The organism is Streptomyces sp. NPDC049627 (genome assembly GCF_044465645.1).
Classification (GTDB): Bacteria; Actinomycetota; Actinomycetes; order Streptomycetales; family Streptomycetaceae; genus Streptomyces.
Window position 1 is genome coordinate 195825 of the sequence record NZ_JBITLW010000007.1, and the last position, 55634, is coordinate 251458.

A 55634-nucleotide genomic window follows, 5' to 3' on the forward strand; every position below is an offset into this window, starting at 1 on the left:
GTTCCTGGTCCTGGGCGGCGCCCTCCTCGCGGCCCTCCTGTCGGTCACCGCACTCAAGGACGCCAAGAAGGAACTCCCCGAAGGGGAGTTCTGGTTCCTGCTGCTCTCCTCCGCCGCCGGAGCCGCCCTCCTGCCCGCCTCCCGAGACCTGGCGACCCTCGTCGTCGCCCTCGAAGTGGCCTCACTCCCCGCGTTCGCGCTGGTCGGCCTCCGCTTCGGCGACCGCAAGTCCTCCGAAGCGGCCCTGAAGTTCTTCCTGTCGTCGGTCACCGCGACCGCGGTCAGCCTCATGGGCATCAGCTTCGTGTACGCCGCCACGGGCACGCTCTATCTGACCCAGATCGCCGAGCGGATCCAGAACGTCGACGGGCAGCTCGAGATCCTCGCCCAGACCGGAGTGGTCCTCACCCTGGTCGGCTTCGCCTTCAAGACCGCGGCCGTGCCCTTCCACTTCTGGGTGCCGGACACCTATGTGGGAGCGCCCCTGCCGGTCGCCGCCTACCTGTCGGTCGTCGGCAAGGCGGTCGGCTTCACCGGCCTGATCCTCGTCACGGTCATCGCGCTGCCGTCGTACGCCGACGTCTGGGGACCGGCCCTCGCGGCGCTTGCCGCCCTCACCATGACCGTCGGCAACGTCGGCGCCCTGCGCCAGCAAGCCACGCGCGCGTACAGCGCGGTACGCCTGCTCGCCTGGTCCTCCGTCGGCCAGGCCGGCTACCTCCTTGTGCCGATCGCCGCCGCCGCGTACTCCGACGACGCCGAGCGGTCCATCGGCTCCACCGTCGCCTACGCCCTCATGTACGCCGCCGTGAACCTCGGCGCCTTCGCGGTGGCCGCACTCGTCGGCCGTACGAAAACCCTCAACCGCATCAGCGACTACCGCGGCCTGTACGCGCGCAATCCCCTCTCCGCCCTGATCCTGGCCTTCTTCCTGCTCTGCCTCGCCGGACTCCCGCCAGGCATCATCGGCCTGTTCGCCAAGGTCACCGTCTTCTCCGCCGCCGTCGACGCCGGCCTCGGCTGGCTGGCCGTGGTCATGGCCGTCAACGTAGTGATCGCGCTGTTCTACTACCTCCAGTGGACGGCCCTGCTGTTCCGCGCCCCCGAGGGCGAGCCCGTCAAGCACCTCCTCCCCGCGCCGGTGACGGCCACGATGGCCCTCACCGGCGTCGTCGGCATCGCCCTGTCCGGAGCCCCCCAGCTGATCCTGCGCTTCGCCGACACCGGGCTCTTCTGAGCCCTGGCGCATTCCGGGCGCGCGCAGGGGACGCTCCACGCCCCACGCGCGTGCCGGCGCCTCACCCGGACGGCCCACGCCTGCCTCCGAACATGCAAGGGAACCCGTGGCCCTCGCCTGGCGTTGACCAGTACGGAAGGGTCCACTGGACGTGAGACCACGGCATCAGTGGCATCGGAGATCGAGCAGCAAAGGGTTCCCCTGCCGCACCACTTGGAGGGCGTACCGTGCACCGCCGGCACAACGGGCTCAGGACCGCAGTACTCCTCGGGGGACTGTCCGCACTCATCATCGTCATCGGCAGTTTCTTCGGCCGCATGGGGCTCGTCGTCGCGGTCCTGATCGCGCTGGGCACGAACGCCTACGCGTACTGGAACAGCGACAAGCTGGCGCTACGCGCGATGCGCGCCCGCCCGGTCAGTGAGTTCGAGGCCCCCGGGCTCTACCGCATGGTCCGAGAGCTCTCCACCCAGGCACGCCAGCCCATGCCCCGCCTCTACATCTCGCCCACTGAGGCGCCGAACGCCTTCGCGACGGGCCGCAATCCGCGCAACGCCGCCGTGTGCTGCACCGAAGGCATCCTGCGCATCCTCGACGAGCGCGAACTTCGCGGCGTCATCGGCCATGAGCTCAGCCACGTCTACAACCGCGACATCCTGATCTCGTCGGTGGCCGGCGCCCTCGCCTCGGTGATCTTGTTTCTGGTCAACTTCGCCTGGCTGATCCCGATCGGCCGCTCCGACGACGACGAGGGCCCCGGCCTCCTCGGCATGTTGCTCATCATGATCCTCGGCCCGCTGGCGGCCAGCCTGATCCAGCTGGCCATCAGCCGCTCCAGGGAGTACGAGGCCGATGCCTCCGGCGCCCAGCTCACCGGCGACCCGCTCGCCCTCGCCAGCGCCCTGCGCAAGCTCGAACTCGGCACCAAGCAGCTCCCGCTGCCCCCCGAGCCCCGTATCGAGACCGCCAGTCACATGATGATCGCCAACCCCTTCCGTCCGGGGCAGGGGTTCTCCAAGATGTTCTCCACCCACCCGCCGATGGCGGACCGAATCGCCCGGCTCGAAAAGATGGCAGGCCCCCCACAGTGAAGACCATCCTCAACGTCATCTGGCTCGTCCTGAGCGGCTTCTGGCTGTTCCTCGGCTACATGCTCGCGGGCCTACTGCTCTGCATCACCGTCATCGGCATCCCGTTCGGGATCGCGGCCTTCCGTATCGGCATCTACGCCCTGTGGCCCTTCGGGTACACCACGGTCGAGCGTCGCGACGCCGGAGCGCCCTCCTGCGTGGGCAACGTCCTGTGGCTGATCCTCGCGGGCTGGTGGCTGGCCATCGGCCACATCGTCACCGGCATCGCGCTGTGCGTCACGATCATCGGCATCCCGTTCGGCATCGCCAACTTCAAGCTGATCCCGGTGTCGCTGTTCCCGCTGGGCCGCGAGATCGTCTCGACGGACCAGCCCTTCTCGTCGCGCTGGTAGAGGCGGAGGGTCGCCCGGAAGCCGCGCAGGAGGGCAGGCACGCAGGCCGCAGGTTTTCCACAACCCACTGGTTGTCCACAGGCCGGACCGATTGTCAGTGGCGGCTTGCATCATGAACGCATGACCGAGAACGAGCAGTTGCTGACGAGGGTGGCGGACAAGGCCCGCAACACCCGTCCGTGGGGCTGGCCTTCACTCCCCGAGCCCGCGGACGCCGCCACCCTGGCCCGCGCCGAGGCGGCCCTCGGCTTCCGCCTGCCCCCACTGCTCGCCGACCTCTACCTGCGCATAGGAGACGGCGGATTCGGCCCGGAGTACGGCCTGTTGCCCCTGCTCGACAGCCCACCGGCCGCCGAGCCCGCCGCCGTCACGCAGTATCTCGCCCATCGCGAGAGCGCCCGCAAGGACCCCGACTGGCCCTGGCCCGAAGGCGTCCTGCCGATATCTCACTGGGGCTGCGCGATGTACGCGTGCGTGGACTGCCGCAGTCCCCAGGCCACCGTCCTGCTCTTCGAACCGAACGCCGACGACGCCGACCAGGCGTGGTACGTGGACGCCCCGAGCCTCACCGACTGGCTGCGCGCGTGGGTCGACGGCACGGGCTGGTACGAGGAGACGAACGACGATCTGGAGATGGCCCCTTGGGCCGACTTCCACATACGTACGGCGAGGACACGGGTGTCCTGAGGAGGCGTGAACCGCAGGGTGCAGACCGGGCCGACGGGCGCTGCGCGGACTGCTCGTTGTTGAGTGGGTTCATCGCGTGCGTTCGCCGTAGGCGGTCGAGCGCGTCGACTGCGCATGCGTGGTCTCGACGCTCGAACGGCCCGCTCTCGCCGACTCGGCCGACGGCCTGTCCAGCGAGCTGTGACGGCTGCTCAGCAGGCCCGGGCCACCTCGCGCGTTCTCGCGCGTCCGGTGACGTCCAGCGGGCCTGATGCCGTGCCCGGTTGCCCGAACCGTTGGCCGAGACGCCCTCCGGCCGAGACGCCCCCACGTCCAGGAGACCCCAGGCCCAGACGCCTCCGGCCTTGACGGCCGTACGCGCCCGCCCCGCCGTTCCTCAGAAGCAACCCCGACGCGAACCCGGCCTACCGCCCGCCGCCACCCGACCGCTCCACCACCCACCGCCGCGCCCCGTATGCGACCACCCCCACCGCCAGCACTCCAGCACCGGTGACGACCGACACCCCCGGAAGCGAGAACGCCAGCACCGCACACCCGAGGAGACCCACGGCCGGCACGACCCGCGCAGTCGGCTTCGAGTCGAGAGTCCAGGCCGACGCGTTGGCCACCGCGTAGTACGCCAGCACACCGAAGGAGGAGAACCCGATCGCGCCCCGCACGTCCACCGTGGCGGCCAGGACCGCGACCACCGCACCCACGGCCAGCTCGGCCCGGTGCGGCACCTGGAAGCGCGGATGAACGGCTGCCAGGGCGCCGGGCAGATGCCGGTCGCGGGCCATGGCCAGCGTCGTCCGGGAGACGCCCAGGATCAGGGCGAGCAGCGAACCCAACGCGGCGACGGCCGCACCCACCCGCACCACCGGCGCCAGCCCCGGCACCCCGGCTGCCCGCACCGCGTCGGCCAGCGGCGCGCCCGCATCCCCGAGACCCTCCGCACCCAGCACGGAAAGGACAGCCACCGCCACCCACGCGTACACCGCCAGCGCGATGCCCAGGGCAAGCGGAATCGCCCGGGGGATGGTGCGCGCGGGATCCCGCACCTCCTCACCGAGGGTCGCGATCCGTGCGTACCCGGCGAACGCGAAGAACAGCAGCCCCGCCGCCTGCAGCACCCCGCCGACCCCGCCCGAGGCCCCGACGTCCAGGCGCCCGGCATCGGACTCCCCGGACCCCAGACACACGACCACCACACAAGCGAGGACAGCCAGGACCACGGCAACGATCGCCCGGGTCAGCCAGGCGGACTTCTGGACACCGCCGTAGTTCACCGCGGTCAGCGCCACCACGGCCGCGACCGCCACCGCGTGCGCCTGCCCCGGCCAGACGTACGCGCCCACGGTGAGCGCCATCGCCGCGCAGGAGGCCGTCTTGCCGACCACGAACGACCAGCCCGCGAGATACCCCCAGAACTCCCCGAGCCGCTCGCGGCCGTACACATACGTGCCGCCCGAGGCCGGATACAGCGCCGCCAGTCGTGCCGACGACGTGGCATTGCAGTAGGCGACCACGGCCGCGACCGCGAGCCCGAGCAGCAGCCCGGATCCGGCCGCGTGCGCGGCGGGCGCCAGGGCGGCGAAGATGCCGGCCCCCACCATCGAACCGAGCCCGATGACCACGGCGTCGCCGACGCCCAGGGTGCGTCGGAGCTCGGAAGGAGCACTGGAGCCTGTCATGTTCGGAACCCTACTGATCGTTGCAACCGAGGGGTGCCGCAGTGACGTCCTGTTCATCAACAAGGCACGAACAAGCGCGCCACGAGCCCGTCTCACTGCCGAGCGGCACGCAGCGTGCAAGGCACACGCACATCGCGCCACGCACAACCTGTCCGCACGGAAGCCACACAGACCGGACAGTGACAGCACGGCGCGGAAGGGCAGGTTCAGGGCATGACCATCATCAGCTGGATCATCCTGGGGCTGTTGGCCGGAGCCATCGCCAAGTTCCTGCTGCCGGGGCGCGACCCGGGCGGCTTCATCGGCACGACGATCATCGGCATCGCGGGCGCGTTCATCGGTGGCTGGATCTCGGCCCGCTGGCTGGACCACCCGATCACCAAGGACTTCTACGACGGCGCCACGTGGGCCGCCGCGATCGGCGGCTCCCTCGTGCTCCTGATCGCCTACCGCATCTTTTTCGGCCACTCGCGCAACTGAGCGAGGAGCACACTCCCCGGACCGCAGCCAGCAGGCGAGAAGGGTGGGCACCGTCGGTGCCCACCCTTCTTCGTACCTCCTCCGCCCGTGAGTCAGCGGCTCACCGGTAGTTCACGAACTGAATCGCGAAGTCGAAGTCCTTGCCCTTCAGCAGGGCGATCACGGTCTGCAGGTCGTCCCGGCTCTTCGAGCTGACCCGCAGCTCGTCGCCCTGCACCTGCGCCTTCACGCCCTTGGGGCCCTCGTCGCGAATGATCTTCGCCACCTTCTTCGCGTTCTCCTGGGAGATGCCCTCCTCGATCGACGCGAAGATCTTGTACTCCTTGCCCGAGAGCTGGGGCTCGCCCGCGTCCAGGGCCTTCAGTGAGATCCCGCGCTTGATCAGCTTGGACTGGAAGACGTCGAGGACAGCCTTCACCCGGTCCTCGGAGTTCGCCTCCATCAGGATCTTTTCACCGGACCACGAGATCGAGGCACCCACGCCCTTGAAGTCGTAGCGCTGCGAGATCTCCTTGGCGGCCTGGTTGAGGGCGTTGTCGACCTCCTGCCGCTCGACCTTCGAGACGATGTCGAAACTGGAGTCGGCCATGTCCTGTGGCTCCTTGTATCGGGGTGCGTGTGGGGTGCGTATCGGCGGGCGTGGGGGTGGCCGCCGAGCCCGGGGCAGACCCGGACCGCATCCGGACAAGCCTAGCCACCCGGCGTCCCCCGGGAGGCGATCAATCGGGTGGCGAAGCACCCCTGTGCATCGGGTATTGTTTACGTCGTTGCCACGGAGCACCGCCGAAAAGCGGTTCGAACGGCAGCAAACCCGGCGGTGTGCCCGAGCGGCCAAAGGGAGCAGACTGTAAATCTGCCGGCTCAGCCTTCCCAGGTTCGAATCCTGGCGCCGCCACACTGGGGAAAACCCCCTTCGATCTGCGGAAACGTGGATCGGAGGGGGTTTTCGCGTTCCAGTGCCCCGCCCGGGGCACACTGCTCCCATGGTCACGCCTCGCAGAAGCTGCCCCGAGTGCCGTCGTGAGATCGCCGTCGTCGCCGGTCGGTTCGCGCGGCACGACCCGCCCGGCGCGCGGGAGAACGGGGAACTCATGTCGTGCCCCGGATCCCGGCGGCAGGCGCACCTGGGGGCCGCGCAGCCGGCCCTGGACGGGTACGTCGTGCCCGAGTTCCCCGGGCAGCTGCCGCTGTTCTGAGGTTCTCGAAGGGAAGCTAAGGCTCGTCCGTCCGCACATCCATCCGCGTCACCAGCCCGTCCCCGTCGAAGCGGTACACATGCTCGACGGTCTCCTCCGCCCACCGGTCGCCCGACGCGTCGCGCATCCCCGGCCGTACGGTCGCCACCACCGCCTCGCCGTCCTCCTCCGGACGCAGTCCCTCCAGCCGTACCAGAGGATGCCCGGCGGCGAACTGCCGTGCCCAGTACGCGCGTACCGCCCCGCGCCCGTGCAGCCGGACTCCGTCCAGAACGTTCGGCCAGTCCACGTCGGGCGCGAGGCAGCGTTGCATGAAGGCCTCTCGCTCGTCCGTCGAGAAGACCTCGTACATGCGCCGCAACAGCGCCTCCTGTGCGGCGGGAACCCCCTCGGTGCCCAACGTCAGTTCCCCGCCACCGACTTCACCGCCACCGACACCGGAGTCGATCCGCTGATCAGTTCGAGCGTCAGACCGGCCGTCGCCGACGTGTCGAGCAACTCCGCGAGAACGGCGGCCACGTCGTCGCGTGGGACGGGGCCGCGGCCGGTGCGTGCCTCCAGGCGTACCAGGCCGGTTCCGGCGTCGTTCGTCAGCATGCCGGGGCGCAGGATCGTCCAGTCGAGGGCGTCCAGGCCGCGGACGTACTCGTCGGCGGCGCCCTTGGCGCGCAGGTAGACGTCGAAGACCTCGTCGCCCTCGTGGTTCGGGTCGGCGCCCATCGACGACACCACCAGGAAGCGCCGTACGCCCGCCTGGACCGCCGCGTCCGCGAACAGGACCGCCGCCCCCTTGTCCACCGTGTCCTTGCGGGTCGACCCGCTGCCGGGGCCCGCGCCGGCCGCGAAGACCGCCGCGTCAGCACCCCGCAACCGGCTCACGACCTCCTCGACCGAGGCCGACTCCAGGTCCAGCAGGACGGGTTCGGCGCCGGCCTCCCGCAGGGCGGCGCTCTGTTCGGCCTTGCGGATGATCCCCGCGACCTCGTCCCCGCGCGCGGCGAGCAGCCTCTCCAGCCGCAGCGCGATCTGACCATGACCACCAGCGATGACAATGCGCATGTTTCCGACCGTACGCCCGGACGGACGCATCCGCCGCACGACTTCAGCCACGCCTCACATCACGCGAGCGCACCGCCCACGCCTCTGTGGTGCACAGAGCGCATCCCCCGGCGCACAACCCACGTGCTGGCACCGGGCGCACGAGCCGCAAGCGCACCCCGGCGCACTCCGGCCGCTCACGACAACTCCCCGCGCCCCTGCCGCGGCAACCCCAACTCCGCGGCCACGGCCGAGTTGCAGTACTCCCGCACCGCGCTCGTGCGTGCCACCACGCGCCCCCGATGCACCACGATGCGGCTGTACGCGAGGGACAGCGCCCCCGCCAGCCGTTCCCCGCGTACCGCCAGCAACTCGGCCGGGAAGCCCGCCTCCACCCGTACCTCGGGCAGGCCCAGCACCGACCGCGCCGACGCGCTCACCGCGTCGTAGGCGTCCTCGGGGCGCAGCCCGTGCCGCGAGGAGAGCAGGTAGGCGGCTTCCAGCGGGTCCCCGCGTCCCACCGGGTTCGATACGTCCCTCAGGGCGCCGCTTCCGGCCGCGACGCGTACGCCGGCGGCGCGCAGCAGTCGTACGGGCGCCGTGGCCCGTCGTTCCACGCCCCCGCAGCCGCCCTGCGGCAGGCACACGACCGTCACCCCGGCCGCGGCGAGCTGGTCCGCGGTGCGGGAGGCCGCCTGGGCGGGCAGGCGTCCCAGGCCGCCGCACGGGCCGAGCGTCACGCCGGGACGCAACCCGCCGGCCATCGCGGCGAGGCGGGCCAGGCGGGCCGGGTCGGTGGCGTCGGTGTGCAGGTCGACGGGACAGCCGTGCTCCGAGGCGACCTCCAGGACCGCCTCCACGTAACCCGTCGGATCCGGGTCCAGGTCGGGACAGCCGCCCACCACCGAGGCGCCCATCTTCAGGGCGTCCCGCAGTATCGCGAGCCCGTCGGCGCCGGCCACGCCGGTCAGCAGCCGGGGCATCGCCACGGTCGTCAACTCGGTGAGCCCCCGCAGCGAACGCCGTGCCTGCAGTACGGCGGCGAGCGCGCTCAGCTCCTGTACGTCGCCCACGCGGACGTGTGCCCGTAGCGCGGTCGCGCCGTGCCCGAGCTGGAGCAGGGCGGCCTCGGTGGCCCGGCGCTGGACGTCGGGTGGGTCGTACGAGACCGGACCGCCCGCGTCCGCGGAGAGGGCGGTGTCGCCGTGGGCGTGCGGTTCGGCCGGGGCCGGCAGGAGCAGATAGCCGCTGAGGTCCACGCGCGTACCGCACGCGCGCGTGCCGTCCCCCGCCAGGCTTCCGGCCGTACCGACCGCCTCGATGCGTCCGCCGACCAGACGTACGTCCACGGTCCGGCCGTCGGTGAGCCGCGCCCCGCACAGCAGGAGTGCGGACGGGTCGGCCGGTCCGGACGAGCCCGACGAGGACGACGAGTGGGGCGGCTGGGGCTGACTGTCGGGCATCGCGTTCCAGAGGCTCGGGGCTGCGCATCGGGGCTGCGGGGGACGGTGCTGGGAACTTCGGGGGGCACGCAAGATCACGCAGAGTGAGACGAGCCTAGGGTGACGATCCGGCCCTGGCGCGCAGGAGCGCAATAGTCGTACCGGTGTGGTCCGCCGAACGGGAGCCCCGCCGCGGTACCGCAGTGGCCTGCGAGGTGTCTGTGCAGCCCGCCGATCGGCCGCAGGGAGGTGCCGCGAAACGGATTTGGGTGAACGGCAGCCGAGCGTGTAATGTCTTCATCGCTCGCCCCAATAGCTCAGTCGGCAGAGCGTCTCCATGGTAAGGAGAAGGTCTACGGTTCGATTCCGTATTGGGGCTCTGGTGTGTGAGGTTCCCGTCGCGAGGCGGGAACGGATCGCATCGCAGCGGTGTAGCTCAGTCGGTAGAGCAAGCGGCTCATAATCGCTGTGTCACCGGTTCAAGTCCGGTCACCGCTACTGACAGTAGCCGATTGCGGGGTCGGTCCTTCGATCGGCTACTCTTTCTTGCGTTAAATCAGTCCATCCGTTCGTCTTAGGAGCACTCACGTGGCTGCCACCGACGTCCGCCCGAAGATCACGCTGGCCTGCGTGGAGTGCAAGGAGCGGAACTACATCACCAAGAAGAACCGGCGTAACAACCCGGACCGTCTTGAGATGAAGAAGCACTGCCCGCGTTGCAACGCGCACACCGCGCACCGCGAAACGCGATAAATCAGGCTCGTACGCGAGGCCGCCCCCACAGTCGGGGGGCGGCCTCGCGTCGTTTTCGCCCCGGTTACCGGTCGGTTCCGGCCGGCCCAGGCAGATCAGCCACGCACACGGCAGATCAGCCACGCACACGGCAGATCGGCCACGCGAACCAGCAGGGTCAACCACAGTAGACAGCAGGAGGTGCCGAGCCATGGCGCTCGACCAGTCCTTCGTGGGGCGGAGCTACCCGCCCACCGAGCCCTATGAGGTGGGCCGGGAGAAGATCCGTGAGTTCGCGGAGGCGGTGGGGGACGGCAACCCGGCGTACACGGACCCGGAGGCCGCCAAGGCGCTCGGTCACTCCGATGTGATCGCCCCCCCGACCTTCATCTTCGCGATCACCTTCAAGGCCGCGGGACAGGTCATCCAGGACCCCCAGCTGGGCCTGGACTACAGCCGCGTGGTGCACGGCGACCAGAAGTTCGCCTACACCCGCCCGGTGCGCGCCGGGGACCGGCTGACGGTCACCTCGACCATCGAGGCGATCAAGACCATGGCGGGCAACGGGATCCTGGACATCCGCGGCGAGGTCCACGACGAGGCGGGCGAGCACGTGGTGACCGCCTGGACCAAGCTGGTGGCCCGCCCCGCCGACTCCGCCGACGCCGAGGAAGGGAAGGCCTGAGACCGATGACGGCGAAGATTGCCTACGACGACGTCGAGGTCGGCACCGAACTGCCCACCCGGACCTTCCCCGTGACCCGCGCCACGCTCGTGCAGTACGCGGGTGCCTCCGGTGACTTCAACCCGATCCACTGGAACGAGAAGTTCGCCAAGGAGGTCGGGCTGCCGGACGTCATCGCGCACGGCATGTTCACCATGGCCGAGGCGATCCGGGTGGTCACCGACTGGACCGGCGACCCGGGCGCCGTCGTCGAGTACGGCGTCCGCTTCACCAAGCCCGTCGTCGTACCGAACGACGACCAGGGCGCCACGATCGAGGTCGACGGCAAGGTCGCGGCCAAGCTCGACGACAACAAGGTCCGCGTGGACCTGACCGTGAAGAGTGCCGGGCAGAAGGTGCTCGGGATGTCGCGGGCGGTCGTACAGCTGGCGTGACGGGCACGCGCGTTTGGCGTGCGGTAAGGGGCGTCCTCCATGGTGGGGCGCCCCTTACACACTTTTCCGCCGGCACCGCTTGCCTAGTTAGTGATTGAGTACTAACTTATGTCCCATGGCCAGGATGAGTGCAGAAGAGAGGCGCGAGAGCGTGATCCGCGCGGCGACGACCGAGTTCGCCCGTGGCGGCTATCACGGCACGTCGACCGAGGCGATCGCCAAGCGGGTCGGTGTCTCGCAGCCGTATCTCTTCCGGCTTTTCCCGGGCAAGAAGGCGATCTTCCTGGCGGCGGCGGAACGCTGCGTGGAGGACACCATCCGGACCTTCGACGAAGCCGCCAAGGGGCTGGAGGGCGAGGAGGCCCTGCATGCCATGGCGAACGCCTACACCAAGGTCATCGCCGAGCGGCCCGAGCGGCTGCTGATGCAGATGCAGATCTATGTCGCCGCGGCGGCCGCCGAACAGGAGGGCGACCGCGAGTTCGGCGAGAGCGTGCGGGCCGGCTGGATGCGGCTGTGGGACACCGTCCATCTGCCGCTGGGTGCCGACGTCGACGGGACGACGAGCTTCCTGGCGCACGGGATGCTCATCAACTGTCTGGTCGCGATGGGCTTCCCGCCCGAGCACCGGGTCTGGGAGGGGCTCTACCCGTCCGCGCGGACCACGGGCCGGCTGGAGCACTAGGGCTGAGGAAACGCGAGGCCGACGCCCGCTTTCCATGATCGCAAAACTTAGTAATCACTAACTAACACCGAGCGTATCGAACTCGAACTCACTGGGGGAGCGATGTCATCGCAGACCGCACAGCGCGGGGGAGCCGCCTGGGCCCTCGTCATCACCAGCGTCGCCGGATTCATGGCGGCCCTCGACAACCTCGTCGTCACCACCGCACTGCCCTCCATCCGCAAGGACCTGGGCGGAGCGCTGGACGACCTGGAGTGGACGGTGAGCGCGTACACACTCACCTTCGCCGTCCTGCTGATGTTCGGCGCGGCGCTCGGCGACCGCTTCGGGCGCCGCAGGCTCTTCCTCGCCGGCATCACGGTCTTCACCGGCGCGTCCGCCGCGGCGGCCCTCGCGCCCGGCATCGACTCACTCATCGCCGCCCGCGCGGTGCAGGGCGTCGGCGCGGCGGTCATGATGCCGCTGACGCTGACCCTGCTGACGGCCGCCGTGCCCGTGGCCAAGCGCGGGATGGCGTACGGCATCTGGGGCGCCGTCAACGGGCTGGCCGTCGCGTCCGGACCGCTCATCGGCGGCAGCCTCACCGAGCACATCTCCTGGCAGTGGATCTTCTGGCTGAACGTCCCGCTCGGCCTCGCCCTGCTGCCGCTCGCCCGCCTGCGCCTCGCCGAGTCCTACGGCACCGGCGCGCCGCTCGACGTCCCCGGCACCCTGCTCGCCAGCGGCGGTCTCTTCGGCATCGTGTACGGCCTGGTGCGCGGCCCCGCCGACGGCTGGACCGCCTCCCTGGTGCTGACCGGTCTGTTCGCCGGAGGCGCGCTGCTCGCCGGCTTCGTCGTCTACAGCACCCGCGCCAAGAACCCGATGCTGCCGATGCGGTTGTTCCGCTCCCGGGCCTTCTCCGGGATCAACGCCGCGAGCATGCTGATGTTCCTCGGCATGTTCGGCTCGATCTTCCTGCTCAGCCAGTACATGCAGGGCGTGCTCGGCTACTCACCGACCGAGGCGGGGCTGCGGATGCTGCCGTGGACCGGCATGCCGATGCTCGTCGCGCCGGTCGCCGGCATCCTCTCCGACCGCATCGGCGGCCGTCCCGTCGTCGCCACCGGCCTGTTCCTCCAGGCCGCCGGGCTCGCCTACATGGCGTCCGTCGTCACCGTCGACGTGTCCTACGCCGCCCAGCTGCCCGGACTGATCATCAGCGGCGTCGGCATGGCCCTGTTCTTCGCGCCGGCGGCCAACCTGGTCATGTCCAGCGTCCGAGCCTCCGAACAGGGCATCGCCTCGGGCGCCAACAACGCCCTGCGCGAGGTCGGCGGCGCGCTCGGCATCGCCGTCATGGCGTCGATCTTCTCCGCGCAGGGCGGCTACGAGACCGGTCGGACCTTCGTGGACGGCCTGCGGCCCGCCCTGGTCACCGGCGCCGCGGTGGTGGCCCTCGCCGGTCTCGCGGCGCTGACCATCCCGGCCCGCAAGCGCGGCGGCGCGGCGGTGAGCACGGTCGAGCAGCTGCCGGAGCGCTCTCTGGAGACGGCCGCCCGCTGACCCCGCCGGGAGCCCGAACCCCTGGATCGAGAGGAGCAGTCATGCCCACCCTTCCCTGGACCGTGCCGAACCCCGTGCCGCCGGCCACCGAGGTGCACGTCTTCGCCTCCCGCTTCGAGACCCGCACCCTGTGGGGGGCGCTCCGCTTCCTCGCCCGTACGCCGGGCGTGTGGCGGCAGGTGAGCCGGGCGCCCGGAGCGTACGGGGCCACCCTGAAGGCCGAGCCGTTCAAGCGGACCTTCTGGACGCTGTCCGTCTGGGAGTCGCCCGCCGCGCTCAAGGACTTCGCGCGCTCGGGCACCCACGCCCCCACCTCCCGGGACCTGTCGGCGCAGATGCGGGACGCGAAGTTCGCCACCTGGCAGGTGTCGAGCGACGAGCTGCCGCTCGACTGGGCGCAGGCCCGGCGTCGGCTCACCTGAACGGCACGCGCGCGTGGGACGCGCGTCGGCCCCGGCGCCCCGCACGGGTGCCGGGGCTGTCAGTGCCGTCTCGTAGTCTTGAGCCCGTGCAGGTACTCCACGACGCCCCCCTCGCCCCCCTCACCACCTTCCGACTGGGCGGCCCCGCCACCCGCCTGGTCACCGCGACTACCGACGCCGAGGTGATCGACGTCGTGCGTGAGGCCGATGCCGCCGGGACCCCGCTGCTGCTCATCGGCGGCGGATCGAACCTGGTCATCGGGGACAAGGGCTTCGCGGGCACCGCCCTCGTCATCGCCACCAAGGGCTTCGAGCTGGACGGCACCACCCTCGAACTGGCCGCCGGCGAGGTGTGGACGGACGCCGTCGCCCGCACCGTCGAGGCCGGGCTCGCCGGGATCGAGTGCCTCGCCGGTATCCCGGGCTCCGCAGGCGCCACACCGATCCAGAACGTCGGAGCCTACGGCCAGGAGGTCTCCTCGACGATCACCGAGGTGATCGCCTACGACCGCCGCGCGGGCGAGACCGTCGTCATCCCGAACTCCGACTGCGCCTTCTCCTACCGCCACAGCCGCTTCAAGGCCGACCCCGAGCGCTATGTCGTCCTGCGCGTCCGCTTCCGGCTGGAGGACGCCGACGGGCTCTCCGCGCCCATCAAGTACGCCGAGACGGCCCGTGCCCTGGGCGTCGAACCCGGCGACCGCGTCCCGCTGACCGACGCCCGCGAGACCGTCCTGAAGCTGCGTAGCGGCAAGGGCATGGTCCTGGACCCCGAGGACCACGACACCTGGTCGGCCGGGTCCTTCTTCACCAACCCGATCCTCACCGACGAGCAGTTCGCCGCGTTCCACGCGCGCGTGCGCGAACGCCTGGGCGACGGCGTGGAGCCGCCCGCGTACCCGGCGGGGGACGGCCACACCAAGACCTCCGCGGCCTGGCTGATCGACAAGGCGGGCTTCACCAAGGGCTACGGCACCGGCCCCGCCCGCATCTCCACGAAGCACACCCTCGCCCTGACCAACCGCGGCGAAGCGACCACCGAGGACCTGCTCGCTCTCGCCCGCGAGGTCGTGGCCGGCGTCCGCAAGGCCTTCGGGATCACGCTGGTCAACGAGCCGGTCACGGTGGGCGTCAGCCTGTAGCGCCGGATCGGTGATGCCCGCCGGCCTGACCGGCCGAGCGAATCTCCGTTGTGCGCGGCCCGGTGTCATCGTCACGCTGGGGGGCATGACCCACCCGGCCACGAGAATCCCCACGAGAACTCCCGCATGCGACTGAGACTGCGCGAGTTCCGGCCCCGAACCGGCCCGTACGAGCAGCGGGTCGTCCAGCCCTGGCAGCCCTTGCGCCACACTTCCCTGAGCGGCCCCGACCCCATCGGTCTGCTGCTGGGCGACCACGACGGGCTGAACCGGCTCGCGGCGCTGTTCTCCTTCGCGGCCTACTCCCGGCACACCATCGTCCACGTGCCGCTGCGCGACGGAATCCCGGTCGACGAGGGCTGGGGCGAGCCCGTCGACCTCGTCCTGGCCCACCACACGTCCGGCCTGCGCCCCAGCACATGGCCCGGCCTGCGCCGGAAACTGCGGCAAGGTACACCGCTGACCGTCCGAACCGACGAGGCGCGCACCTCCCGGGACGCCGCGTCCTGGCGCACCCGGTCGCACCGGGCCGACTTCCGCGACGAGCTGCGGCACACCACCCACGCCCGCACGCTCTTCCTGTTCGGCAGCCGGGACGTCTTCGCCGAGACCGCCACGGGCCTCGCCCACGCGGCAGGCCGGGGGCCGTACCAGAAGGGTGTCGCCCAAGGGCGCTCGGCGCTGATGACGTCGCTCCCCGCACTGATCCAGCCACCCGGCGGCGGGCATCCCGTCGAGGTGCTGATCTGCTTCAAGCCCTATCCGCCCTACGCCCACTTCAAGCGGCCGGGCGGCTGAGCCAGTCGTCCACCCCCGCCAGCAGCTTCCTCTGCACGTCCTCCGGCGCCGCCGACCCCCGCACCGACTGCCGGGCCAGCTCCGCCAGTTCCGCGTCCGTGAAGGCGTGGTGGCGGCGGGCGATGTCGTACTGGGCGGCGAGGCGGGAGCCGAACAGGAGCGGGTCGTCCGCGCCCAGGGCCATCGGGACGCCCGCCTCGAACAACGTCCGCAGCGGCACGTCCTCCGGCTTCTCGTAGACGCCGAGGGCGACGTTCGAAGCGGGACACACCTCGCACGTCACGCCCCGGTCCGCGAGGCGCTTCAGCAGCCGCGGGTCCTCGGCCGCCCGCACCCCGTGGCCGATCCGGTGCGCGTGCAGGTCGTCCAGGCAGTCCCGGACCGAGGACGGGCCGGTCAGCTCGCCGCCGTGCGGGGCCGACAGCAGGCCGCCCTCGCGGGCGATGTGGAAGGCACGGTCGAAGTCCCGCGCCATGCCCCGGCGCTCGTCGTTCGACAAGCCGAAGCCGACCACACCCCGCTCCGCGTACCGGACGGCGAGCCGCGCCAGCGTGCGGGCTTCCAGAGGGTGCTTCATACGGTTCGCGGCGACCAGGACGCGCATCCCGAGCCCCGTGTCCCGCGATGCCGTCTCCACCGCGTCCAGGATGATCTCCAGCGCCGGGATCAGACCGCCCAGCCGGGGCGCGTACGACGTCGGGTCGACCTGGATCTCCAGCCAGCCGGAGCCGTCCCTGATGTCCTCCTCCGCGGCCTCCCTGACCAGCCGCTGGATGTCCTCCGGCCGCCTGAGGCACGAGCGCGCCGCGTCGTACAGGCGCTGGAAGCGGAACCAGCCCCGCTCGTCCGTCGCCCGCAGCTTCGGCGGCTCTCCACTGGTCAGGGCGTCGGTCAGCGCCTCGGGCAGGCGCACGCCGTACTTGTCGGCCAGTTCCAGCAGGGTTCCCGGCCGCATCGAGCCGGTGAAGTGCAGGTGCAGATGGGCTTTCGGCAGCTCAGAGACATCACGTACACGCTCCATTCCAGGATCCTGCCGTACGTGTCCGTCGTCCCGGTAGCTCTTTCCCCGAACGTGGTCTTGCTCGCACAAACGACAGGGGACCACCCAGGAACGTTCCTGGGTGGTCCCCTGGAAGGCGCCTCAGTCCCGCGCCTCCGCCAGCAGCTTCTGGATCCGGCTCACGCCCTCGACGAGGTCCTCGTCACCCAGCGCGTACGACAGCCGCAGATAGCCCGGCGTGCCGAAGGCCTCGCCCGGGACGACCGCGACCTCGGCCTCCTCCAGGATCAGCTCGGCCAGCTCGACGCTGCTCTGCGGGCGCTTGCCGCGGACCTCCTTGCCCAGCAGGGCCTTCACCGACGGGTAGGCGTAGAAGGCGCCCTCGGGCTCCGGGCAGACCACGCCGTCGATCTCGTTGAGCATCCGCACGATCGTCTTGCGGCGGCGGTCGAAGGCCTCGCGCATCTTCGCGACCGCGTCCAGGTCACCGGAGACGGCGGCGAGCGCGGCCACCTGGGCCACGTTGGAGACGTTCGACGTGGCGTGCGACTGGAGGTTGGTCGCGGCCTTCACGACGTCCTTCGGGCCGATGATCCAGCCCACGCGCCAGCCCGTCATGGCGTACGTCTTGGCGACGCCGTTGACCACGATGCACTTGTCGCGCAGCTCGGGCAGCAGGGCCGGCAGGGACACGGAGACAGCGTCGCCGTACACCAGGTGCTCGTAGATCTCGTCGGTCAGCACCCACAGCCCGTGCTCCACCGCCCAGCGGCCGATCGCCTCGGTCTCGGCCTCGCTGTAGACCGCGCCGGTCGGGTTGGACGGCGACACGAAGAGGACGACCTTCGTCTTCTCCGTACGGGCCGCCTCCAGCTGCTCGACCGAGACGCGGTAGCCGGTCGTCTCGTCGGCGACGACCTCGACCGGGACACCGCCCGCGAGACGGATCGACTCCGGGTACGTCGTCCAGTACGGGGCCGGGACGATGACCTCGTCGCCCGGGTCCAGGATCGCGGCGAAGGCCTCGTAGATGGCCTGCTTGCCGCCGTTGGTGACCAGGATCTGCGAGACGTCGGGCTCGTAGCCGGAGTCGCGCAGCGTCTTCTGGGCGATCGCGGCCTTCAGCTCGGGCAGACCGCCGGCCGGCGTGTAGCGGTGGTACTTGGGGTTCTTGCAGGCCTCGATCGCGGCCTCGACGATGTAGTCCGGAGTCGGGAAGTCGGGCTCACCGGCGCCGAAGCCGATCACCGGACGCCCGGCGGCCTTGAGGGCCTTGGCCTTGGCGTCCACGGCGAGGGTGGCGGACTCGGAGATCGCGCCGACTCGGGCGGAGACCCGGCGCTCGGTGGGAGGGGTTGCAGCGCTCATGGGGCCCATGGTTTCAGACCGGAAACGCGGGCGGCACGCGGGTTTCACAGACTGAACATCGGCTGAACATCCGTACGGACAGGCCCGCGGCCAGGTCGATCTTGCGTTGTCACACGGCCGATCCCCGGGCGATCTTCCGCCGCTCAAGCCCCCATCGGGCACTTTCTGTTCGACGAGGCGCCCGGGACCACGTACACTCTCACCTCGTTGGCCTTCAGCAGGCCGCACTCGCACGGTGCACAACGAGCACTCGGTCGGATGCGGTACGTTGGGGGACATCACCAAAGGGTCGTAGCTCAATTGGTAGAGCACCGGTCTCCAAAACCGGCGGTTGGGGGTTCAAGTCCCTCCGGCCCTGCTACACACACCTTCGCCAGGATGTGTGCGCATGTACGTACAGCAATGCACCGCCGTGCGGCTCAGACCGGGCGCGGCACGGCCACGACCCGGAATCAGGTGAGGACGAGTGACGGACGCCGTGGGCTCCATCGACATGCCTGATGCCCAGGACGAGGCGCCGGAGTCCAAGAAGAAGACCCGGAAGGGCGGCAAGCGAGCCAAGAAGGGCCCGCTGAAGCGCCTCGCGCTCTTCTACCGCCAGATCATCGCGGAGCTCCGCAAGGTCGTCTGGCCGACGCGGAACCAGCTGACGACGTACACCACTGTGGTGATCATCTTCGTCGTCCTCATGATCGGCCTGGTGACCGTGATTGACTATGGGCTCGACAACGCCGCCAAGTACGTCTTCGGCTGAGCCAAGAGCGAAGGGCGCCGTGGTTACCGGCGCCCCTTTCGCATGTTCCACCCCTATGTATCCAGGAAGAAGCAGCCACCGTGTCTGACCAGAACCTGAACGACGCCGTCGAGCCAAGCGGGCAGGGTGCCGAGTCCGTGGAAGACGAGCTCGACATCGTCGAGGGCGCGGACGAGGACCTGGACGAGGTCGAGGCTGCCGACGCCGAGGCGGGCGAGCCCGCCGAGGAAGCCGCGCTGCACGAGGAGGACGAGGACGAGGCCGCCGAGGAGGAGGCCGAGCCCGTCGACCCCGTCGCCGCGCTGCGCGAGGAGCTTCGCACGCTGCCCGGCGAGTGGTACGTCATCCACACCTACGCCGGTTACGAGAACCGCGTGAAGACCAACCTGGAGCAGCGCGCCGTCTCGCTGAACGTCGAGGACTACATCTTCCAGGCCGAGGTGCCGCAGGAAGAGGTCGTCCAGATCAAGAACGGCGACCGCAAGACGATCAAGCAGAACAAGTTGCCGGGTTACGTCCTGGTCCGCATGGACCTCACGAACGAGTCCTGGGGCGTCGTCCGCAACACCCCCGGCGTCACCGGCTTCGTGGGCAACGCCTACGACCCCTACCCCCTGACCCTGGACGAGATCGTCAAGATGCTCGCCCCGGAGGCCGAGGAGAAGGCCGCTCGCGAGGCCGCCGAGGCCGAGGGCAAGCCGGCTCCGCAGCGCAAGGTCGAGGTCCAGGTGCTGGACTTCGAGGTCGGAGACTCGGTCACCGTCACCGACGGCCCGTTCGCCACGCTGCAGGCCACCATCAACGAGATCAACCCCGACTCGAAGAAGGTCAAGGGTCTGGTGGAGATCTTCGGCCGCGAGACGCCGGTCGAGCTCTCCTTCGACCAGATCCAGAAGAACTGACACCTTCTGGACGTACTGCTTCCGCGCAGGTCAGCCGGGCCCTCACAGCCTGTCTGACCTGCTCGGTTTTTAGCCGCGCATCTATACCCGTTATCGTTGTGCGGTATGCCTTCATCCGGGACGCGACCCGGGCGGGGGCACGCCTCAATCGAAAGGACCCGGAGAGTAATGCCTCCCAAGAAGAAGAAGGTCACGGGGCTCATCAAGCTCCAGATCCAGGCCGGTGCCGCCAACCCGGCCCCGCCGGTCGGCCCCGCGCTGGGTCAGCACGGCGTCAACATCATGGAGTTCTGCAAGGCCTACAACGCCGCGACCGAGTCGCAGCGCGGTTGGGTCATCCCGGTGGAGATCACGGTCTACGAGGACCGTTCCTTCACCTTCATCACCAAGACCCCCCCGGCCGCCAAGATGATCCTCAAGGCCGCGGGCGTGGAGAAGGGCTCCGGCGAGCCGCACAAGACCAAGGTCGCCAAGATCACCGAGGCGCAGGTCCGCGAGATCGCCACCACCAAGATGCCCGACCTCAACGCCAACGACCTGGACGCCGCCGCGAAGATCATCGCCGGCACCGCCCGTTCCATGGGCATCACGGTCGAGGGCTGATCCCCAGCCCCGTAGCACCTTCGTAGAAACGCGGCTTCGGCCGCACGTGGCAGGGCCTGCTCGGCCCGCACCACGACTCCTCAGAACACACAGGAGCAGTAGTGAGCAAGCGCAGCAAGTCTCTCCGCGCTGCGGACGCCAAGGTCGACCGGGAGAAGCTCTACGCCCCGCTCGAGGCCGTCCGTCTCGCCAAGGAGACGTCCACGACCAAGTTCGACGGCACCGTCGAGGTCGCCTTCCGTCTGGGTGTCGACCCGCGTAAGGCCGACCAGATGGTCCGTGGCACCGTGAACCTTCCGCACGGCACCGGTAAGACCGCCCGGGTCCTGGTCTTCGCGACCGGTGACCGTGCCGAGGCCGCGCGTGCCGCGGGCGCCGACATCGTCGGTGCCGACGAGCTGATCGACGAGGTCTCGAAGGGCCGCCTGGACTTCGACGCCGTCGTCGCCACCCCGGACCTCATGGGCAAGGTCGGCCGCCTCGGCCGCGTCCTCGGCCCGCGTGGTCTGATGCCGAACCCGAAGACCGGCACCGTCACCCCCGACGTCGCCAAGGCCGTCACCGACATCAAGGGCGGCAAGATCGAGTTCCGCGTCGACAAGCACTCGAACCTGCACTTCATCATCGGCAAGACGTCGTTCGACGACAGCAAGCTGGTGGAGAACTACGGCGCCGCGCTGGAGGAGATCCTCCGTCTGAAGCCGTCCGCCGCCAAGGGTCGCTACATCAAGAAGGCCGCCATCACCACCACGATGGGCCCCGGCATTCCGGTCGACCCGAACCGCACCCGCAACCTCCTCGTCGAGGAGGACCCGGCCGCGGTCTGAGCCATCGGCTCACCAGGCTCGTAGACGGGCCCCGCACCCTTCCCGGTGCGGGGCCCGTTCCCTTGTCCGGACCCTTTTGTCAGTGCGCTGGGTTAACGTGCATTCACGGGATCTGCTCAGGGGGACGAATGACGAGCACGAAGGCGCGCCGGTCGGCGTTCTGGATCGCGCTGCCGACCGCCCTGACGGCTCTCGCCGCCTGTACTTCCTCCCCCCGCCCCGAGGAGCAGGGCCGCGCCGGGCCCTCCCGCGCCGTCACCGCCGCCCTGCGCACCGTCGAGCGGTCCACCGGCCAGGCACAGTCCGCCCGAGTGAAGTCCACGACCAGCATCGGCTCGACGCTCTCCATGAAGGCCCACGGGACCCTCGCCTGGAGCGACGGCCTCACCGGCACCCTGACGATCACGTACACCGGCGGCTCGACGGCCGAGACGATGCGCCGGCTCGGCACGACGTCGATGGAGGCCCGCTATCTCCCCGATGCCTACTACGCGCGCATGGGCGAGGCGTTCGCCGAGAAGACCGACGGCAAGCACTGGATCAAGTACGCCTACGACGACCTGGAGCACCTTGCCGGCAGTTCCGGAGCGGACCTCGCGGACCAGATGCGCGGCACCGCGCCGCACACGTCGGTGAAGCTGCTGCTGTCCTCCACGGATGTACGCAAGGTCGGCGAGGAGACGGTGAGCGGCAAGCGTGCCTCGCACTACTCCGGCACGGTGTATGGGGAAGGCGCCCCCGAGCAGACCGTCGACATATGGGTCGACGACCGGGATCTGCTGATCAAGAAGGTCGAGAAGGGCCGGACGGCCACGGGGCCGCTGACCCAGACCGCGTACTACAGCGACTACGGGGTGAGGGCCGAGGTCCGCAAGCCTCCGGCCGGGGATACCGCGGACCTGAAGGAGCTGCTGAAGAAGCAAGGGTGACGGTGCCTGGGTTAGGCTCCCGAGCTTGCTGTGCGCCGACCACGCACCGGTCATGTGTTCCTTGGGGGGAATCGATGAGGCTTTCCGCACGTGCCGCCGTACGTGCCGTTGTACCTGCCGCTGTGCTGCTTCTCGCAGGTTGCGGGGCGGGCGCCAGCGGGGAGCGGTCCGCGGACTCGCCGGCTGCCGGGGCCGTGGCGCGGGCCGCGGAGAAGACCGAGGCCGTCACGTCCCTGCGTTACCGGGTGACCGGCTCGTTCCCGGAGCGAGGGCGGATAGCGGAGGAGGGGACCGTCCGCACCGAGCCGGCGGTGGCCCGGCTCAGGACGGCCAACCTGAGCGGCGAGGAACGGGGCGAGACCGAGCTGCGCCTGGTCGACGGGGTGCTGTACGAGAGCGCGCCCGGCGACATGGTCCAGAAGATGGGCGGCAGGCACTGGATCAGCTATGGCCGGGCTGCCAAGTTCACCACGGACAGCGGTCTGCGCATGGACGTCGCAGGCCTGCGCGACCAGGTCGGCCGCAACCCGGCCCGGGAAGCCGCCTTCCTGGCCGGAGCGCAGGACGTGAAGCGGATCGGCGGCGAGAAGATCGACGGGACCGACGCCACCCATTACGCGGGCACGGCCGCCATCGACGAGCTCCGAGCCTCTCTTGAGGCGACCGACGACAAGGCGGCCCGACAGGGGCGCGAGCGCAGCCTCGACCAGTACGAGAAGCTCGGTGTGGACGAGCTCACCCTGGACGTGTGGGTCGACGGTGACGACCGGGTCAAGCGGCTCCGCACCCAGGGCTTCGGCCGCAAGGGAGCGCTCGACCTCACCTTCACGTTCCTCGAGTACGGGAAGCCGGTGACCATCCCGGCACCCCGCGCCGACGACACCGCGGACATGCGGAAGCCGTTGAAGACGAACGGGCGCTGAGGGCCGTAAGGGCCGATTTGCCTGACGGCGATTCCGTCCCGTACTCTCCTACAGAAGCCAAAGACCGCTGGTCGTTGCCGCGCGCTCGCAAGAGGGTGCGGTGGCCGAAGGATCCGCTGAACTGCGGACGACCCGCGCAGGTGACAGTGGAAGAGCTCCCGGAGTACGTGCGTCCCCGCGCGTGCGGCCGGTCGAGTCCGCCCCGTGCGCCTGCGCCGGGGCGTTTCGTTTTCCCCAGTCCTCCTTCGGGTCCGCGCGGTCAGAATCACCCGGAAGGAGGCCGAGGCTCTATGGCGAGGCCCGACAAGGCTGCCGCAGTGGCCGAGTTGACGGAGCAGTTCCGCAACTCCAACGCTGCCGTGCTGACCGAGTACCGCGGTCTCACCGTGGCGCAGCTCAAGACGCTGCGTCGTTCGCTCGGTGAGAACGCCCAGTACGCCGTGGTGAAGAACACGCTGACCAAGATTGCGGCCAACGAGGCCGGGATCTCGACGCTGGACGACCTGTTCAACGGTCCGACGGCTGTCGCCTTCGTCACCGGTGACCCGGTGGAGTCGGCGAAGGGTCTCCGTGACTTCGCCAAGGACAACCCGAATCTCGTCATCAAGGGCGGTGTCCTCGAGGGCAAGGCCCTCTCCGCCGACGAGATCAAGAAGCTTGCGGACCTCGAGTCCCGCGAGGTTCTGCTCTCCAAGCTGGCCGGTGCCTTCAAGGCGAAGCAGTCCCAGGCTGCCTCCGTCTTCCAGGCGCTGCCGTCGAAGCTCGTCCGCACCGTGGACGCGCTGCGCGCCAAGCAGGACGAGCAGGGCGGTGCCGAGTAACTCGGCTCGCACACTGGCCCCCGCTGCCTGAACGCGGAGGCCACAGCGGGCCGACGTACGCCCGCCTCACCCAGTACATCCGGCACCTGCCGATTTAGTGGAAGGACCGCCATCATGGCGAAGCTCAGCCAGGAAGACCTGCTCGCGCAGTTCGAGGAGATGACCCTCATCGAGCTCTCCGAGTTCGTGAAGGCCTTCGAGGACAAGTTCGACGTCACCGCCGCCGCTGCCGCGCCGGTCGTCGTCGCCGGTGGTGCCGCTGGTGGCGCCGCCGCCGAGGCCGCCGAGGAGAAGGACGAGTTCGACGTCATCCTCACCGGTGCCGGCGACAAGAAGATCCAGGTCATCAAGGTCGTGCGTGAGCTGACCTCCCTGGGCCTGAAGGAGGCCAAGGACCTGGTCGACGGTGCGCCGAAGCCGGTTCTGGAGAAGGTCAACAAGGAGGCCGCGGACAAGGCCAAGGAGTCCCTCGAGGGCGCCGGCGCCTCCGTCGAGGTCAAGTAAGACCTTCGCGAACGCCTGTGACGGCCCTGTAGGGCTGTAACGCGAACGCACCGAAGAGCGATCATCCATTCGGGTGGTCGCTCTTCGGCGTTCCTGGGGGCGCGGCCACGGTTGCCTTGCGCCCCGTTCGGTGGGGGGTATGGTGATCTTCGTCGTGTCCCTGGTCGGCCCCGGGTTCGGGCGTGGGGGCCTTGACGAACCGCACGCAGCGCGCAATTCTCAGGACGCGTCGTCACAAGGATCCGAATCCGAGGCATGGATCGGCGACGAAGAGGGCAGTATCAACGTGCATTGAGGGCAGGCATGCCGAGGGCGTTGAGAACAACGAGGGTCGCGAAAAACCCGCACTGGACATCAGTGTGCCAAGTGGCTACACTGACCCTTTGCGCTGCCTGTTAGCTGTCCCCTGCCCGTCACCAGGGGCATGCCCTCGCTTGAGCACCGATGACCGGACCGTCCCTGAGCTGGCCATTCTTTGGCCGGAGAAGGAAACGCCTGTCTCTGTGCCCTGGTGAGGGGCCGGTACGCGCGTAGTGAGTCCGAGCCCTCGGAAGGACCCCCTCTTGGCCGCCTCGCGCACTGCCTCGACCGCGAATACGAACAACGGCGCCAGCACCGCCCCGCTGCGCATCTCCTTTGCAAAGATCAAGGAGCCTCTCGAGGTTCCCAACCTGCTCGCGCTGCAGACCGAGAGCTTTGACTGGCTGCTCGGGAACACCGCCTGGCAGAGTCGGGTCGAGGAGGCTCTGGAGTCCGGTCAGGACGTCCCCACCAAGTCCGGCCTCGAGGAGATCTTCGAGGAGATCTCCCCGATCGAGGACTTCTCCGGGTCGATGTCGCTGACGTTCCGCGACCACCGCTTCGAGCCGCCGAAGAACAGCATCGACGAGTGCAAGGAGCGCGACTTCACGTACGCCGCCCCGCTCTTCGTCACGGCCGAGTTCACGAACAACGAGACCGGCGAGATCAAGTCCCAGACGGTCTTCATGGGCGACTTCCCGCTCATGACGAACAAGGGCACGTTCGTCATCAACGGCACCGAGCGTGTCGTGGTGTCGCAGCTTGTCCGTTCGCCCGGTGTCTACTTCGACTCCACCATCGACAAGACGTCCGACAAGGACATCTTCTCGGCCAAGATCATCCCGTCCCGGGGTGCCTGGCTGGAGATGGAGATCGACAAGCGCGACATGGTCGGTGTGCGTATCGACCGCAAGCGCAAGCAGTCCGTCACCGTCCTGCTCAAGGCGCTCGGCTGGACGACCGAGCAGATCCTCGAGGAGTTCGGCGACTACGAGTCGATGCGCGCCACCCTGGAGAAGGACCACACCCAGGGCCAGGACGACGCGCTGCTCGACATCTACCGCAAGCTGCGTCCGGGCGAGCCCCCCACGCGTGAGGCCGCGCAGACGCTCCTGGAGAACCTGTACTTCAACCCCAAGCGTTACGACCTCGCCAAGGTCGGCCGCTACAAGGTCAACAAGAAGCTGGGTGCGGACGCTCCGCTCGACGCGGGCATCCTGACCGTCGAGGACATCATCTCGACGATCAAGTACCTGGTGAAGCTGCACGCGGGCGAGACCGAGACGGTCGGCGACAGCGGTCAGAGCATCGTCGTCGAGACCGACGACATCGACCACTTCGGCAACCGTCGTCTGCGCAGCGTCGGCGAGCTCATCCAGAACCAGGTCCGCACGGGTCTGGCTCGTATGGAGCGCGTCGTCCGTGAGCGGATGACGACCCAGGACGTCGAGGCGATCACGCCGCAGACCCTGATCAACATCCGGCCGGTCGTCGCCTCCATCAAGGAGTTCTTCGGCACCAGCCAGCTGTCGCAGTTCATGGACCAGAACAACCCGCTGTCGGGTCTCACCCACAAGCGCCGTCTGTCGGCTCTTGGCCCGGGTGGTCTCTCCCGTGAGCGGGCCGGCTTCGAGGTCCGTGACGTGCACCCGTCCCACTACGGACGTATGTGTCCGATCGAGACCCCTGAAGGCCCGAACATCGGTCTGATCGGCTCGCTCGCCTCGTACGGCCGGGTCAACGCGTTCGGTTTCGTCGAGACCCCGTACCGCAAGGTCGTCGAGGGCCAGGTCACCGACGAGGTCGACTACCTGACCGCCGACGAAGAGGACCGCTTCGTCATCGCGCAGGCCAACGCCACGCTGGGCGACGACATGCGCTTCGCCGAGGCCCGCGTGCTCGTCCGCCGTCGTGGCGGCGAGGTCGACTACGTCGGCCCCGAGGACGTGGACTACATGGACGTCTCGCCGCGCCAGATGGTGTCGGTCGCGACCGCCATGATCCCCTTCCTCGAGCACGACGACGCCAACCGTGCTCTCATGGGCGCGAACATGATGCGCCAGGCCGTTCCGCTCATCAAGGCGGAGGCCCCGCTCGTCGGCACCGGCATGGAGTACCGCTCCGCCGTCGACGCCGGCGACGTCGTCAAGGCCGAGAAGGCCGGTGTGGTCCAGGAGGTCTCCGCGGACTACATCACCACGGCCAACGACGACGGCACGTACATCACGTACCGCCTGGCCAAGTTCGCCCGCTCCAACCAGGGCACCTCGGTCAACCAGAAGGTCATCGTCCACGAGGGCGACCGAATCATCGAGGGCCAGGTCCTCGCCGACGGTCCGGCCACCGAGAACGGTGAGATGGCGCTGGGCAAGAACCTGCTCGTGGCGTTCATGCCGTGGGAGGGTCACAACTACGAGGACGCGATCATCCTGTCGCAGCGCCTCGTGCAGGACGACGTCCTCTCCTCGATCCACATCGAGGAGCACGAGGTCGACGCCCGTGACACCAAGCTCGGCCCCGAGGAGATCACCCGGGACATCCCGAACGTCTCCGAGGAGGTCCTCGCCGACCTCGACGAGCGCGGCATCATCCGTATCGGTGCCGAGGTCATCGCCGGTGACATCCTCGTCGGCAAGGTGACCCCCAAGGGTGAGACCGAGCTGACGCCGGAGGAGCGCCTGCTGCGCGCGATCTTCGGTGAGAAGGCCCGTGAGGTCCGTGACACCTCGCTGAAGGTGCCGCACGGCGAGACCGGCAAGGTCATCGGCGTCCGCGTCTTCGACCGCGAGGAGGGCGACGAGCTTCCCCCCGGTGTGAACCAGCTGGTGCGCGTGTACGTGGCGCAGAAGCGCAAGATCACCGACGGTGACAAGCTCGCCGGCCGGCACGGCAACAAGGGTGTCATCTCCAAGATCCTGCCGATCGAGGACATGCCGTTCCTGGAGGACGGCACCCCGGTCGACATCATCCTCAACCCGCTGGGTGTGCCGTCCCGAATGAACCCGGGACAGGTGCTGGAGATCCACCTCGGCTGGCTCGCCAGCCGCGGCTGGGACGTCTCCGGCCTCGCGGACGAGTGGGCGCAGCGCCTCCAGGCGATCGGCGCCGACCAGGTCGACCCGGGCACGAACGTCGCGACCCCCGTCTTCGACGGTGCGCGCGAGGACGAGCTCGCGGGTCTGCTGCAGCACACCATTCCGAACCGGGACGGCGAGCGCATGGTGCTCCCGACCGGTAAGGCGCGGCTGTTCGACGGCCGTAGCGGTGAGCCGTTCCCGGACCCGATCTCGGTCGGCTACATGTACATCCTGAAGCTGCACCACCTGGTCGACGACAAGCTGCACGCCCGCTCGACCGGTCCGTACTCGATGATCACCCAGCAGCCGCTGGGTGGTAAGGCGCAGTTCGGTGGCCAGCGCTTCGGTGAGATGGAGGTGTGGGCCCTCGAGGCCTACGGCGCCGCGTACGCGCTCCAGGAGCTGCTGACCATCAAGTCCGACGACGTCACCGGCCGCGTGAAGGTCTACGAGGCCATCGTCAAGGGCGAGAACATCCCCGAGCCCGGCATCCCCGAGTCCTTCAAGGTGCTCATCAAGGAGATGCAGTCGCTCTGCCTGAACGTGGAGGTGCTGTCCAGCGACGGTATGTCCATCGAGATGCGTGACACCGACGAGGACGTCTTCCGCGCTGCGGAGGAGCTCGGCATCGACCTGTCCCGGCGCGAGCCGAGCAGCGTCGAAGAGGTCTGACGGGAGTCCGGCGGGGCCCTCACCCACAGGGCCCCGCCGACCCCCAGGCCCCCGTTTCAGACCACAGACTTACGACCCTGAGAGGGATTGACGCATAGTGCTCGACGTCAACTTCTTCGACGAGCTCCGGATCGGCCTGGCCACCGCTGACGACATCCGTCAGTGGAGCCACGGCGAGGTCAAGAAGCCCGAGACCATCAACTACCGCACCCTCAAGCCCGAAAAGGACGGACTCTTCTGCGAGAAGATCTTCGGTCCGACCCGGGACTGGGAGTGCTACTGCGGCAAGTACAAGCGCGTCCGCTTCAAGGGCATCATCTGCGAGCGCTGTGGCGTCGAGGTCACGCGCGCCAAGGTGCGCCGTGAGCGGATGGGCCACATCGAGCTGGCCGCGCCCGTCACGCACATCTGGTACTTCAAGGGTGTCCCGAGCCGCCTGGGCTACCTGCTCGACCTGGCTCCCAAGGACCTCGAGAAGGTCATCTACTTCGCGGCGTACATGATCACGTACGTCGACGAGGAGCGCCGTACCCGCGACCTGCCCTCCCTGGAGGCGCACGTCTCCGTCGAGCGGCAGCAGATCGAGAACCGCCGGGACGCCGACCTGGAGGCCCGCGCCAAGAAGCTCGAGTCCGACCTGGCCGAGCTGGAGGCCGAGGGCGCCAAGGCCGACGTGCGCCGCAAGGTGCGCGAGGGTGCCGAGCGCGAGATGAAGCAGCTGCGCGACCGTGCGCAGCGCGAGATCGACCGCCTCGACGAGGTGTGGACCCGGTTCAAGAACCTCAAGGTCCAGGACCTCGAGGGCGACGAGCTCCTCTACCGCGAGCTGCGTGACCGCTTCGGCACGTACTTCGACGGTTCGATGGGTGCCGCGGCGCTGCAGAAGCGCCTGGAGTCCTTCGACCTCGACGAGGAGGCCGAGAAGCTCCGCGAGATCATCCGTACCGGCAAGGGCCAGAAGAAGACCCGTGCGCTCAAGCGCCTGAAGGTCGTCTCCGCGTTCCTGCAGACCAGCAACAGCCCCAAGGGCATGGTGCTCGACTGCGTGCCGGTCATCCCGCCGGACCTTCGCCCGATGGTGCAGCTGGACGGTGGCCGCTTCGCGACCTCCGACCTGAACGACCTGTACCGCCGTGTGATCAACCGGAACAACCGACTGAAGCGCCTTCTCGACCTCGGTGCGCCCGAGATCATCGTGAACAACGAGAAGCGCATGCTCCAGGAGGCCGTCGACGCGCTGTTCGACAACGGCCGTCGTGGTCGCCCGGTCACCGGTCCCGGTAACCGTCCGCTGAAGTCCCTCAGCGACATGCTGAAGGGTAAGCAGGGTCGATTCCGTCAGAACCTGCTCGGTAAGCGTGTGGACTACTCCGCGCGTTCCGTGATCGTCGTCGGTCCGCAGCTGAAGCTGCACCAGTGCGGTCTGCCCAAGGCGATGGCGCTGGAGCTCTTCAAGCCGTTCGTGATGAAGCGCCTGGTCGACCTGAACCACGCGCAGAACATCAAGAGCGCCAAGCGCATGGTGGAGCGCGGCCGCACGGTCGTGTACGACGTCCTCGAAGAGGTCATCGCCGAGCACCCGGTGCTGCTGAACCGTGCTCCCACCCTGCACCGCCTCGGCATCCAGGCCTTCGAGCCGCAGCTGGTCGAGGGCAAGGCCATCCAGATCCACCCGCTCGTCTGCACCGCGTTCAACGCGGACTTCGACGGTGACCAGATGGCCGTGCACCTGCCGCTGTCCGCGGAGGCGCAGGCCGAGGCCCGCATCCTGATGCTGTCCTCGAACAACATCCTCAAGCCCGCCGACGGCCGTCCGGTGACGATGCCGACCCAGGACATGGTCCTCGGTCTGTTCTTCCTCACCACCGACGGTGAGATGCGGGACATCAAGGGTGAGGACCGCTCCTTCTCCTCCGTCGCCGAGGCGATCATGGCCTTCGACGCGGGCGAGCTCTCGCTCCAGTCGAAGATCGACATCCGCTTCCCGGTCGGCACCATCCCGCCGCGTGGCTGGACCCCGCCGGCGCAGGAAGAGGGCGAGCCGGAGTGGCAGCAGGGTGACAGCTTCCGTCTGAAGACCACGCTGGGTCGTGCGCTCTTCAACGAGCTGCTGCCCGAGGACTACCCGTTCGTCGACTACGAGGTCGGCAAGAAGCAGCTCTCCGAGATCGTCAACGACCTCGCCGAGCGCTACCCGAAGGTCATCGTGGCGGCGACGCTCGACAACCTGAAGGCGGCCGGCTTCTACTGGGCCACCCGTTCCGGCGTCACCGTCGCCATCTCCGACGTCGTCGTTCCCGAGGCGAAGAAGGAGATCGTCCGCGGGTACGAGGCGCAGGACGAGAAGGTCCAGAAGCAGTACGAGCGCGGTCTGATCACCAAGGACGAGCGCACGCAGGAGCTCATCGCGATCTGGACCAAGGCGACCAACGAGGTCGCCGAGGCGATGAACGACAACTTCCCGAAGACCAACCCGATCTTCATGATGGTGAACTCGGGTGCACGAGGCAACATGATGCAGATGCGTCAGATTGCCGGTATGCGTGGTCTGGTGTCGAACGCGAAGAACGAGACCATCCCGCGGCCTATTAAGGCGTCGTTCCGTGAGGGTCTGTCCGTGCTGGAGTACTTCATCTCCACGCACGGTGCCCGTAAGGGTCTGGCGGACACCGCCCTTCGTACCGCCGACTCGGGTTACCTCACCCGTCGTCTGGTCGACGTCTCCCAGGACGTCATCATCCGCGAGGAGGACTGCGGCACCGACCGTGGCCTCAAGCTCCACATCGCGGAGGTCGGCGCGGACGGCGTGCTGCGCAAGGCGGACAACGTCGAGACGTCCGTGTACGCGCGCTGCCTCGCCGAGGACATCGTGGTCGACGGACGTGTGCTGGCCCCGGCCGGCACCGACCTGGGCGACGTGCTCATCGACGAGCTGGTCAAGCACGGCGTCGCGGAGGTCAAGACCCGCTCGGTCCTGACCTGCGAGTCCGCCGTCGGCACCTGCGCGATGTGCTACGGCCGTTCGCTGGCCACCGGCAAGCTGGTCGACATCGGTGAGGCGGTCGGCATCATCGCCGCCCAGTCCATCGGTGAGCCCGGTACCCAGCTGACGATGCGTACCTTCCACACCGGTGGTGTGGCCGGTGACGACATCACCCAGGGTCTGCCGCGTGTCGTCGAGCTCTTCGAGGCCCGTACCCCGAAGGGTGTCGCCCCGATCTCCGAGGCCTCCGGCCGCGTTCGGATCGAGGAGACCGAGAAGACCAAGAAGATCGTCATCACGCCGGACGACGGCAGCGACGAGACGGCGTACCCGATCTCGAAGCGCGCTCGACTCCTGGTCAGCGAGGGCGAGCACGTCGAGGTGGGCCAGAAGCTCACCGTGGGTGCCACCAACCCGCACGACGTGCTGCGCATCCTGGGCCAGCGTGCCGTCCAGGTCCACCTGGTCGGCGAGGTCCAGAAGGTGTACAACTCGCAGGGTGTGTCGATCCACGACAAGCACATCGAGATCATCATCCGGCAGATGCTCCGCCGCGTGACGATCATCGAGTCCGGCGACGCCGAGCTGCTGCCCGGCGAGCTGGTCGAGCGCTCGAAGTTCGAGACCGAGAACCGTCGTGTGGTCCAGGAGGGCGGTCACCCGGCCTCCGGTCGTCCGCAGCTCATGGGTATCACCAAGGCCTCGCTGGCGACCGAGTCCTGGCTGTCGGCGGCGTCCTTCCAGGAGACGACCAGGGTCCTCACGGACGCGGCGATCAACGCCAAGTCCGACTCCCTGATCGGCCTCAAGGAGAACGTCATCATCGGTAAGCTCATCCCGGCCGGTACGGGCCTGTCCCGCTACCGCAACATCCGGGTCGAGCCGACCGAGGAGGCCAAGGCCGCGATGTACTCGGCCGTCGGCTACGACGACATCGACTACTCGCCGTTCGGCACGGGCTCCGGCCAGGCCGTTCCGCTGGAGGACTACGACTACGGTCCGTACAACCAGTAAGCGAGCGTCCGCTTGAAGGGCGGTCACCCCTTGGGGTGGCCGCCCTTCGGCGTTCCCCCGCTGGGCTCCGGGTTTTCTCCGGGGGCGACCCTGATGTCGGGAATGATGGTTGGGCGCATCATGGAGGGAACCCGACATTACGGGGGAGGTGCTCCATGACACATCCGTCGTGGCAGCCGTGGCCGCCATGGCAGGGGAGCGGTGTTCCGCAGCCGTGGGCCGGGGCCGGTGCCCCCGGGATGCTCGCCTCGCACGCCGACCGCGAGCGTGCCGTGGACGTGCTCAGGGCCGGCTTCGGTGAAGGGCGACTGGAGCAGCCGGAGTTCGAGAAACGGGTGGCGCGGGCCTACGCGGCCCGTACGGTGGGCGAGCTGGCCCTGCTCGTCGCCGACCTGCCCCAGGGGCCGGTACCGCAGCCGGCGCCCGTCGTGCCCGTACCGCGGACCTTCCTGCCGGTGTCCCGGCCGCAGACCAACGGCAAGGCGGTCGGATCGGCTGTGTGCGGCGTGCTCTGCCTCGTGAGCTTCGGGCTGACCGGCATCCCCGCCGTGGTCCTGGGGCACGCGGCACGGGGCGAGATGCGCCGCACCGGGGAGAGCGGTGACGCGCTCGCCCTGACCGGGCTGGTGCTCGGGTGGCTGTCGACCGCGTGCTGGGCGGTTCTGCTGACGCTGACGGTCGTGGCCGCAGCCCTGTCCGCATGAGCTCCGGAGGAAGGGGTCCGACGTGGCCGTATCGGCGATTCGAAGATCAAACATGCCGTGCGGTCTTGACATCGGCCGTATGGCGATGCGGGCGGGGCCCATTTGTTTTGACCGCAGCGAATGAGGTAGGTACGCTCAGACCTTGTGCCTGGGGTGTGCCCTGGCTCTCGTGCGTGCCTTCAACCGCATAGCGAGCTGTGAGCGGCCACCGTAATCTGTGCTCTTTTCGCCTCGCGGCGGGAATCCGCCGGATTCGACACACCCGACCGCGTGGGTCGGAGACGTTCCAGGTTAGCTGTACCCATCGGCACACAGAAACCGGAGAAGTAGTGCCTACGATCCAGCAGCTGGTCCGCAAGGGCCGGCAGGACAAGGTCGAGAAGAACAAGACGCCCGCACTCGAGGGTTCCCCTCAGCGTCGTGGCGTCTGCACGCGTGTGTTCACGACCACCCCGAAGAAGCCGAACTCGGCCCTGCGTAAGGTCGCGCGTGTGCGTCTGACCAGCGGGATCGAGGTCACCGCTTACATTCCGGGTGAGGGACACAACCTGCAGGAGCACTCCATCGTGCTCGTGCGCGGCGGCCGTGTGAAGGACCTGCCGGGTGTTCGCTACAAGATCATCCGTGGCTCCCTCGACACCCAGGGTGTCAAGAACCGCAAGCAGGCCCGTTCCCGCTACGGCGCCAAGAAGGAGAAGTAAGAATGCCTCGTAAGGGCCCCGCCCCGAAGCGCCCGGTCATCATCGACCCGGTCTACGGTTCTCCTCTGGTCACGTCGCTCATCAACAAGGTGCTGCTGAACGGCAAGCGCTCCACCGCCGAGCGCATCGTCTACGGCGCCATGGAGGGCCTGCGCGAGAAGACCGGCAACGACCCGGTCATCACGCTGAAGCGCGCTCTCGAGAACATCAAGCCGACCCTCGAGGTCAAGTCCCGCCGTGTCGGTGGCGCCACCTACCAGGTGCCGGTCGAGGTCAAGCCCGGCCGCGCCAACACCCTGGCGTTGCGCTGGCTGGTCGGTTACTCCCGCGCCCGTCGCGAGAAGACCATGACCGAGCGTCTCCTCAACGAGCTTCTCGACGCCTCCAACGGCCTCGGTGCGGCCGTGAAGAAGCGCGAGGACACCCACAAGATGGCCGAGTCCAACAAGGCCTTCGCGCACTACCGCTGGTAGTCGCTACCCACATCGAGACCGAGAGAAGACTGAAGCCTTATGGCTACCACTTCACTTGACCTGGCCAAGGTGCGCAACATCGGCATCATGGCCCACATCGACGCGGGCAAGACGACCACCACCGAGCGGATCCTGTTCTACACCGGTGTGTCTTACAAGATCGGTGAGGTCCACGACGGCGCTGCCACCATGGACTGGATGGAGCAGGAGCAGGAGCGTGGCATCACGATCACCTCTGCTGCCACCACCTGTCACTGGCCGCTGGAAGACGTCGACCACACCATCAACATCATCGACACCCCGGGCCACGTCGACTTCACCGTCGAGGTGGAGCGCTCCCTGCGCGTGCTCGACGGTGCCGTGACGGTGTTCGACGGCGTCGCCGGCGTTGAGCCCCAGTCCGAGACGGTGTGGCGTCAGGCGGACCGCTACCGCGTTCCGCGTATCTGCTTCGTCAACAAGCTGGACCGTACGGGCGCGGAGTTCCACCGCTGCGTCGACATGATCAGCGACCGCCTGGGTGCCCAGCCGCTCGTCATGCAGCTCCCGATCGGTGCCGAGGCCGACTTCAAGGGCGTCGTGGACCTGGTCCGCATGAAGGCGCTCGTCTGGTCCGCCGAGGCCACCAAGGGCGAGATGTACGACGTCGTCGACATCCCGGCCACGCACACCGAGGCCGCTGAAGAGTGGCGCGGCAAGCTGCTCGAGGCCGTCGCGGAGAACGACGAGGAGATCATGGAGCTGTACCTCGAGGGTGAGGAGCCCTCCGAGGAGCAGCTGTACGCGGCCATCCGCCGCATCACGATCGCCTCCGGCAAGTCCAGCGACACCACGGTCACCCCGGTGTTCTGTGGTACCGCGTTCAAGAACAAGGGCGTCCAGCCCCTGCTCGACGCGGTGGTCCGCTACCTGCCCTCCCCGCTCGACATCGAGGCCATCGAGGGCCACGACGTCAAGGACCCCGAGGTCGTCGTCAAGCGCAAGCCCTCCGACGACGAGCCGCTGTCGGCGCTGGCGTTCAAGATCATGAGCGACCCGCACCTCGGCAAGCTCACCTTCGTCCGGGTCTACTCGGGCCGCCTGGAGTCCGGCACCTCGGTGCTGAACTCCGTCAAGGGCAAGAAGGAGCGCATCGGCAAGATCTACCGCATGCACGCGAACAAGCGTGAGGAGATCGACTCGGTGGGCGCCGGCGACATCATCGCCGTCATGGGTCTGAAGCAGACCACGACCGGTGAGACGCTGGCCGACGACAAGAACCCGGTGATCCTGGAGTCCATGGACTTCCCGGCGCCGGTCATCCAGGTCGCCATCGAGCCCAAGTCGAAGGGCGACCAGGAGAAGCTGGGCGTCGCGATCCAGCGCCTGGCCGAGGAGGACCCGTCCTTCCAGGTCCACTCGGACGAGGAGACCGGCCAGACCATCATCGGTGGTATGGGTGAGCTGCACCTCGAGGTGCTGGTCGACCGTATGCGCCGTGAGTTCAAGGTCGAGGCCAACGTCGGCAAGCCGCAGGTCGCGTACCGCGAGACGATCCGCAAGGCCGTCGAGCGTGTCGACTTCACGCACAAGAAGCAGACTGGTGGTACCGGCCAGTTCGCCAAGGTGCAGATCGCGATCGAGCCCCTCGAGAGCGGCGACACGTCGTACGAGTTCGTGAACAAGGTGACCGGTGGTCGTATCCCGAAGGAGTACATCCCTTCGGTCGACGCCGGTGCGCAGGAGGCCATGCAGTTCGGCATCCTCGCCGGTTACGAGATGACCGGTGTCCGCGTCACGCTGCTCGACGGTGCGTACCACGAGGTCGACTCCTCCGAGCTCGCGTTCAAGATCGCCGGTTCGCAGGCCTTCAAGGAGGCCGCGCGCAAGGCCAGCCCCGTGCTGCTCGAGCCGATGATGGCCGTCGAGGTCACCACGCCCGAGGACTACATGGGTGAGGTCATCGGCGACATCAACTCCCGCCGTGGCCAGATCCAGGCCATGGAGGAGCGGGCCGGTGCCCGCGTCGTGAAGGGCCTCGTGCCCCTCTCGGAGATGTTCGGTTACGTCGGCGACCTGCGCAGCAAGACGTCCGGCCGTGCGAGCTACTCCATGCAGTTCGACTCCTACGCCGAGGTTCCGCGGAACGTCGCCGAGGAGATCATCGCGAAGGCCAAGGGCGAGTAACGCTCCGCGTTCCCACGCTTTAGGCTTGACTCCGGAGCCTCAAGGGGCATTCCTCCGTATTCCTGGATGGAATGCCCCGGGTTCCGGGACTTAACAGCAAAGATCACCTGGCGCCGATGAAGCAAGGCGTTCAGAACCACTCCACAGGAGGACCCCAGTGGCGAAGGCGAAGTTCGAGCGGACTAAGCCGCACGTCAACATCGGCACCATCGGTCACATCGACCACGGTAAGACGACCCTCACGGCCGCCATTACCAAGGTGCTGCACGACGCGTACCCGGAGCTGAACGAGGCCACCCCGTTCGACAACATCGACAAGGCTCCTGAGGAGCGCCAGCGCGGTATCACCATCTCCATCGCGCACGTCGAGTACCAGACCGAGGCGCGTCACTACGCCCACGTCGACTGCCCCGGTCACGCGGACTACATCAAGAACATGATCACCGGTGCCGCCCAGATGGACGGCGCGATCCTCGTGGTCGCCGCGACCGACGGTCCGATGCCGCAGACCAAGGAGCACGTGCTCCTGGCCCGCCAGGTCGGCGTGCCGTACATCGTCGTCGCCCTGAACAAGGCCGACATGGTGGACGACGAGGAGATCCTGGAGCTCGTCGAGCTCGAGGTCCGTGAGCTGCTCTCCGAGTACGAGTTCCCGGGCGACGACCTGCCGGTCGTCAAGGTCTCCGCTCTGAAGGCGCTCGAGGGCGACAAGGAGTGGACCCAGTCCGTCCTGGACCTCATGAACGCTGTCGACACCGCGATTCCGGAGCCGGAGCGCGACGTCGACAAGCCGTTCCTGATGCCGATCGAGGACGTCTTCACGATCACCGGTCGCGGTACGGTCGTCACCGGCCGTATCGAGCGTGGTGTCCTGAAGGTCAACGAGACCGTGGACATCATCGGTATCAAGCAGGAGAAGACCACCACCACGGTCACCGGCATCGAGATGTTCCGCAAGCTGCTCGACGAGGGCCAGGCCGGTGAGAACGTCGGTCTGCTCCTCCGTGGCATCAAGCGCGAGGACGTCGAGCGCGGCCAGGTCATCATCAAGCCGGGCTCGGTCACCCCGCACACCGAGTTCGAGGCGCAGGCCTACATCCTCTCCAAGGACGAGGGTGGCCGCCACACGCCGTTCTTCAACAACTACCGTCCGCAGTTCTACTTCCGTACGACGGACGTGACCGGCGTCGTGACCCTCCCCGAGGGCACCGAGATGGTCATGCCGGGTGACAACACCGAGATGAAGGTGGAGCTCATCCAGCCCGTCGCCATGGAAGAGGGCCTGAAGTTCGCCATCCGTGAGGGTGGTCGGACCGTGGGCGCCGGCCAGGTCACCAAGATCAACAAGTAAGCTTGTTGGTTTGACCTGGTAGCTCCAGCGCGAGCTCCTGAAGGGGCCCGTACGACTTCGGTCGTACGGGCCCCTTTGCTCTGCGCGTGTGGGACGCGTCAGGTGTTGTTGTGGTCCTCGACTAGGCAGAAGTCGACGTGACTCAGGCCGTAGAAGTCGTTCGCGGGCCTGCTGCTCGTGTTGAGCGGCGCGTGGAGATCCTCGTCCGCCTGGATGCCTGTGGGCCGGTAGTCATAGAGGTTGGCGTTCGGGCCGCCCTTGACGATCACACCGATGGCGGCGAAGTCGTCGCTGATGACGAAGTCGAAGGTGTTGTCGGTTCCGATGTTGCGGATGGTGACCTCGTCGTCGTCCCCGAACGACCCCGCCGTCACCGGATCGACCTTGACGATCCGGTCGCAGTCGAAGGGCGGGATGGTGGCGGGCAGCGTGCTGAAGGTCGGGTTGTCCGGCACCTCCACCGGCTGCTTGCCGGAGTCGCTGGGGGGTCCCGGCTGAGCCGACGCGGGGCCGGCCGCGAAGGTGACCGCCAGTGCCGCGGTCAGGCCGAGGCCGAGGCACCGCGCTCCCCATCTCGCGCGGGTCGACCGCGTGGTTGCTCGAGTGGTTACTCGCACGACGAGTACTCCTTTGTTCTGGGTGTACCGGATCTCGCCCGTGCGGACCCTCGTCTTGTCGTTCGGCGACTCGAGTGACGATGTGCGTCCGCTGTCGGGCAATCCGATCATTTGCACAATCGGACCGGTGTCACTCGCCAGGGATTCCTCTTCTAGGCCGTCCGGGCGGCAGAACACCGGAAAGGCCGAGCGTCATGCGATAACACGCCTGTATGTCCTGGTTCATGAAGTGAGCTCATAGTAAGTAAATGTGAATACGGATATCTCCTAGTTCGTGGAGGGCTACCGCCATGGCAGAGGCCGCAGCGCCACCTGATTCGGGCCCCCGGGAGCGGCCCGATCACCGGGCCGTCGTCGAGCGTTCCCTGCGGGGTTTCACGGGGGCGGGCTATGACAAGGGGCGTCCGTGGCTTGTCCAGGCGGCGTGGTTCGCCGTACTCCACCTCGCCTTCAGCAGGTGGTGGTTCCCGGCCCGCTGGCGGCCAGCTGTGCTGCGGCTCTTCGGTGCGCGGGTCGGGCGACGGGTGCTGATCCGGCACGGTGTGCGTGTGCACTGGCCCTGGCGGCTGCGCATCGGCGACGACGTGTGGATCGGTGAGGGTGCCTGGCTGCTGAACCTGCAGCAGATCACGATCGGCAGTGACGTGTGTGTCTCGCAGGACGCCCTGCTCTGCACGGGAAGCCACCAACACCGCAGCCCCACCATGGAGTTCGACAACGGGCCCATCCAACTGGAGCCCGGATCCTGGGTCGCGGCCCGGGCCGTCGTGCTGCGCGGTGTGACCGTCGGCCGTGGCGCGGTGGTGGGTGCCTCGGCCGTCGCCCACCGCGATGTCGCTCCGGGTGAGGTCATCACCAGCGGGGCGGCGGCATGAGGGTGGTCCACGTGGTGACGCTCGTCAGCGATGACGGAGCGTACGGCGGTCCGACGAGTGTGGCCGCCGGGCATCTCGAGGAGTGCGCCGCCCGCGGCCACGAGGTGACGCTGGTGTCCCTGTGGCGGGGCAGGTCCCCGGCACCGGCACACATCGGTACGGTGCCGCTGCGCACCCGCCCGGCCCGCTCCCTGCTCCCGGGAGGGTTCTCCGGGCTCATGCACCCGCTGCTGGTCAGGGACATGTGGCAGTCCATGGGCCGGGCCGACGTGGTCCACATCCACGCGGGGCGCGATCTTGTCTCCATGGCTGCGCTCGCTGTCGCCGCGCTGCGCCGCAAGAGGTTCGTCGCACAGACGCACGGCATGGTGCAGCCACGGCGCGCGGCCGTCGTCAGGCTCTTCGACCGCTTGTACGTGCCGCTGCTGCGCCGGGCACGGGGCTGCCTGGTTCTCACCGAGCACGAACGCCGGGCCGTGGCCGAGGTCATCGGTGCCGACGGTCCGCCGCTGGTGACCCTGCCCAACGGGGTGCGGCCCGGGCGCGGAGGCGAGGCGGACCACCGGCGCGAGGCCGAGGATCCGCGCCGTGGCCGGGAGGTGATCTTCCTCGCCCGGCTGCACCCGCGCAAGCGCCCGGAGGTCTTCGTCGAGATGGCCGCTCTGGTGCACCGGACGCTGCCCGACGCCCGGTTCACCCTCTACGGGGCGGACGAGGGGATGCTGCCGACGGTGCTCCGGCTGATCGCCGCCCACGGGCTGGAGGGCATCGTCTCCTACGGCGGGGCGCTGGGGCATGCCGAGGCGCTGGAGGCCTACGCGAGGGCGGCGGTCTACGTGCTGCCCAGCGTGGACGAGCCGTTCCCGATGACCGTGATGGAGGCCCTCCAGGCGGGCACCCCCGTGGTGTGCACCGACAGCTGCGGCATCGCGGACGAGCTGGCCCGCCGGGGAGCTGCGGTGGTGACCGACGGCAGTGCCTGGGAGCTGGCCGAGGCGGTGTGCGGTGTGCTGGCCGACGACACGAAGCGGGGCGCGCTCGTGGAAGCGGGGCATCGCGCCGTCGCCGAGGCGTTCTCGGTCCATGCGGTGACGGATCAGTTGGAGGCGATCTACCGGGACATGTGCCCCACGCCCGGTCCTTAGGGGCCGGCCGCAGCAGGGATCTTGCGGCCGATCGGATGGATGCCCTGACGATTCAGCTGGTCGGATCAGGTGAGCCGGGGCCGGGCGCCTACGTTCGGGCCGTGGGTTCCCTTCTCGGACAGCCGTCCGCCCGTTCACGCACGAGGTCAGGGAATGGACTTCTCCAGCACGCTGCGGCAGCTCTCGAAGATGCAGAAACCCGCTCAGGGGGTTTCCGTCTACACGCGGTTCGTCAACCGGCCGGCCGGCCGGTTGCTCGCGGCAGCGGCGTACCGTATCGGATTCTCGCCCAACCATGTGACGGCCATCAGCGCGCTGATCACCTTCGCGGCCGTTTTCGCCACGGCGCTGCAGCCGCCTTCACGGGCGCTGGGACAGTTCGTCTCCGTCGCTCTGCTGCTCGGCTTCGCACTCGATTCGGCGGACGGGCAGCTGGCCCGGCTGTACCGGTCGACCAGCCTTTCCGGAGAGTGGCTGGACCATGTGGTGGACTGCGCGAAACTTCTGGGCATTCACGCGGCGGTGCTGATTTCCTTCTACCGCTTCTTCGACCTGCCGCGTCCCGTCCTGCTGCTCCCGGTCGTCTTCCAGTTCGCCGCTGTCCTGCTGTTCTTCGGAGGCATTCTCACGGAGCAGCTGAGAAGGCGAAGAGGGGAAGTGCCGACCGCGTCGGTGGCCCGCCCGTCCCGTTTTCGTGGGATGGCGCTGCTGCCCGTGGATTACGGACTGCTGTGCCTGAGCTTCCTCTTCCTGGGAAGCCAGAAGCTCTTCCTCGCGCTGTACGTCGCCTTGCTCGCGGCCCACGTCGTGCTGCTTCCGGCGTTCCTCGCCAAGTGGCTCCGCGAGCTGTCCTGACGCTTACTCGGACGGAGCCATCGGGCGCCTTGTCGTGCGGAAACGCGTGGTATATCGCATGAAAAGGTGCAAACAGTGATTAATGTTCCAGGCAGATTCCGCGCTTTCCAGAAGGAGCTGCCATGAGCAAGCAGGTGGACATCGTTGTCGCGGGAGGCGGAGGATTCATCGGCGGGCATCTTGCCGCCGACCTCCTGTCCCAGGGGCTGGCCGTCCGGTGCGTCGACATCAAGCCGCTGCACGAGTGGCATCAAGTGCATGCCGCCGCCGAGAACGTCGTCGCCGATCTGTCCCTGCTCGACAATGCCCGCGCCGCCGTCCGCGACGCCGGGCAGGTGTACATGCTGGCCGCCGACATGGGCGGCATGGGCTTCATCGAGAAGCACAAGGCCGCCTGCATGATGTCGGTGCTGATCAGCACCCACATGCTCAAGGCGGCGCACGAGGCCGGTGTCGAGCGCTACTTCTACTCCTCGTCCGCCTGTGTGTACGCCGCCGGCAAGCAGGCCGACACGAACGTCACCGCGCTGAGGGAGGAGGACGCCTATCCGGCACAGCCCGAGGACGGCTACGGCTGGGAGAAGCTCTTCTCCGAGCGCATGTGCCGCCACTTCGAGGAGGACTACGGGTTCGTCTGCCGCGTCGCGCGCTACCACAACGTGTACGGCCCGGCGGGCGCCTGGACCGGAGGCCGCGAGAAGGCCCCGGCGGCCGTGTGCCGCAAGATCGCCGAGGCGGCCGTCTCTGGTGAGCACCGGATCGAGATCTGGGGCGACGGCCGGCAGACCCGTTCCTTCATGTACATCGACGACTGCCTCCACGGCACACAGATGATCATGAACGGCGGCAGCAGCGTCCCCGTCAACCTGGGCTCCAGCGAACTGGTCACCATCAACCAACTGGTCGACATCGTCGAGGAGATCGCGGGCATCCGCTGCGAGCGCGCGTACCAGCTGGACGCCCCGCAAGGGGTACGCGGCCGTAACTCCGACAACGGCCTGATCCGCGAGCTGTACGGGTGGGAGCCGTCCGTCCCCCTGGCCGACGGCCTGGAGAGGACCTACGCCTGGGTGTACGACCAGGTCAAGCTCGCCCGCTCCTGATCCTTCGAACCGGCCGGGAGCAGCAGATGAGGATTCTCGTCCACGACTACAGCGGGCACCCGTTCCAGGCACAGCTCAGCCGTGAGCTGGCGCACCGCGGTCACGACGTCGTTCACTCGACCTGCTCGGCCTACGTCTCCGGGAAGGGCAACCTCGCCGAGGGCGCGGTCGTCGGCCTTCGCTTCGTCACCATCGGCGACCGCATCGTGCTGGACAAGGACGCCTACGTCCGACGGCTCTTCCAGGAGACGCGGCTGGGCCTGGAGCTGGCACAGCAGGTACGGCGGGAGAAGCCGGACGTGGCGATGCTGGCGAACCTGCCGATCCCGGCCCTGGTCGTGGCCGCGTCGGTGCTGAAGTCGCTGCGCATCCCCTGGGTGCTGTGGCACCAGGACATCACCGCCGTGGCTCTCAAGAGCTTTGCCCTCGCCGGGGTGGCGAGGCTGATGGGCGTCGCCGCCAGAGTCTTCGAGCGCGGCGAGAGGTGGTCGGCGCGACGCGCCTCGGCAATCGTGGTCATCGCCGACTCCTTCCTGCGCGTCCACCGGGAGTGGGGCACCGCCGACAAGGTCACGGTCGTCCCCAACTGGGCGCCCCTGGACGAGATTTCCCCCGTGGCCCGGGCGAATGCCTGGTCGCGGGAGCACGGTCTCACCGGCGTGAGGACCGTGCTGTACTCGGGCACGATCGGCCTCAAGCACAACCCCGTCCTGCTGGTGCGGCTGGCCGAGACGCTGCGCGAGCAGGGCGAACGGGTCCGCCTGGTCGTCGTCAACGACGGCCCGGCCGTGCCGGTCCTCAAGGAGGCCGCCGCCGTCCGCGGGGTCGATCTGACCCTGCTGCCCTTCCAGCCCTACGACCGGCTGCCCGAGGTACTGGGCACGGGCGATGTGCTGGTCGTGCTCCTGACCGCGGACGCCGGAGAGTTCTCGGTCCCCTCCAAGACCTTGTCGTATCTGTGCGCCGGACGCCCGGTGCTGGGTCTGATGCCGGCCGACAACCTGGCGGCCGAGCTGCTCCGGCAGGCCGGCTCGGCGGTGTTCGCCCCGGAGGAGTCCTCGCTGGCCGACGCCGCCACGTGGATCCGCGACGTCCTGAACGACCCGGTGCGCGCCGAGAGGCTGGGCAAGGAGAGCCGGGCGCTGGCCGAGCGGGAGTTCGCCCTGGAGGGGTGTGCTTCGCGGTTCGAGGACATTCTGCGGGCCGTGTCCCGGGCCGGTGCATGATTATTGTGAATTAATAGCAATTCGCGTCGATTGAAACACCCTCTGAAATGCCGGAGATCTGCCGGACCTTCAGGTTATAAATCTATCGACCGTCGATTTCTTCCGTTTGCCCGCTCATCCCGGGAGTGCAGGTGCGAGGCAGTCCAAAGCGTTGCGTGGCGGCGGTGTGTTGCTGGGCCTTCCTTTTCCTCGCCTTCCTGCCGATGCTCATCCTGCAGGCCATCGACACGCGATTCGGGGTGGCACTCGCCGTGCAGTGCGTCGTCGTGGCGCACACCGGAGGCGGACTCACCCGGGTACTCACCGATACGTCGGTGCGCCTCGTTGCCTTCGGTTTCTGGCTCTTCGCCTATGTCTGGCTCGGACTGGCACCGCTCGCCATGCTCGCCACCGACAGCTACCCGCTGGGATACCGCACCGGTGAGACGACCGCTTTCGCGGCCGCCACGCTGACCGAAATCGGGCTGCTCGCCTACAGCGCGGGGGCCGCACTCGTCGCCGGGCGCGAGGGCGGCAGGTCGCTGGTGCTCGCACCCGTGCTGTCCCGCAGACTCGCACCGCTGCCCGTGCTCCTGCTGTGCGGGCTGGCATGCGTGCTCGCGGTCGTGCTCATCCCCGGGCACGAAGGAGGAGTGCGAGCCTTCTTCACCAGCAGACAGGCCCTGTGGAAGTCGGGCACCGAGGAGGACCACACGCATGCCCTGCGTGTCTGGCTCGTCGCAGTGCCCGCCTTCTGGGCCATGGTGGCCCTCATTCACCTGCCCCGCCGCCGGACCGGGGGAGACCGGTTGCTGCGGGCGATCCGCGGGCTGCTGCTCCCGGTCCTGCTCGCGCTCAATGTGACCGTCAACAACCCGATCAGCAGGCCGCGTTTCTGGGCCGGCACCGTACTTCTGGTCCTGCTTTTCTCATGGCCCCGGTTCAATACGCCGCGGGCCTTTCGTGCCACCGCCGCGGCGATCACGGTCGTGGTGCTGCTCGCTTTCCCGTACAGCGACTACTTCCGTTACAACGAACGTGAGACGGTGCAAGTCGTGGGGCTGGCGGAGCAGTTCACCGCCAACATGGACTACGACGCTTTTCAGCAGATGCAGACCGGCATCGATTATGTGCAGGAAAAGGGCTTCTCGCCCTCGGCCGCGCTCGGCCCCGTCCTGTTCATGGTGCCCCGCTCCCTGTGGGCCGACAAACCGCAGGCCACGGGCGTCGAACTCGCCCAGTACGCGGGCTACGACTTCCAGAACCTTTCCGCGCCGCTGTGGATCGAGAGTTACCTGTGGGGCGGTGCTCCCTGTGTCGTCGCCGTCTTCTGCCTGCTCGGCGCGGCCGGACGGCGGATGGACGACATCAGGGCACGACTCGCGGACCGGCCGAGCACGCTGGCGGTGCTGCTGGTCCCCGCCTTCGCCTTCTACCAGATGGTCTTCCTGCGCGGCAGTCTCCTGGGGATCATCGGCCCCCTGCTGCTGCTCCTGACCGTTCCGCTCCTCATCACCACCCGCGCCGCCCGGTCCTTCCGGCTCCCGTCACCGGCGCGGCCGCCCGCGCTGACGGGCCACGCACCCCTCTCCGGACACAGGAGGCATCCGTGACCAGCCCTGCCGGTTTCGACGATCGGTACGACGACCCCGACCAGCTGCGCGACCAGGTGCGCCTCCTGCTGAGGTACCGCTCGACCATCGCGCTGGGCGTGGTGCTCGGGCTGCTCGGCGGAGTGATGCTGGTCCTGCTGCGCGCGGGCAGCTACACCTCCACCAGCGAGGTGCTCGTCCGCCCGAGAACGGACCCCTTCAACACGATGGGGGTGTCCGTCGACAACCAGGTGAGCATGGGCACGGAGCAGCAGATCGCGCTCAGCGCGACCGTCGCGGCCCGGGCGGCGAAGGCGCTGCGGCAGCCGTCCCGCGCCGACGCGCTGCCGGCGGACCTGCGCGTGACGAACCCCCGGGACACGCAGGTGCTCCGGTTCGAGTACACGGCGGGCACCGCACAGCGTGCGGCTCGGGTGACCAACGCGTTCGCGCAGGCCTATCTCGCCGATCGCCAGGACCGGTCCCGGGCCATGGTCACGCGGATGACCGGTGCGCTGGAGCAGCAGATCACCGTGCTGACGAAGCGGATCGACGACAAGAAGGCCGACGGGTCCGGCACCGCGACCGCAGGCCTGCGGGAACAGATCGCGGTCCTGCACAAGCGCGTCTCGGACATCAGGGCGTACGACACCACCGGCGGCGAAGTCGTCCGCAGGGCCGAGCCGGCGGCACGGCCCGCGGGACCGGGCCCCGCCTGGCTCGTCGCGTTCGGGCTGATCGCCGGCCTCGTCCTGGGGGTCGTGCTCGCCTGGCTGCGGTCCGCCCTCGAACCGCGGGCCCGTTCGGTCGGCGAGGTCCAGGCCGCGCTGGGCGCTCCGGTGCTGGGCATCCTCCCGGAGCCCGACGCCGACGGCGCACTGCTGGACATGGGCCGGGCCGGCAGCCGCGCGGAGGCGTACCGCACCCTCGCCTTCCGCCTGCGGGGCGGCGACGGCCGTACAGCCGCGGGCACGCTCATGATCGTGGCGCCGACCGCATCGAGGCGTGCCTCCGGCACGACGGAACGAGGCGTCGAGACCGTCGCCGTGAATCTCGCCGCCGCCCTCGCCGAGTCCGGCGACGACGTCGTGCTCGTGGACGCCGCCGCGCACACTCACGGCCTGTCGGCACGACTGCCGCTCTCGGCCGGCGACACCGCACCGGCCGACCTCCCCGAGGGCACCGTGGTCGTCGACGCGGGCACAGCCGGGCGGTTCACGCTCTGTCCCGACAGCCGTGACATCGCCGGCGACGACACCGCGGCGGTCCCGACGGCGGCCTGGGCCCTGTCCCGTGCGGATTCCGGGAGGCCGACGCTCTTCCTGGCCCCGCCTCTGCTGGAGCACGCCGACGGTCTGGCGCTCGCCCAACGAGTGGCCGGCGTACTGGTGGTGGGCGGTCTGGACGACATCAGGCGCAACGACCTCAAGCGGGTGCGCGAGCTGATCGACTGCCTGGGAGGGCACATCGTCGGCGCGGTGCTCCAGGACGGCACCCGGCCCGGCTTGCTCCGCCGTGTCATGGACAGCGACCCGGTACGTCGTACGAGAGAGCGGAACGCGTCCACGACACCCACCGCGCCGGCCGAGGACGACGCCGGGAAGCCGACGGTACCCGTGCAGGACGACACGCTCAGCGCCTCCCGGTGAGCGCCTCCGGTACGGCCGTCACCACCGGCGGGCCGCCCGCCCGGTGCGGGGTCGCGGCCACGGCGCGCGGCGGGTGGTGGGGCTTGCTGGGCGCGACCGTCAACGCGGTCTTCGGCTACGCCCTGGTCGCCCTGGTCACCCGCGCGCTCGGGGCGTACGGCGCGGGGGCGGTGTTCACCGGCGTCGCGGGTTTCACCATCCTCTGCAACACCTGCAAGCTCGGTGCCGACACGGGGCTGGTCCGCTTCGTCTCCGGCGACCTGGTCACCACCGGTGGCCGCCGGGTGGCGGCACTCCTGCGCAGCGCGGTCGTGCCGGGAGCGGCGGCGAGTACGGCCGCTGCCGTGCTGCTCTTCTCATCACCCTGGACGGCCACCTCGCTGCTGCCGAGTCTCGCCCCGGACGACGCGGTGACCCTGGTCCGGCTGTTCGCGGTGTTCCTTCCCCTGGCCACGGTCACCCTGGTCCTGCTGGGCGCCACCCAGGGCTACGGCACCGTGATTCCGTACGTCGGCGTCGAGCAGATCGGCAAACCGGTCCTGCGGGTGCTGATCGCCGTGCCGGTCGTGCTGCTGGCGCCGGGCGTGCTGAGCCTCGCCGCCGCCTGGCTCGTGCCCTCCCTGGCGGGCTTCCTCGTCGCCTGGCTCGCCCTGCGCAGGTACCGCCGGACGAGTCCGGGCCATCCCTCCGGAGGGGAAGCTTCCGCCGCCCGGCGTGGGTTCTGGGCGTTCGCCGCGCCACGGGCGGTGTCCTCCGTCTTCGACATCAGCGCGGTCTGGCTGGGTGTCGTCCTGCTGTCCTGCCTGGCAACGAGCGAGGAGGCGGGCATCTACACCGCCGTCGGCCGGGTCGTCATCGCGGCGACCCTGCTCCAGCTCGCCATCCGGCTGGCCGTCGCTCCGGAGATCAGCCGCCTCCTCGCCGCGGGCGACCTCCCCCAGGCCCACCACCTGTACCGCATCTCGACGCGCTGGATCGTGCTGTTCTCCTGGCCACTGCTCGTCCTGCTCGCGAGCTTCCCGGGCACCGTTCTCAGCTTGTTCGGGCCGGAGTTCGAGCAGGGGGCGCCCTCGCTGCTGATGCTCTGCATCGCCTCGGCGGTCAACGTCGGAGTGGGAAACGCCCAGACCGTGCTGCTCATGGCGGGCAAGAGCTCCTGGCATCTGGCGGTCACCGGCGTCGCGTTCGCCGTGCAGCTGACGGTCGGCCTGCTCGCCATTCCCCGGCTCGGCGTCCTCGGAGCCGCCCTGTCCTGGGGGGCGGCGACCATCGTCGAGAACCTCGTCTCCGCCGTGCTGGTGCGGCGGCATCCGGGGTTCACGATCGTCGACAACGGATACCTCCTCGCGACGGTCACCGGTCTGTGCCTCACGGTGCCGTTGGTCCTCCCCGCACGGCTGCTGGCAGGTGACACGGCAGTCGGACTTGCCGTAGCAATCACCATGGGATTTTGCGTATTCGGTATAAGTTTGTGGAGATTTAGCACACCTCTGGGGATGCGTGAACTCGTCGGTGTGCTGCGCGAACGCGCCACCTGAGGCCCTCTCGGACCGAGACCGCCAGACCTTCTCCCCCTCCCACCACCCGTAACCGCTGCAACCCGGGATGTTCCATGCGCCTGAGAAAAAGCACGAAGAGGACGGCCACCACGGCTTCGGCCGTGGCCCTCCTCGCGGCTGCCTCGCTCATCACCGCCTCGGCGTCGGCGGCCGACGGCGACGAAGTGACCCTGACCGCCGACGCCTTGGCGACCTGGCAGACCGACGGGATCGTCTGGTCGATCGCGTACGCGGACGGTGTCGTGTACGTCGGCGGGACCTTCGACAAGGTCCGCCCTCCGGGCGCCGCACCCGGCCAACGGGAGGTCACCCGCCGGAACTTCGCCGCGTTCGACGCCGCCACCGGCAGACTGCTGCCGTGTGCCCGGTCCTTCACCGGCGGCGGTCGCAGCGTACGGGCGCTGAAGGCGTCGCCGGACGGCAAGGTGCTGTACGTCGGCGGTTCGTTCTACAAGGCCGGGCAGGCCCAGGTGGCCAACGCGGTCGCGCTCAACACGGCGGACTGCTCGGTGCGCAGGGACTTCCGTCCGAGTGTGTCGTCCTGGGTGCGGGCCATCGACGCCACGGACGACAAGGTCTACCTGGGAGGCGACTTCACGGTCGTCGACGGCCGGGAGCGGGAGCGCGTCGCGGCGTTCACCCGCGGAGGAACGCTGCTGCCGTTCAAGGCGGAGATCGACCGGCCCGTCTTCGCCCTCAGCGCCGCGCCCGCCTGGGGCAAGATCCTCGTCGGCGGTGACTTCCGCATGGTCAACGACGATCTGGAGTCGGCGCTCGTCGCCCTGCATCCGGTCACGGGCAAGACGGTGACCTCGTACCCGGACTGGCTGCCGAGCAGATCGGCCGTGAAGGCGCTGACGCGCGACAGGACCAACTTCTACGTGGCGGCCGAGGGCAACGGGACGGGCATCTTCGACGGCCGCATCGCCGCCCGCCTCGGCAAGCGCAAGATGGTGTGGAAGGACAACTGCCTGGGCGCCACCCAGGCCATCGCCGTGTACAACGGTGTCCTCTACAGCGGATCCCACGCCCACGACTGCACTGAGACACCGGGCGGTTTCCCGGAGATCCACGACCGCCAGCACTTCCTGGCCCAGTCGCTCCGTAACGCTCGGATCCTGCACTGGTTCCCCGACACCAACGGAGGGACCGGCGAGGGCAACGGCCCCCGAGCGATGGCGGTGGCGCGTGGCGTGCTGTGGGCGGGGGGCGAGTTCACCCAGGTCAACGGCAGGCCCCAACAGAGCCTGACGCGTTTCGCGGCCGGACCTGACCGGGGAGCCCCGGAGGATCCGCCCCAGCTCACGGCCTCGAGCACGCGCGCCGGCCGGATCACGCTCACCTGGCGGGCCGCATGGGACCGGGACGACGCGGAGCTGACCTACCGGATCTACCGGGACGGCAGCCTCGTGGCCTCGCCGACGCGGCGCTCCACCGAGTGGAGCCGCCCGCAGATGACGTACACCGACACCGTCACCCCCGGCTCCCGGCACAGCTACAGGATCGCCGTCACCGACGGCCGGAACTCCTCAGCCATGTCGAACGCGCTCGCAGTCACCGCGTCCGCCGCCGAGCGCGCGAAGAGCAAACGTTGACGGGGGAGCGCCTCGGCTACGCGCCCGGGGTCTTCGACCTCTTCCACGTGGGCCATCTGAACATCCTGCGCCGGGCCCGGGGGCACTGCGACCGGCTCATCGCCGGCGTCTGCTCCGACGATCTCGTGGTGCGTCTGAAAGGGCGGCCGCCGGTCGTACCGCTCTCCGAGCGGCTGCAGATCGTCCGCAGTGTGCGCTATGTGGACGAGACGTTCGTCGCGACGGTGGACGACAAGATCGAGATCTGGAAGGAAGTCGGTTTCGACGTCATCTTCAAAGGTGACGACTGGCTCGGCACGGATGTCTGGACGACGCTCGAAGCCGAATTCGCGAAGGTGGGGGTGGAGGTCGTCTACTTCCCGTACACCGTGCACACCTCCAGCACGCTGCTACGGGACGCGCTCCGCCTCCTCGCCCAGCAGGGCCCTCCCGGCCAGAGCCCTCCAGGCCCGGCGCCGCGACAGCTCGCGGGCCCCCGGCCGAGAGAAACGCAGGGCTGAGGCGGCTCGCCACCCGGCTCACCCCCGTGCACCGCTGCGGCCGCCCCTGCCGGCGGCCGCAGTGCCGTGGCCACCCGGGTTTGACGTGCGTCACCCTGGGGGTATTCTCTCCGGCTCGATTGGCCAGCCCCCTGCCCCATATGGCAGACTGTCCGAGTTGCTCGGTCGAGTGTTGATGCTGCGCGCCTCCCGCCGGGAGGACTGGAAGCGAGTCCCACAGTACTCGTCGCCCTAACTGCCGTAAGGCAGCGCTGGGGCGGACGTACGGGAATCTTCCGGGAAGCGTATGCGCGGCACCGGCCAGGCGCCCGGTGGGCCTCCTAGCTCCCGGCTTGCGGTTCCGGAAGGGCCGTGTTCCCACGCAGGGATGTTCGAACAAGGGACATCTGTGTCAGCGGGAGCGCGACACGCCCGACCGCGTGGGTCGGAGGAGGTCAAGGGAACACCGGGTTCCAGAGCGTAAGAGAGACAGGACTACTGAGTAGCCATGGCGGGACAGAAGATCCGCATCCGGCTCAAGGCCTACGACCACGAGGTCATCGACTCCTCGGCGAAGAAGATCGTCGAGACGGTGACCCGCACTGGTGCGTCGGTCGCGGGCCCGGTGCCGCTGCCCACTGAGAAGAACGTGTACTGCGTCATCAAGTCGCCGCACAAGTACAAGGACTCGCGCGAGCACTTCGAGATGCGCACGCACAAGCGCCTGATCGACATCCTCGACCCCACCCCCAAGACCGTTGACTCTCTGATGCGACTCGACCTCCCGGCCGGTGTCGACATCGAGATCAAGCTCTGAGGCGCGGTGATCTGAGAGATGGCTAAGCAGATCAAGGGCATCCTGGGCGAGAAGCTCGGCATGACGCAGGTGTGGGACGAGAACAACCGTGTTGTTCCGGTCACCGTCGTCAAGGCCGGCCCCAACGTCGTCACCCAGGTTCGTACCAACGACGTCGACGGCTACGAGTCCGTCCAGCTCGCCTTCGGCGAGATCGACCCGCGCAAGGTGAACAAGCCCCTCAAGGGCCACTTCGCGAAGGCCGACGTCACCCCCCGTCGTCACCTCGTCGAGATCCGCACCGCGGACGCCTCCGAGTACACGCTCGGCCAGGAAGTCACCGCCGAGGTGTTCGAGGCCGGCGTGAAGGTCGACGTCACCGGCAAGAGCAAGGGCAAGGGCTTCGCCGGTGTCATGAAGCGCCACAACTTCGGTGGCCTCGGCGCCGGTCACGGCACCCAGCGCAAGCACCGCTCTCCCGGTTCCATCGGTGGCTGCGCCACCCCGGGCCGTGTGTTCAAGGGCCTCCGCATGGCGGGTCGCATGGGCAACGAGCGGGTCACCACCCAGAACCTGACCGTCCACGCCGTTGACGCGGAGAAGGGTCTGCTGCTCATCAAGGGCGCGGTTCCCGGTCCGAACGGCGGCCTCGTCCTGGTCCGCACCGCGGCCAAGGGGGCCTGAGGTAACCGATGAGCACTGTTGACATCCTTTCGCCGGCGGGCGAGAAGGCCGGTTCCGTCGAGCTCCCCGCGGAGATCTTCGACGTAGAGAAGATCAGCGTTCCGCTGCTTCACCAGGTCGTCGTCGCGCAGCTGGCCGCTGCCCGCCAGGGCACGCACAAGACCAAGACCCGTGGCGAAGTCCGTGGTGGTGGCAAGAAGCCGTACCGCCAGAAGGGCACCGGTCGCGCCCGTCAGGGTTCGACCCGCGCGCCGCAGTTCGCCGGTGGTGGCGTCGTGCACGGTCCCGTGCCGCGTGACTACTCGCAGCGGACCCCGAAGAAGATGAAGGCCGCGGCCCTGCGCCACGCCCTCACCGACCGGGCCCGCAACAACCGCATCCACGTCGTCTCCGGCGTGATCGAGGGCGACGCCCCGTCCACGAAGGCCGCCAAGTCGCTGTTCGGCAAGATCTCGGAGCGCAAGAACCTGCTCCTGGTCGTCGAGCGCGCCGACGAGGCCGCGTGGCTGTCCGCCCGCAACCTGCCCCAGGTCCACATCCTGGAGCCGGGCCAGCTGAACACGTACGACGTTCTCGTCTCCGACGACGTGGTCTTCACCCAGGCCGCCTTCGAGTCCTTCGTGTCCGGCCCGAAGGCCAATGACACCGAAGGGAGCGAGGCCTGATGGCTATCCGTCACCCCGCCATTGCCTCGAAGGCCGCGAAGAAGGCCAAGGCCGCTCGCGTCGCCAAGGCGCGTCGCCACGCCGCCGAGGGCAAGAACACCGTCGTCACCCCGGCCAGCAAGGCGTACACGGACCCCCGTGACGTGCTGCTGAAGCCGGTCGTGTCGGAGAAGAGCTACGCGCTCCTCGACGAGAACAAGTACACGTTCATCGTCGACCCGAACGCCAACAAGACCCAGATCAAGCAGGCCGTCCAGGCGGTCTTCGACGTCAAGGTCACTGGGGTCAACACGATCAACCGCGCCGGCAAGCGCAAGCGGACCCGCACCGGGTTCGGTCAGCGTGCCGCCACCAAGCGCGCGATCGTGACCCTCGCCGAGGGCGACCGTATCGACATCTTCGGCGGTCCGACCGCCTAAGGGCGGTCCGGATCGTCCGATATCGGACGAGGACTGAGAAATGGGAATCCGCAAGTACAAGCCGACTACGCCGGGCCGTCGTGGTTCCAGCGTCGCCGACTTCGTCGAGGTCACGCGGTCCACGCCGGAGAAGTCGTTGGTCCGCCCCCTGCACAGCAAGGGTGGCCGTAACAACTCCGGTCGTGTGACCGTCCGCCACCAGGGCGGTGGCCACAAGCGCGCCTACCGCGTGATCGACTTCCGTCGTCACGACAAGGACGGCGTGCCGGCGAAGGTCGCGCACATCGAGTACGACCCCAACCGCACCGCGCGCATCGCGCTCCTGCACTACGCGGACGGCGAGAAGCGCTACATCCTCGCGCCGCGTGGCCTCGGCCAGGGCGACCGCGTGGAGAACGGCCCCGGGGCCGACATCAAGCCGGGCAACAACCTGGCGCTGCGCAACATCCCGGTCGGTACCACGATCCACGCGATCGAGCTCCGTCCCGGTGGCGGCGCCAAGTTCGCCCGCTCCGCCGGTGCCTCCGTGCAGCTGCTCGCGAAGGAGGGCTCGATGGCCCACCTCCGCATGCCCTCCGGTGAGATCCGCCTGGTCGACGTGCGCTGCCGCGCCACCGTCGGCGAGGTCGGCAACGCCGAGCAGAGCAACATCAACTGGGGTAAGGCCGGCCGTAAGCGCTGGCTGGGCGTTCGCCCGACCGTTCGCGGTGTGGCGATGAACCCGGTTGACCACCCGCACGGTGGTGGTGAGGGCAAGACCTCCGGTGGTCGCCACCCGGTCTCCCCGTGGGGTCAGAAGGAGGGTCGTACTCGTGCTCCCAAGAAGGCGAGCAACAAGTACATCGTCCGCCGCCGCAAGACGAACAAGAAGCGCTAGGAGCGGGTTTAGATGCCGCGCAGTCTCAAGAAGGGGCCCTTCGTCGACGACCACCTGATGAAGAAGGTGGACGCCCAGAACGAAGCCGGCACCAAGAACGTCATCAAGACCTGGTCCCGTCGCTCCATGATCGTGCCGGCCATGCTCGGCCACACGCTCGCGGTGCACAACGGCAAGACCCACATCCCGGTGTTCGTCACCGAGTCGATGGTCGGCCACAAGCTCGGCGAGTTCTCGCCGACGCGCACCTTCCGGGGTCACGTCAAGGAAGACCGGAAGTCGAAGCGCCGCTAGTAGCGGATCGCATTCAGACACGTAAGTAACTGAAGGGACAACCATGGAAGCCAGGGCCCAGGCGCGGTACATCCGCGTCACGCCCATGAAGGCCCGCCGTGTGGTGGACCTCATCCGTGGCATGGACGCCACGGAGGCCCAGGCGGTCCTGCGATTCGCTCCGCAGGCTGCCTCTGTGCCGGTCGGCAAGGTGCTCGACAGCGCCATCGCCAACGCCGCGCACAACTACGACCACACGGACGCCTCCTCGCTGTTCATCAGCGAGGCGTACGTCGACGAGGGCCCGACCCTGAAGCGGTTCCGTCCGCGCGCCCAGGGCCGTGCCTACCGGATCCGCAAGCGGACCAGCCACATCACCGTGGTCGTCGCCAGCAAGGAAGGAACCCGGTAATGGGCCAGAAGGTAAACCCGCACGGGTTCCGGCTCGGTGTCACGACCGACTTCAAGTCGCGTTGGTACGCCGACAAGCTGTACAAGGACTACGTCAAGGAAGACGTCGCCATCCGTCGGATGATGACGTCCGGCATGGAGCGCGCCGGTATCTCGAAGGTGGAGATCGAGCGCACCCGTGACCGTGTCCGCGTGGACATCCACACCGCGCGTCCGGGCATCGTCATCGGCCGCCGTGGCGCCGAGGCCGACCGCATCCGCGGTGACCTCGAGAAGCTCACGGGCAAGCAGGTCCAGCTGAACATCCTCGAGGTCAAGAACCCCGAGACGGACGCTCAGCTGGTTGCCCAGGCCGTTGCCGAGCAGCTCTCCTCCCGCGTCTCCTTCCGCCGCGCCATGCGTAAGAGCATGCAGTCGGCGATGAAGGCCGGCGCCAAGGGCATCAAGATCCAGTGCGGTGGCCGCCTCGGCGGCGCCGAGATGTCCCGCTCGGAGTTCTACCGCGAGGGCCGTGTGCCCCTGCACACGCTCCGCGCGAACGTGGATTACGGCTTCTTCGAGGCCAAGACGACCTTCGGCCGCATCGGTGTGAAGGTCTGGATCTACAAGGGCGACGTCAAGAACATCGCCGAGGTCCGCGCCGAGAACGCTGCCGCCCGTGCGGGTAACCGCCCGGCGCGCGGTGGTGCCGACCGCCCGGCCCGTGGTGGCCGCGGTGGCGAGCGGCGCGGTCGCAAGCCGCAGCAGGCTGCCGGCGCCGAGGCCCCCAAGGCCGAGGCTCCCGCGTCCGCTCCGGCTGAGAGCACCGGAACGGAGGCCTGACCGACATGCTGATCCCCCGTAGGGTCAAGCACCGCAAGCAGCACCACCCGAAGCGCTCCGGCGCTGCCAAGGGTGGTACGACGGTGGCGTTCGGTGAGTACGGCATCCAGGCGCTCACCCCGGCGTACGTGACGAACCGTCAGATCGAGGCCGCTCGTATCGCCATGACGCGTCACATCAAGCGTGGTGGCAAGGTCTGGATCAACATCTACCCGGACCGTCCGCTCACCAAGAAGCCCGCCGAGACCCGCATGGGTTCCGG

56 protein-coding genes and 4 tRNA genes (2 of these 60 cut by a window edge) are annotated in these 55634 nt (G+C 68.6%); 52 read left to right on the forward strand and 8 right to left on the reverse strand.

Going from position 1 to position 55634, the window contains the following annotated elements:
- The 4 genes from ACIBU0_RS20500 to ACIBU0_RS20515 form a co-directional block, all read left to right on the forward strand.
- Positions 1-1237, forward strand: the 3' portion of a protein-coding gene (locus tag ACIBU0_RS20500) for an NADH-quinone oxidoreductase subunit N (RefSeq protein WP_398820134.1). Its footprint begins 287 nt before the window's first position; the window shows 1237 of its 1524 coding nt (coding positions 288-1524); its start codon lies off the left edge, out of view; the stop codon is at positions 1235-1237.
- A gap of 227 nt (positions 1238-1464) precedes the next feature.
- Positions 1465-2328, forward strand: a complete 864-nt coding sequence (gene htpX / locus ACIBU0_RS20505) for a zinc metalloprotease HtpX (RefSeq protein ID WP_398820137.1) — start codon at positions 1465-1467, stop codon at positions 2326-2328.
- Positions 2325-2720 (forward strand): YccF domain-containing protein, encoded by a 396-nt coding sequence (locus ACIBU0_RS20510; protein ID WP_398820139.1) that lies wholly within the window; start codon positions 2325-2327, stop codon positions 2718-2720. The genes htpX and ACIBU0_RS20510 overlap by 4 nt, the downstream gene beginning before the upstream one ends.
- A gap of 120 nt (positions 2721-2840) precedes the next feature.
- Positions 2841-3407, forward strand: coding sequence for an SMI1/KNR4 family protein (locus ACIBU0_RS20515; RefSeq protein WP_398820142.1), 567 nt, complete (start codon positions 2841-2843; stop codon positions 3405-3407).
- Between the two features lie 404 nt (positions 3408-3811).
- Here the strand turns inward: ACIBU0_RS20515 and ACIBU0_RS20520 are convergent, their stop codons facing one another.
- A complete protein-coding gene (locus tag ACIBU0_RS20520) occupies positions 3812-5080 on the reverse strand; it encodes an APC family permease (protein ID WP_398820145.1) in 1269 nt (422 codons plus the stop codon).
- A gap of 213 nt (positions 5081-5293) precedes the next feature.
- Here ACIBU0_RS20520 and ACIBU0_RS20525 point away from each other — a divergent pair, with 213 nt between their 5' ends.
- Entirely contained in the window at positions 5294-5560 is a 267-nt protein-coding gene (locus ACIBU0_RS20525; RefSeq protein ID WP_398820148.1) for a GlsB/YeaQ/YmgE family stress response membrane protein, read from the forward strand.
- 100 nt (positions 5561-5660) lie between these two features.
- Here the strand turns inward: ACIBU0_RS20525 and ACIBU0_RS20530 are convergent, their stop codons facing one another.
- The gene (locus ACIBU0_RS20530) at positions 5661-6149 is read right to left on the reverse strand and encodes a YajQ family cyclic di-GMP-binding protein (RefSeq protein WP_398820151.1); all 489 of its coding nucleotides are present in this window, start codon (positions 6147-6149) and stop codon (positions 5661-5663) included.
- Between the two features lie 224 nt (positions 6150-6373).
- Between ACIBU0_RS20530 and ACIBU0_RS20535 the strand changes: the two genes are divergently transcribed.
- Positions 6374-6455, forward strand: a tRNA-Tyr gene (locus ACIBU0_RS20535).
- Positions 6456-6543: 88 nt separating this feature from the next.
- On the forward strand, positions 6544-6756 hold the full coding sequence (locus ACIBU0_RS20540; RefSeq protein WP_398820154.1) for a hypothetical protein: 213 nt from the start codon (positions 6544-6546) through the stop codon (positions 6754-6756).
- A 16-nt stretch (positions 6757-6772) separates the two neighbouring features.
- On the opposite strand, the gene ACIBU0_RS20545 is transcribed toward ACIBU0_RS20540, so the two are convergent.
- From ACIBU0_RS20545 to ACIBU0_RS20555, 3 genes are all read right to left on the reverse strand, one after another.
- Complete coding sequence (locus ACIBU0_RS20545) at positions 6773-7156, reverse strand: nuclear transport factor 2 family protein (RefSeq protein ID WP_398820157.1); 384 nt, start codon at positions 7154-7156, stop codon at positions 6773-6775.
- A 2-nt stretch (positions 7157-7158) separates the two neighbouring features.
- Entirely contained in the window at positions 7159-7815 is a 657-nt protein-coding gene (locus ACIBU0_RS20550; RefSeq protein ID WP_398820160.1) for an SDR family oxidoreductase, read from the reverse strand.
- A 176-nt stretch (positions 7816-7991) separates the two neighbouring features.
- Positions 7992-9257 (reverse strand): amidohydrolase family protein, encoded by a 1266-nt coding sequence (locus tag ACIBU0_RS20555; protein ID WP_398820162.1) that lies wholly within the window; start codon positions 9255-9257, stop codon positions 7992-7994.
- 285 nt (positions 9258-9542) lie between these two features.
- Here ACIBU0_RS20555 and ACIBU0_RS20560 point away from each other — a divergent pair.
- The 10 genes from ACIBU0_RS20560 to ACIBU0_RS20605 all read left to right on the forward strand — a co-directional run bounded on the left by ACIBU0_RS20560 (position 9543) and on the right by ACIBU0_RS20605 (position 15679).
- Positions 9543-9615, forward strand: a tRNA-Thr gene (locus ACIBU0_RS20560).
- 46 nt (positions 9616-9661) lie between these two features.
- Positions 9662-9734, forward strand: a tRNA-Met gene (locus ACIBU0_RS20565).
- A 90-nt stretch (positions 9735-9824) separates the two neighbouring features.
- Positions 9825-9989 carry a 50S ribosomal protein L33 gene (gene rpmG, locus ACIBU0_RS20570; protein WP_003948671.1) on the forward strand — a complete coding sequence of 55 codons (165 nt, stop codon included), beginning with the start codon at positions 9825-9827 and terminating at the stop codon, positions 9987-9989.
- A gap of 190 nt (positions 9990-10179) precedes the next feature.
- A complete protein-coding gene (locus ACIBU0_RS20575) occupies positions 10180-10653 on the forward strand; it encodes a MaoC family dehydratase N-terminal domain-containing protein (protein WP_398820164.1) in 474 nt (157 codons plus the stop codon).
- A gap of 5 nt (positions 10654-10658) precedes the next feature.
- A complete protein-coding gene (locus ACIBU0_RS20580; protein ID WP_398820166.1) occupies positions 10659-11087 on the forward strand; it encodes a MaoC family dehydratase in 429 nt (142 codons plus the stop codon).
- A 115-nt stretch (positions 11088-11202) separates the two neighbouring features.
- Entirely contained in the window at positions 11203-11772 is a 570-nt protein-coding gene (locus ACIBU0_RS20585; protein WP_398820168.1) for a TetR/AcrR family transcriptional regulator, read from the forward strand.
- A 102-nt stretch (positions 11773-11874) separates the two neighbouring features.
- On the forward strand, positions 11875-13317 hold the full coding sequence (locus ACIBU0_RS20590) for a DHA2 family efflux MFS transporter permease subunit (RefSeq protein WP_398820171.1): 1443 nt from the start codon (positions 11875-11877) through the stop codon (positions 13315-13317).
- Between the two features lie 41 nt (positions 13318-13358).
- Positions 13359-13739, forward strand: coding sequence for a DUF3291 domain-containing protein (locus tag ACIBU0_RS20595; RefSeq protein WP_398820173.1), 381 nt, complete (start codon positions 13359-13361; stop codon positions 13737-13739).
- Between the two features lie 86 nt (positions 13740-13825).
- Entirely contained in the window at positions 13826-14881 is a 1056-nt protein-coding gene (locus tag ACIBU0_RS20600) for a UDP-N-acetylmuramate dehydrogenase (RefSeq protein WP_398820176.1), read from the forward strand.
- Positions 14882-15007: 126 nt separating this feature from the next.
- Positions 15008-15679: a hypothetical protein gene (locus ACIBU0_RS20605; protein ID WP_398820179.1), complete on the forward strand. Its 672-nt coding sequence runs from the start codon at positions 15008-15010 to the stop codon at positions 15677-15679.
- Here ACIBU0_RS20605 and ACIBU0_RS20610 read toward each other — a convergent pair.
- Entirely contained in the window at positions 15660-16700 is a 1041-nt protein-coding gene (locus ACIBU0_RS20610) for an adenosine deaminase (RefSeq protein WP_398820182.1), read from the reverse strand. The two genes, ACIBU0_RS20605 and ACIBU0_RS20610, sit on opposite strands and share 20 nt — an antisense overlap.
- Positions 16701-16820: 120 nt before the next feature.
- Positions 16821-18047: a pyridoxal phosphate-dependent aminotransferase gene (locus tag ACIBU0_RS20615; RefSeq protein WP_398820185.1), complete on the reverse strand. Its 1227-nt coding sequence runs from the start codon at positions 18045-18047 to the stop codon at positions 16821-16823.
- Positions 18048-18332: 285 nt separating this feature from the next.
- On the opposite strand from ACIBU0_RS20615, the gene ACIBU0_RS20620 reads away from it, so the two are divergent.
- The 16 genes from ACIBU0_RS20620 to tuf all read left to right on the forward strand — a co-directional run bounded on the left by ACIBU0_RS20620 (position 18333) and on the right by tuf (position 37751).
- Positions 18333-18405, forward strand: a tRNA-Trp gene (locus ACIBU0_RS20620).
- A gap of 108 nt (positions 18406-18513) precedes the next feature.
- Positions 18514-18801, forward strand: coding sequence for a preprotein translocase subunit SecE (gene secE, locus ACIBU0_RS20625; protein ID WP_398820187.1), 288 nt, complete (start codon positions 18514-18516; stop codon positions 18799-18801).
- An 80-nt stretch (positions 18802-18881) separates the two neighbouring features.
- Positions 18882-19703, forward strand: coding sequence for a transcription termination/antitermination protein NusG (gene nusG / locus ACIBU0_RS20630; protein WP_398820190.1), 822 nt, complete (start codon positions 18882-18884; stop codon positions 19701-19703).
- A gap of 168 nt (positions 19704-19871) precedes the next feature.
- Positions 19872-20306, forward strand: coding sequence for a 50S ribosomal protein L11 (gene rplK, locus ACIBU0_RS20635; protein ID WP_028805116.1), 435 nt, complete (start codon positions 19872-19874; stop codon positions 20304-20306).
- Positions 20307-20407: 101 nt separating this feature from the next.
- Complete coding sequence (gene rplA / locus ACIBU0_RS20640; protein ID WP_398820193.1) at positions 20408-21133, forward strand: 50S ribosomal protein L1; 726 nt, start codon at positions 20408-20410, stop codon at positions 21131-21133.
- Positions 21134-21261: 128 nt separating this feature from the next.
- Positions 21262-22062: a hypothetical protein gene (locus tag ACIBU0_RS20645; RefSeq protein WP_398820196.1), complete on the forward strand. Its 801-nt coding sequence runs from the start codon at positions 21262-21264 to the stop codon at positions 22060-22062.
- A gap of 122 nt (positions 22063-22184) precedes the next feature.
- Positions 22185-22985 carry a hypothetical protein gene (locus ACIBU0_RS20650; protein ID WP_398820199.1) on the forward strand — a complete coding sequence of 267 codons (801 nt, stop codon included), beginning with the start codon at positions 22185-22187 and terminating at the stop codon, positions 22983-22985.
- A gap of 290 nt (positions 22986-23275) precedes the next feature.
- Positions 23276-23806: a 50S ribosomal protein L10 gene (gene rplJ, locus ACIBU0_RS20655; RefSeq protein ID WP_398820201.1), complete on the forward strand. Its 531-nt coding sequence runs from the start codon at positions 23276-23278 to the stop codon at positions 23804-23806.
- A gap of 114 nt (positions 23807-23920) precedes the next feature.
- Positions 23921-24310, forward strand: a complete 390-nt coding sequence (gene rplL, locus ACIBU0_RS20660; protein WP_361196762.1) for a 50S ribosomal protein L7/L12 — start codon at positions 23921-23923, stop codon at positions 24308-24310.
- A gap of 563 nt (positions 24311-24873) precedes the next feature.
- A complete protein-coding gene (rpoB, locus tag ACIBU0_RS20665; protein ID WP_398820204.1) occupies positions 24874-28359 on the forward strand; it encodes a DNA-directed RNA polymerase subunit beta in 3486 nt (1161 codons plus the stop codon).
- 97 nt (positions 28360-28456) lie between these two features.
- Complete coding sequence (locus ACIBU0_RS20670) at positions 28457-32356, forward strand: DNA-directed RNA polymerase subunit beta' (RefSeq protein ID WP_398820207.1); 3900 nt, start codon at positions 28457-28459, stop codon at positions 32354-32356.
- A 155-nt stretch (positions 32357-32511) separates the two neighbouring features.
- Positions 32512-33060 (forward strand): DUF1707 and DUF4190 domain-containing protein, encoded by a 549-nt coding sequence (locus tag ACIBU0_RS20675; RefSeq protein WP_398820210.1) that lies wholly within the window; start codon positions 32512-32514, stop codon positions 33058-33060.
- 329 nt (positions 33061-33389) lie between these two features.
- Complete coding sequence (gene rpsL / locus ACIBU0_RS20680) at positions 33390-33761, forward strand: 30S ribosomal protein S12 (RefSeq protein ID WP_003948652.1); 372 nt, start codon at positions 33390-33392, stop codon at positions 33759-33761.
- A 2-nt stretch (positions 33762-33763) separates the two neighbouring features.
- Positions 33764-34234 carry a 30S ribosomal protein S7 gene (rpsG, locus tag ACIBU0_RS20685; protein ID WP_003998848.1) on the forward strand — a complete coding sequence of 157 codons (471 nt, stop codon included), beginning with the start codon at positions 33764-33766 and terminating at the stop codon, positions 34232-34234.
- A gap of 39 nt (positions 34235-34273) precedes the next feature.
- Entirely contained in the window at positions 34274-36400 is a 2127-nt protein-coding gene (gene fusA, locus ACIBU0_RS20690; protein WP_398820213.1) for an elongation factor G, read from the forward strand.
- 157 nt (positions 36401-36557) lie between these two features.
- A complete protein-coding gene (gene tuf / locus ACIBU0_RS20695; RefSeq protein ID WP_398820216.1) occupies positions 36558-37751 on the forward strand; it encodes an elongation factor Tu in 1194 nt (397 codons plus the stop codon).
- A 98-nt stretch (positions 37752-37849) separates the two neighbouring features.
- Here tuf and ACIBU0_RS20700 read toward each other — a convergent pair whose 3' ends face one another.
- Entirely contained in the window at positions 37850-38368 is a 519-nt protein-coding gene (locus tag ACIBU0_RS20700; protein ID WP_398820219.1) for a hypothetical protein, read from the reverse strand.
- Positions 38369-38658: 290 nt separating this feature from the next.
- Here ACIBU0_RS20700 and ACIBU0_RS20705 point away from each other — a divergent pair, with 290 nt between their 5' ends.
- From ACIBU0_RS20705 to rplP, 19 genes are all read left to right on the forward strand, one after another.
- On the forward strand, positions 38659-39243 hold the full coding sequence (locus ACIBU0_RS20705) for a putative colanic acid biosynthesis acetyltransferase (protein ID WP_398820222.1): 585 nt from the start codon (positions 38659-38661) through the stop codon (positions 39241-39243).
- Positions 39240-40388 carry a glycosyltransferase gene (locus tag ACIBU0_RS20710; protein WP_398820225.1) on the forward strand — a complete coding sequence of 383 codons (1149 nt, stop codon included), beginning with the start codon at positions 39240-39242 and terminating at the stop codon, positions 40386-40388. The genes ACIBU0_RS20705 and ACIBU0_RS20710 overlap by 4 nt, the downstream gene beginning before the upstream one ends.
- 153 nt (positions 40389-40541) lie before the next feature.
- On the forward strand, positions 40542-41243 hold the full coding sequence (locus ACIBU0_RS20715; protein WP_398820228.1) for a CDP-alcohol phosphatidyltransferase family protein: 702 nt from the start codon (positions 40542-40544) through the stop codon (positions 41241-41243).
- 122 nt (positions 41244-41365) lie between these two features.
- The gene (locus ACIBU0_RS20720) at positions 41366-42346 is read left to right on the forward strand and encodes an NAD-dependent epimerase/dehydratase family protein (protein WP_398820231.1); all 981 of its coding nucleotides are present in this window, start codon (positions 41366-41368) and stop codon (positions 42344-42346) included.
- 26 nt (positions 42347-42372) lie between these two features.
- A complete protein-coding gene (locus ACIBU0_RS20725; protein ID WP_398820234.1) occupies positions 42373-43572 on the forward strand; it encodes a glycosyltransferase family 4 protein in 1200 nt (399 codons plus the stop codon).
- Positions 43573-43775: 203 nt separating this feature from the next.
- Positions 43776-45164, forward strand: coding sequence for a hypothetical protein (locus ACIBU0_RS20730; RefSeq protein WP_398820237.1), 1389 nt, complete (start codon positions 43776-43778; stop codon positions 45162-45164).
- Positions 45161-46792, forward strand: a complete 1632-nt coding sequence (locus ACIBU0_RS20735; protein WP_398820239.1) for a hypothetical protein — start codon at positions 45161-45163, stop codon at positions 46790-46792. Before ACIBU0_RS20730 ends, ACIBU0_RS20735 begins: the two co-directional genes overlap by 4 nt.
- Positions 46789-48330 (forward strand): oligosaccharide flippase family protein, encoded by a 1542-nt coding sequence (locus tag ACIBU0_RS20740; protein WP_398820242.1) that lies wholly within the window; start codon positions 46789-46791, stop codon positions 48328-48330. Before ACIBU0_RS20735 ends, ACIBU0_RS20740 begins: the two co-directional genes overlap by 4 nt.
- A 74-nt stretch (positions 48331-48404) precedes the next feature.
- Positions 48405-49946, forward strand: a complete 1542-nt coding sequence (locus tag ACIBU0_RS20745; RefSeq protein ID WP_398820245.1) for a fibronectin type III domain-containing protein — start codon at positions 48405-48407, stop codon at positions 49944-49946.
- Entirely contained in the window at positions 49943-50446 is a 504-nt protein-coding gene (locus ACIBU0_RS20750; RefSeq protein ID WP_398820248.1) for an adenylyltransferase/cytidyltransferase family protein, read from the forward strand. The genes ACIBU0_RS20745 and ACIBU0_RS20750 overlap by 4 nt, the downstream gene beginning before the upstream one ends.
- A gap of 487 nt (positions 50447-50933) precedes the next feature.
- On the forward strand, positions 50934-51242 hold the full coding sequence (rpsJ, locus tag ACIBU0_RS20755; protein ID WP_003948644.1) for a 30S ribosomal protein S10: 309 nt from the start codon (positions 50934-50936) through the stop codon (positions 51240-51242).
- A gap of 18 nt (positions 51243-51260) precedes the next feature.
- Positions 51261-51905: a 50S ribosomal protein L3 gene (gene rplC / locus ACIBU0_RS20760; RefSeq protein WP_019753089.1), complete on the forward strand. Its 645-nt coding sequence runs from the start codon at positions 51261-51263 to the stop codon at positions 51903-51905.
- An 8-nt stretch (positions 51906-51913) separates the two neighbouring features.
- Positions 51914-52570: a 50S ribosomal protein L4 gene (gene rplD / locus ACIBU0_RS20765; protein WP_398820250.1), complete on the forward strand. Its 657-nt coding sequence runs from the start codon at positions 51914-51916 to the stop codon at positions 52568-52570.
- Positions 52570-52989 carry a 50S ribosomal protein L23 gene (gene rplW / locus ACIBU0_RS20770; protein WP_361925651.1) on the forward strand — a complete coding sequence of 140 codons (420 nt, stop codon included), beginning with the start codon at positions 52570-52572 and terminating at the stop codon, positions 52987-52989. The genes rplD and rplW overlap by 1 nt, the downstream gene beginning before the upstream one ends.
- 40 nt (positions 52990-53029) lie before the next feature.
- Positions 53030-53866, forward strand: coding sequence for a 50S ribosomal protein L2 (gene rplB / locus ACIBU0_RS20775; RefSeq protein WP_398820252.1), 837 nt, complete (start codon positions 53030-53032; stop codon positions 53864-53866).
- A 12-nt stretch (positions 53867-53878) separates the two neighbouring features.
- Entirely contained in the window at positions 53879-54160 is a 282-nt protein-coding gene (gene rpsS / locus ACIBU0_RS20780; RefSeq protein WP_030233885.1) for a 30S ribosomal protein S19, read from the forward strand.
- 43 nt (positions 54161-54203) lie between these two features.
- The gene (gene rplV, locus ACIBU0_RS20785; protein WP_003998827.1) at positions 54204-54551 is read left to right on the forward strand and encodes a 50S ribosomal protein L22; all 348 of its coding nucleotides are present in this window, start codon (positions 54204-54206) and stop codon (positions 54549-54551) included.
- Positions 54551-55372, forward strand: a complete 822-nt coding sequence (gene rpsC / locus ACIBU0_RS20790; protein ID WP_003998826.1) for a 30S ribosomal protein S3 — start codon at positions 54551-54553, stop codon at positions 55370-55372. Before rplV ends, rpsC begins: the two co-directional genes overlap by 1 nt.
- A gap of 5 nt (positions 55373-55377) precedes the next feature.
- Positions 55378-55634, forward strand: the 5' portion of a protein-coding gene (gene rplP, locus ACIBU0_RS20795) for a 50S ribosomal protein L16 (protein WP_030967307.1). It continues 163 nt past the right edge of the window; 257 of the gene's 420 nt are visible here — the first part of the coding sequence; its start codon is at positions 55378-55380; its stop codon lies off the right edge, out of view.

Coding starts and splice junctions, on each gene's coding strand:
- ACIBU0_RS20515 (WP_398820142.1), top strand. CDS start 2,841: ATGACCGAGAACGAGCAGTTGCTGACGAGGGTGGCGGACAAGGCCCGC.
- ACIBU0_RS20520 (WP_398820145.1), bottom strand. CDS start 5,080: ATGACAGGCTCCAGTGCTCCTTCCGAGCTCCGACGCACCCTGGGCGTC.
- ACIBU0_RS20525 (WP_398820148.1), top strand. CDS start 5,294: ATGACCATCATCAGCTGGATCATCCTGGGGCTGTTGGCCGGAGCCATC.
- ACIBU0_RS20530 (WP_398820151.1), bottom strand. CDS start 6,149: ATGGCCGACTCCAGTTTCGACATCGTCTCGAAGGTCGAGCGGCAGGAG.
- ACIBU0_RS20540 (WP_398820154.1), top strand. CDS start 6,544: ATGGTCACGCCTCGCAGAAGCTGCCCCGAGTGCCGTCGTGAGATCGCC.
- ACIBU0_RS20550 (WP_398820160.1), bottom strand. CDS start 7,815: ATGCGCATTGTCATCGCTGGTGGTCATGGTCAGATCGCGCTGCGGCTG.
- ACIBU0_RS20555 (WP_398820162.1), bottom strand. CDS start 9,257: ATGCCCGACAGTCAGCCCCAGCCGCCCCACTCGTCGTCCTCGTCGGGC.
- ACIBU0_RS20575 (WP_398820164.1), top strand. CDS start 10,180: ATGGCGCTCGACCAGTCCTTCGTGGGGCGGAGCTACCCGCCCACCGAG.
- ACIBU0_RS20580 (WP_398820166.1), top strand. CDS start 10,659: ATGACGGCGAAGATTGCCTACGACGACGTCGAGGTCGGCACCGAACTG.
- ACIBU0_RS20585 (WP_398820168.1), top strand. CDS start 11,203: ATGGCCAGGATGAGTGCAGAAGAGAGGCGCGAGAGCGTGATCCGCGCG.
- ACIBU0_RS20590 (WP_398820171.1), top strand. CDS start 11,875: ATGTCATCGCAGACCGCACAGCGCGGGGGAGCCGCCTGGGCCCTCGTC.
- ACIBU0_RS20595 (WP_398820173.1), top strand. CDS start 13,359: ATGCCCACCCTTCCCTGGACCGTGCCGAACCCCGTGCCGCCGGCCACC.
- ACIBU0_RS20605 (WP_398820179.1), top strand. CDS start 15,008: ATGCGACTGAGACTGCGCGAGTTCCGGCCCCGAACCGGCCCGTACGAG.
- ACIBU0_RS20610 (WP_398820182.1), bottom strand. CDS start 16,700: ATGGAGCGTGTACGTGATGTCTCTGAGCTGCCGAAAGCCCATCTGCAC.
- ACIBU0_RS20615 (WP_398820185.1), bottom strand. CDS start 18,047: ATGAGCGCTGCAACCCCTCCCACCGAGCGCCGGGTCTCCGCCCGAGTC.
- rplK (WP_028805116.1), top strand. CDS start 19,872: ATGCCTCCCAAGAAGAAGAAGGTCACGGGGCTCATCAAGCTCCAGATC.
- ACIBU0_RS20645 (WP_398820196.1), top strand. CDS start 21,262: ATGACGAGCACGAAGGCGCGCCGGTCGGCGTTCTGGATCGCGCTGCCG.
- rplJ (WP_398820201.1), top strand. CDS start 23,276: ATGGCGAGGCCCGACAAGGCTGCCGCAGTGGCCGAGTTGACGGAGCAG.
- rplL (WP_361196762.1), top strand. CDS start 23,921: ATGGCGAAGCTCAGCCAGGAAGACCTGCTCGCGCAGTTCGAGGAGATG.
- ACIBU0_RS20675 (WP_398820210.1), top strand. CDS start 32,512: ATGACACATCCGTCGTGGCAGCCGTGGCCGCCATGGCAGGGGAGCGGT.
- rpsG (WP_003998848.1), top strand. CDS start 33,764: ATGCCTCGTAAGGGCCCCGCCCCGAAGCGCCCGGTCATCATCGACCCG.
- fusA (WP_398820213.1), top strand. CDS start 34,274: ATGGCTACCACTTCACTTGACCTGGCCAAGGTGCGCAACATCGGCATC.
- ACIBU0_RS20705 (WP_398820222.1), top strand. CDS start 38,659: ATGGCAGAGGCCGCAGCGCCACCTGATTCGGGCCCCCGGGAGCGGCCC.
- ACIBU0_RS20710 (WP_398820225.1), top strand. CDS start 39,240: ATGAGGGTGGTCCACGTGGTGACGCTCGTCAGCGATGACGGAGCGTAC.
- ACIBU0_RS20715 (WP_398820228.1), top strand. CDS start 40,542: ATGGACTTCTCCAGCACGCTGCGGCAGCTCTCGAAGATGCAGAAACCC.
- ACIBU0_RS20720 (WP_398820231.1), top strand. CDS start 41,366: ATGAGCAAGCAGGTGGACATCGTTGTCGCGGGAGGCGGAGGATTCATC.
- ACIBU0_RS20725 (WP_398820234.1), top strand. CDS start 42,373: ATGAGGATTCTCGTCCACGACTACAGCGGGCACCCGTTCCAGGCACAG.
- ACIBU0_RS20730 (WP_398820237.1), top strand. CDS start 43,776: ATGCTCATCCTGCAGGCCATCGACACGCGATTCGGGGTGGCACTCGCC.
- ACIBU0_RS20745 (WP_398820245.1), top strand. CDS start 48,405: ATGCGCCTGAGAAAAAGCACGAAGAGGACGGCCACCACGGCTTCGGCC.
- rpsJ (WP_003948644.1), top strand. CDS start 50,934: ATGGCGGGACAGAAGATCCGCATCCGGCTCAAGGCCTACGACCACGAG.
- rplC (WP_019753089.1), top strand. CDS start 51,261: ATGGCTAAGCAGATCAAGGGCATCCTGGGCGAGAAGCTCGGCATGACG.
- rplD (WP_398820250.1), top strand. CDS start 51,914: ATGAGCACTGTTGACATCCTTTCGCCGGCGGGCGAGAAGGCCGGTTCC.
- rplW (WP_361925651.1), top strand. CDS start 52,570: ATGGCTATCCGTCACCCCGCCATTGCCTCGAAGGCCGCGAAGAAGGCC.
- rplB (WP_398820252.1), top strand. CDS start 53,030: ATGGGAATCCGCAAGTACAAGCCGACTACGCCGGGCCGTCGTGGTTCC.
- rpsS (WP_030233885.1), top strand. CDS start 53,879: ATGCCGCGCAGTCTCAAGAAGGGGCCCTTCGTCGACGACCACCTGATG.
- rplV (WP_003998827.1), top strand. CDS start 54,204: ATGGAAGCCAGGGCCCAGGCGCGGTACATCCGCGTCACGCCCATGAAG.
- rpsC (WP_003998826.1), top strand. CDS start 54,551: ATGGGCCAGAAGGTAAACCCGCACGGGTTCCGGCTCGGTGTCACGACC.